Raw genomic sequence first — 57,671 nt, 5'->3', positions numbered from 1 at the left:
CGGTGACCAGGCAGCGCTCGCCCGGCACCTGGTCGGTGCAGAAGGTGGCGTCGACGCGCAGCCCGTCGTCGGAGGGCCGGATCCCGGTGAGGGGCGGCTTGCCCGCCAGCCGGATGCTGCTCTGGCGGATCACGGCGTGCTCGTCGACCACCTGGATGAGATCGACGTTCTCGGTGGAGACCAGGGGCCGGAGGTTGTCGGGGGCGGTTCGCTCGATGCTGATCGAGACGCGGTGCGCGGCCGCGGCCGCCTCCTGGATCGCGTGCTCGGTGAGCAGCGCGTGAACGAGCGGTGTGACCAGGAGCGCGGTCAGGAGGTAGCCGCCCAGCGTGTACATCAGGGCCGTCATCGTGAGCCTGCGCCGCACGGACCACCGGGTGAACACGCCTCAGCCCTCCTCGGTCGGCAGGCGCAGCACGAACCTGGCGCCGCTGTCGGAGTCCTCGAGGGCGAGCGTGCCGCCGTGGGCCAGTGCGATGTCGCGGGCGATGGGCAGGCCGAGGCCGGTGCCGCCCGCGTCGCGGTTGCGGGAGGCATCCAGGCGGGCGAACCGCTGGAAGACGTACTCGCGCTGGTCGGGGGCGATGCCGCCGCCGTCGTCCAGGACCTCCACGACGGCCTGGTCGTCGTGCCGCCTGAGGGACACGATGATGGTGGACTCGGCGTGCCGCTCGGCGTTGTCGAGCAGGTTCGTCAGCAGCCTGGCCAGGCGCAGCCGGTCGCCGCGGACGACCACCCCCGGCTGCAGCGTCCTGACGACCTGCTTCGAGCGCGGCCTGGCCGCCTCTTCGGTGACCAGCTCCGACAGGCCGACGTCCTCGCACACACCGGGTTCGCCTGCGTCGAGCCTGGCGAGCGTCAGCAGGTCGGCGACGATGGCCTGGAGCCGGTCGAGGCTGGCCAGGAGCGCCTGTCCGGTGTGCTCCCAGTCGGCGTCCTCCGGGTGCAGCAGGGCCTCCTCGACCTGGGCCCGCATCGCGGTGATCGGGCTGCGCAGGTCGTGCGAGGCGTCCGAGGCGAACCTACGGTGGTCCTCGACCACGGCCTCCAGCCGGTCGAGCGTCTGGTTCACCGACCGCGCCAGCACGCGGATCTCGTCGACGTTGCGAGGGGCGGGCACGCGATGACGGAGGTCGGCGGTGGCGGTGATCTCGGCTAGCTGGTCCCTGATGCGGTCGACCGGGGCCAGCGCCCCCGCCACCACGCGCGACGTGCCGAACCAGGCGAGCGCCACGAGCCCCGCCGACGCGCCCGCCACGGACGCGAGGACGGCGGGGGTGACGTACCAGGGCACCGTGTCGACGAAGGCGTAGATGAGGTACTCGCCTTCCTTCTCGTAGACCCGGAAGACGACCGCGATCTCGCACCGCCCGGGGAGCACGGGCAGGCCGCACATGATCTGGGTCTTGTTGACCTCGTCGGGGTCCGGCACGAAGGTGGTCAGGCGTGGCTGGCCGACGAGGTTCGCGCTGGACGCCGTGACACGCCCGGCGGTGTCGACCACCTGGATGCCGTCGAGGTCGGTGGGGACCACCGCGGGAAGGGTGCCGCGCTTGACCTGGTGAACCACGCGCAGGGCCACGCCCAGTACCTCGTTCTTGCGGTATTCGAGGGCCGTGTTGTGCAGGCCGTACAGCAGGAGTGAGCTGGCCAGCAGGCAGAACAGCGCCATGGTGACGCTCGCGAGCAACGTCAGCCGCGCGCGCACGGACCTGCCGAACCGTGTAACCACGCCTCCCCCCTGGTAGCCAGGTGATCACACTAAGTGGCTTCATCTCTAATTAACGGAGATTCAGCGATAAATCGGGACAAAAGGTCGAGAGAACGATGCTCTATGCCAGTCGCGTGGGGCTGGTTAGAGTAAGTGAGCACTGATGCGAAGGGGACGACGTGAACCTTGACGAGTATCGGCGTGCCGCCAGGGACTGGCTGCTCGAAAATGCCCCGAAGGACGATTCCCCAGATATCGCCCAGGCCAAGGATTTCATGGCCAGGCTTTACGACGCCGGCTACTCCGGCATCACGTGGCCGGAGCGGTGGGGCGGCCAGGGCCTGACCCAGGCGGAGGAGCGCGCGTTCGCCGCCGAGGCCCGCGACTTCGCGCTACCCACCTACGTCTTCTCGATCGGCCTGGGCATGACCGGTCCCACGCTGGTCGACAGGGGCAGCGACGAGCAGCGCGAGCGCTTCGTCCGGCCGCTGCTGCGCGGCGAGGAGATCTGGTGCCAGCTCTTCTCCGAGCCGGGCGCGGGCAGCGACGTGGCCGGCCTGCAGACCAGGGCCGAGCGCGACGAAGCTCGCGGAGCTCGCGGCGACAGCTGGATCGTCAACGGCCAGAAGGTCTGGACGTCGGTCGCCCAGCACGCCGACTGGGGCCTGCTGCTCGCCCGCACCGACGTGGACGTCCCCAAGCACCGGGGCCTGACCATGTTCGTGGTGGACATGCGCCACCCCGGCGTGACAGTCAGGCCGCTCAGGGACATGACCGGCCGGGCCCACTTCAACGAGATCTTCTTCGACGACGTGCCGATCCCCGACGAGCACCGCGTCGGTGACGTCAACGACGGCTGGAGCGTCGCCGTCACGACCCTCCTGCACGAGCGCCTGTCGATCTCCGCCGGGGTCGGCATGAGCGGTCAGAAGGACGACCCGACCTCCCTGGAAGCGCTGCGCCAGGCGGTCGACACCACCGACCCGCTGGTCAGGGACGAGCTGGTCGAGCTGCACGTCCGCTCGCGCGCGCTGGCCCTGTTCAACCAGCGCCTCGCCCAGGAGACGAGGGCCGGTCTCTTCCCCGGCGCCCGGGGCAGCGCCGCCAAGCTGCTGCTCGCCGAGCTGACCCTGTTCCGGGCCGACCTCGCCACCAGGCTGGTCGGCCCGGCCTCCGTCGTCGGCGACAGCCCGCTCGCGCACGCGATCTCGCTGGCCCCCGCGATGGCGCTGGGCGGCGGCACCAACGAGATCATGCGCAACATCATCGGCGACCGCGTGCTGAACCTGCCGCCCGAGCCGCGGGTGGACAAGACCGTGCCGTTCAAGGACCTGAAGGTGGGGACGCAGGGGTGAAGCTGGTACTCAGCCAGGAGCAGCGGCAGTTGCGCGAGGCCGTCCGCGCGTTCCTGAGCGCGGCCTCGCCGCCGGGTGAGGTCCGCCGCGCGATGGAGTCGCCCGACGGCTACGACCGCGACGTCTACGCCCGGCTCAACGGCGAGCTGGGCCTGTCCGGCCTGATCGTGCCGGAGCAGTACGGCGGGGCGGGCGCGGGCTTCGCCGAGCTGGCCGTCGTCCTGGAGGAGACCGGCGCCGCCCTGCTGCCCGGCCCGTTCCTCGCCGGTGTGTTCGCCGTGATCACGCTCACCCAGGCGCCCGACGAGAAACTGCTCCCCGCCCTGGCCGAGGGCCGCCTGACCGCCACCCTCGTCGAGGGCGTCAGCCGCGACGGCGAGGTGCTCAACGGCACCGCCGGGCAGGTGCTCAACGGCCTCGACGCCGACGTGCTCCTCGTCGACACCGGTGACGCGCTGGTCGCCGTCGACGCCGAGGCCGCCACCCGAGAGCCGCGCCTCACGCTCGACCTCACCCGGCGGCAGGCCAGGGTCGTCCTCGACGCGGCCCGCGGCCGGGTGCTCAGCACCGACACCGCGGCGCTGGCCAGGGCGCGCGATCTGCGGGCCGTCGCGCTGGCCGCCGAGCAGCTCGGCGTGCTGCGGGCCGCCCTCGACTCCGTCGTCGGCTACGCCAAGATCCGCGTGGCCTTCGGCCGGTTCATCGGCTCCTACCAGGGGGTCAAGCACCGGCTCGCCGACATGCACTGCAAGCTCGAACAGGCCGAGTCGATCGTCAGGTTCGCCGCCTGGGCGGCCGACGAGTCACCGGCGGACCTGCCCGAGGCCGCCGCGCTGGCCCAGGCGTACGTCGGACGGGCCTGCTTCGAGGTCGCCCGCGACCACCTGCTGCTGCACGGCGGCGTCGGTTTCACCTGGGAGCACGACGCGCATCTCTACTACAAGCGGGCCAAGGCCGACGAGGTGCTGCTCGGCCCGCCGCGCGCGCACCGCGCCCGCCTGGCCGACCTGCTGGAGCTGTGATGGACCCCGCGACCGATATCGCCGACCTCCCGGGCTTCTACGCGATCGCCCAGGCCGACCCCGGCCGCCGCGCGGTCGTCGGCCCCGACGGCTCGGTCGTCAGCTACGGCGAGCTGCTCGCCACGGTCAACCAGGTCTCCCACGGCCTGCGGGCACGCGGCCTGCGCCGCGGCGACGTCGTGGCGGGCGTGCTGCGCAACGGGCTCGACGCGGTCGTCATGCTGATGGCCACCGGCCAGATCGGCCTGTACTACGTCCCGATCAACTGGCATCTCACCGACTCCGAGATCGCCTACATCCTGGGCGACTGCGACGCCAGGATCGTGGTCGCGGGCCCGGAACAGGCCGTGCCGGGCGCCGAGACCGGCATCGGCGGGCTCGCCGAGGGCCAGCCGACCGGCCCGCCGGGCGAGCGGTCCGCCGGAGCCGTCATGTGGTACACCTCCGGAACCACCGGCTTCCCCAAGGGGGTGCAACGCCCGCTCTCCGACGCCGAGCCGGAGGCGCTCACGCCGCTGTACACGTGGTTCCTCGGCGAGGTCGTCGACCTCAGGCCGGGCGACGGCGTGCACCTGGTGACCTCGCCCATGTACCACTCGGCGCCGTGCGCGCACACCCAGTTCGCCCTGCACCTGGGCCACACCGTGGTGATCGCGCCCCGGTTCGAGCCGGTCGCCGTCCTGGAGCTGATCGAGCGGTACCAGGTGACCAACGCGATGATGGTGCCGACCATGTTCCACCGGATGCTGCAACTGCCCGGCGAGGTCAGGGCCGGGTACGACGTGTCGAGCCTGCGCCAGGTCATCCACACCGGCGCCGCCTGCCCCGTCGCGGTCAAGCAGGGGATCATGGACTGGTGGGGGCCCGTCCTGTACGAGTACTACGGCTCCACCGAGTCGACGATCGCGTTCGCGGTCAAGCCGCACGACTGGCTGGCCAGGCCGGGCACCGTGGGCAGGCCGGCGCCCTCGTTCGAGGTCCGGATCCTCGACGACGACGGCGAGGAACTGCCCCCGGGGGAGCCCGGCATGATCTACATCAGGTCGGGCCTGGGCACCTTCGAGTACCGCAAGGACCCGGCCAAGACCGCGGCCAGCATGCGCGGCGACTGGTACGCCCCCGGCGACATCGGCTACCTCGACAAGGACGGCTTCCTGTTCCTCTGCGACCGCCGCACGGACCTGATCGTCTCCGGCGGGGTGAACATCTACCCCGCCGAGATCGAGGCCGCCCTGCTGGAGCATCCGGCGGTCGCGGACGTGGCCGTCATCGGGGTGCCCGACCCGGAGTGGGGCCACAACGTGGTCGCCCTGGTGCAACCGGCCGAAGGCGTCACGCCGGGCCCCGAGCTCACGTCCGAGCTGCTCGAACACTGCGGGCCGCGGATCGCCAAGTTCAAGCACCCGAAGGTGGTCGAGTACCGCGACCAACTGCCCCGCACCCCCACGGGCAAGCTGTCACGCGCCAAGGTCAGGCAGGAGTACCTCGACGCGCTGTGAAGACCGGCTCGTCGGTGTACCGCGCGCCGCCGGGCCCGCTGACCAGGCGCTGACCGTCCGCTGATCGCGGGGCTCTCAGCCCGGCAGGATGGCGTGGCCGGGACGCAGCACGCGGTCGGGGTCCCAGGTCTTCTTCACCTGCGCCAGCCGGGCGTGGTCCTCGGCCGTGTACGCGGAGGCGGTCCTGGACGGGTCGGTCAGGAAGTTCAGGAACGTGCCCCCGGTGGCGTGCCCCTTGAGGTCCACCCGCTCGCCCATGGTGATGACGGAGAACGGCACGTCCCGGTGGCCGGCGGGCCCCGCGTCGGCGCCGGGCCTGGCCATCGCGCCGCCCCAGTGCCGCACCTCGACCGCCCGCGCCCCCGAGCCGAGCAGCGTGCCGACCAGGTCGTCGGGCAGGTCCTCGACCAGGTCGAAGTGCTGGCTGACAGCCATCGGCGGGCTCGGCGGCCCGGCGATGGCGGTGCCCGCCTCCTCGAAGGAGAGCTCGGCCATGCCGCCGCCGACCGGCTCGCCCGCCGCGTCCAGCAGCGGAGCGAGCAGCCGCCGCGCCTTCTCGGCGGAGGCCAGGCAGACGGCCCTGACGCCGAGCGCCCGGCCGCCGTCGGGCAGCCGCATCACCAGCACCGCCGTGTTCGACTCGTCCGGCTCGTCCGGCGCCCACGCGCGGTAGGCGGCCAGCGTGTCGGCCGCCCGCTCCACGGGGTGCAGGGTCATGCCCGCGTAGACCCGTTCGACCGGGTATAGGCGGAACGTCAGGGCCGTCACCACGGCGAAGTTGCCGCCGCCGCCGCGCAGCGCCCAGAACAGGTCCGGGTGCTCGTCCGGGCCGATGGTCAGCGGCTCGCCGTCCGCGGTGACGACGTCCGCCCGCACCACGCTGTCGGCGGCCAGGCCGTACGCGCGCGACAGCCAGCCGGCGCCCCCGCCCAGCGTGTACCCCGTGACGCCCACCCACGGCGTGCCCGACAGCGGCGCCAGCCCGTACGGCGCGGCGGCGGCGATCACGTCCGACCACAGCGCCCCCGGCCCCGCGGTCGCCGTCCTCCAGGACGGATCCACCGCCACCCGCGCCATCCCCGAGGTGCGCAGCATCAGCCCGCCCTCCGCGGACGACACCGTGCCATGCCCCGTCGACTGCACCGACACCGGCAACTCCCGGGTGCTGGCCACCTCCACGGCCGCCCGCACGTCCTCCGGCCCCGTCGCCTCGGCGACCACGTCGGGGCGGGGGGCGAACGCCCGGTTCCACGGCAGCCGCTCCAGCTCGTACCTCTCCTCGCCGGGCAGGTGGATCCGCCCCTGGAAACCGGCGGCCCGCAACGCTCGATACGTCATCTCGGCTCCTTTCGCATCTCGGCCCTTTGGCTTCTCGGCCCCTTGGGCACCTCGGCTCGCTGGTACCGATGTTGGCCCGGCGACCAGGGCGCGGTCGTCGTGCGCGCGGATGCAGCCGGACGCAGTACGGCGGCCAGGCGCTACTGCGCCGGGAGTAGCACTCCGGAACGACGATTTCTGTCCGGTTTCGCCGTAAGGTGCGGACATGGCGAGACCTCATATGCCCGACGTGGTGCTGGTGGTGGGCGTGGCGGCCGTGGTGACGGGCAACGCCGCGCTCACCGGCACGGGGCCGCTCGGCTACCTGCTGCTCGTCGCCTCCGCCCTCGTCCTGTACGCGCACCGGCGGGCGCCCAGGACGGTCCTGGTGATCACCACGGCCTGCGCGCTCGGCTACGTGCTGCTGGACGGCCCCGAGCTGCTCGCCGGGCTGCCCGCACTGATCACGATCTTCAGCGTGGTCAAGAGCGGCCACAACCCCTTCGCGCTGATCGCCACGGCGGTGCTCGAAGCGGGCATGGTCGGCGCCGGCCTGCTCAACGGGCAGCCGCTCGTGACCGCCGTCAAGGGCGCGTTCGCCATCGCCGGCTGGTTCGTCGCCTCGGCCGTGATGGCCGCGGTCTTCCAGCAGATCGAGCAGCGCGCCGCCGAGGCCGAGCGGACCCGCGAGGAGGCGGCGCTGCGCCGGGCGGGGGAGGAGCGGCTGCGCATCGCCAGGGAGCTGCACGACTCGCTCACCCACAGCATCTCGATCATCAAGGTTCAGGCGGGCGTGGCCGTCCACCTCGCGCGCAAACGCGGCGAGGAGCCGCCGCCCGCGCTGCTCGCCATCCAGGAGGCGGGCAGCGAGGCCATGCGCGAGTTGCGGGCCACGCTGGAGGTGCTACGCGACGACGCCGACCCGCCGACCGGTATCCTCGACCGGCTGCCCGACCTGGTGGACCGGGCGTGCGCCGCCGGACAGCCGACCACGCTCAAGATCGATGGACGGCCGAGGACGCTGCCGGGCGAGGTGGAGCAGGCGGCCTACCGCATCGTCCAGGAGGCGCTGACGAACGTCACCCGCCACGCGGGCCCCGCCTCCGCCACCGTGCTCGTCGGCTACGCCGCCCACGGCCTGGTCGTCCAGGTCGACGACGACGGGCGGGGTGGCGTCTCGGCGGAGCCGCCGGGCGTCGGGCTCACCGGCATGCGCGAGCGGGTCGCCGCGCTCGGTGGCGAGCTGGTGACCGGGCCGAGGCCGGAGGGCGGCTTCTCCGTCCGCGCCGACCTGCCGGTGCGTGTCTCATGATCAGGGTGCTGCTCGCCGACGACCAGGCGCTGATCAGGGCCGGCTTCAAGGCGCTCATCGAGGCGGAGGAGAGCATCGAGGTGGTCGGCGAGGCGGGCGACGGGCGGCAGGCCGTCGCGCTCGCCGTCGAGCACCTGCCCGACGTGGTGCTGCTCGACATCCAGATGCCCGTCATGGACGGTATCGAGGCCACCAGGCGGATCGCCGCCGACCCGCGCCTGTCGGACGTGCACGTGGTGATCCTCACCAACTACGGCCTGGACGAGTACGTCTTCGACGCGCTGCAGGCCGGGGCCGGCGGGTTCCTGCTCAAGGACACCGACCCCGCCGACCTGCTGCACGGGATCAGGGTCGCGGCCCGCGGCGACGCCCTGCTCTCGCCCGACATCACCCGCAGGCTGATCGGCGAGTTCGTCTCCCGGCCGCCGCTCACCCTGCCGCCAGGCGAGCTCGGCCTGCTCACCGAGCGCGAGCGCGAGGCCGTGGCGCTGGTCGGGCGCGGGCTGTCCAACGACGAGATCGCCGTCCACATGGTGGTCAGCCCGTTCACCGCCAAGACCCACGTGAGCAGGGCGATGACCAAGCTGGGCGCCCGCGACCGAGCCCAGCTGGTGGTGCTCGCCTACGAGTCGGGCCTGGTCACCCCGGGCCGCTGACGGCCGTCCCGCCCTTCAGGTGTGCCGGCCGCCCGGCGATAGCGCTCGGACAGCCGCAGCACGTGCTCGGCCAGCTCGGGCGGGTCGAGCACCTCGAAGTCCACGCCGGTGAAGCCGATCCAGACGGCGATCCCCGCCAGGTCGTCGCCGCCCAGCCTCAGCAGGCAGGTGGCGTCGTCGACCGGCTCGACCTCCAGGCCCAGTGGCAGGCTGCGCATCCGCTCGGCGGGGGCGTGCAGCAGCACCGTCGCCTGGTGGCGCCACATCGCGGTGCTGACGCCCTTCTCCACGAACGCGGCCACGTCCCCGCCGTTGGGCAGGTCGCGCGGGGGGAAGCGCGGCCCGGTCGGCGTGCGCGGCCGCACCCTGTCGACCCGGAACGTCCGCCAGTCCTGCCGCTCGACGTCGTAGCCGAGCAGGTACCAGCGCCCGCGCCGGTGGACCAGCCGGTACGGCTCCACGTTCCTGACGGTCGCCGAGCCGTCGTGGCCGGTGTAGTCGAAGCGCAGCCGCTCATGGTCGCGGGCCGCGTTCGCGATCGCCGTCAGGACCTCGGGCGGCACCGAAGGCGCGCTGCCGGGGACCTGCCCAGGGATCTGCACCGTGTACGCGTTCAGCGCGTTGACCCGGCGCCGCAGCCGGGACGGCAGCACCTGCTCCAGCTTGGCCAGCGCCCGCACCGAGGTCTCCTCGATCCCCTCGACGCCGCCACCCGCCGCCCTGCCGAGCCCGACCGCCACCGCGACGGCCTCCTCGTCGTCGAGCAGCAGGGGAGGCAGCGCCGCGCCCGCCCCCAGCCGGTAACCGCCTGCCACGCCGGGCGTGGCGTGCACCGGGTAGCCGAGGCTGCGCAGCCGCTCCACGTCGTTGCGGATCGTCCTGGTCGACACCCCGAGCCGCGCCGACAGCTCGGGGCCCGACCACTCCTTGTGCGCTTGCAGCAGCGACAGCAGCTTCAGCAGGCGGGCCGAGGTTTCCAGCATGCGCCCAGTCTGCCCGCTATCGCGGAAGGGACGGTTCCGTGATGAGCACGATCTTGCCCAGGAGGTGGCCGTCCTCGCTGAGCCGGTGCGCGTCGGCCGTCCGCTCCAGCGGGAACTCCCGCGCGATCGGCATCCGCACGGCTCCGCGCGCCACGAGAGGCAGCACGTCGGCGAAGACCTCGCCGATCGCCTGGCCATCGGAGCCGGTCGAGAAGCGCACCCCGTGCTCGGCCGCGCCCGCGAAGTCGGCGATGGTGATCACCTTGCCGGGGTCGCCGGTCAGGCGGACCGACAGCTCCAGCACGTCCCTGCCCGAGGCGTCGAGCACCAGGTCGATCGGCCGGGGGAGCCGCTCCTCCAGCCCTTCGCCGTAGGTCACGGGGAGCACGCCGAGCCCGCGCAGGAACGCGTGGTGCCGCTCGCTGGCCGTCCCCACCACCCGGGCGCCCCTGGCGATCGCCAGCTGCGCGGCCACCAGCCCGACGCCGCCGGCCACGGCGTGGATCAGCAGCGTCTGGCCGGGTCGCAGGACGAGCTGCCGCAGCACCCGATGCGCGGTCTCGACCGCCACCGGCAGCGCGGCGGCCTGCGCGTACGGCAGCCCGTCGGGCTTGGGCAGCAGCTCACGCGGGTCGGCCAGGACATGGTCGGCCGCGGCCCCTGCCGGGACGCGGCCGAACACCGGCTGCCCCGTCCGCCAGCCCTCGACCCCCGGCCCGAGCGCGTCGATCGTGCCCGCGACCTCCATCCCGGTGCCGGTCGGCTCCGTCACCGCGCCGCCGACGAACCCGCGGCGGATCTTCCAGTCGATCGGGTTGACGCCCGCCGCGCGGACCACGACCCGCACCTGGCCGGGGCCCGGCTCGGGGATCGCGACCTCGTCGACGCCGAGCACGTCGGACCCGCCGTGCCGGCTGTACCGCACGGCCCTGGACGTCACCAGCAGCACCGCCTTGCCGACCAGCTCCCGGCTCTCCAGCGCGGCGTGCGCCTCCCGGGCCCGCTCCAGCGGCACGGCCAGCCCGACGACCGTGGCGAGCCTGCCCGCCGCCGCCTCGGCCAGCGTCCGCTCCGCCAGCTCCCTGAACTCGTCCGGGGCGAACTGGACCTGCTCCATGCCGACCAGCCGCACCCCGCGCCGCTCCGCCTCCCCGGGGTCGACCGCCGCGGTCGAACCGCTGGGCACGCCGTAGGCGAAGAACGCCCCACCGCGGGCGACGAGCCGGAACGCCGCCGTCCCGACCTGGCCGCCGACACCGTCGAACACCACGTCGTACCCGCCAGGCCAGGCCGGCCCGGCGCCGATCCCGGCAAGCTCGCCGTAGTCGACGGTCTCCACCGCGCCGAACCGGACGGCGGCCTCCCGCTTGGACGTGCCGCGCGCGGCGGCCGTGACGTGCGCGCCCGCGGCGTTCGCCAGCGCGACCAGCGGCAGCCCGAGCGCGCCACCCGCGCCGAGGACCAGCACGCGGTCGCCCGGCTTCAGCTCGGCGGCGTCCGTCAGGCTGAGCGCCGCCGGGCCCACCTGGACCAGCGCGGCGGCCTGCCGCAGGCTCAACCGGTCAGGGACGGCGACCACGGTGGCGGCGTCGGCCACCGCCCGCTCGGCGTACCCGCCGCCCGGCAACAGGGCGGCCACCCGCCGCCCCACCCAGGACGCGTCGACGCCCTCGCCCACGGACAGCACGTGCCCCGCCACGCCAGTACCTGGCACGAACGGCGGCCGGGACGGGAACCACTCTTGCCCCCAGCCCGCCCGCAACTGCGCGTCGAGCGACATGACGTCCGCGACCGCCACACCGACCACCAGCTGCCCCGGGCCGGCGACCGGGTCGGGAGCCGACCCGGCCTGGAGCACCTCGGGACCGCCGAACCTCGTCACCTCGACAACCTTCATACTCCGAGCGTGCAACCTCAAGTTCGGTTGAGGTCAACCCCTCCGTTCGGGCTCGCTCCGGTGAAGGGTGAGCCCGGTGGTGCCGGAGTGCCGGGGGAGGGCGTCTGGAGGGCCCGTCAGGCTCTGGTCACGCGGTACTCGCCCTGGCCGGTGAAGCCGGTGACGCGGGCGCCCTCGCGCATCAGGCCGCCCAGCACCTCCCGCACCGCCTGCCGCCACGCCTTGGCCGCGCCCGGGTCCCGCCGCCGGAGCGTCTCGACGTCGCCCGGCGTGCCGACCAGCACCGTCCTGCCGTCCCAGCGCCCGACCACCGGCAGCTCGCCCTCGGCGCGCACGCCCACCTGGTACGGCGGGCCGCCGCCCTCCTCCGGCGGCTCGGTGAGCCGCCAGACGGTGAGCAGCCGGTCGGACTCGTCGCCCTCGTTGATCGCGTCGGCCATCACCCCGTAGAAGTTCTCCAGGTACTCCTCGGGCCTGGCGCCCAGCTTGACCAGGTTGAACCGGGCGTTCCTGCGCACCAGCGGGTCGAAGGTCCAGGTGATCCGCGTCAGGCCCCGCTCCAGGCACCAGGCCCGCTGGTGCAGCTTGAGCGCGTACCCGATGCCGCGGCCGATCGCCGCGCCGGTCACGTGGGAGTGCAGCGCGGCCCCCGCCGCCCGGAAGCCGACGGACGCGCCGACGAGCCTGCCCCCCTCGTACGCCCCCGCGACGTAGCCGCCCGCGTGCGCGAACCCGATCATCAGCTCGACCGAGATCGGCACGTTGCGCGGGTCGGGGTGCCAGATGTCGTCGAAGAGCCGGTGGACGTCCGTGAACTCGGCGATCTCGTGCAGCTCGCGGACCTCCACCCCGGCCTTCGTCGCCGCGGCCGTGGCGGCGTCGCTGCCCGTCATGCCACGTTCCTCCCGCGAACCGACTCGACCAGCGCGCGCAGCAGCGCCGTGCGACCCGGCATCTCGGCGACGACCACGTGCTCGTCGTCGGCGTGCGCGCCGCCGCCCACCGCGCCCAGCCCGTCAAGCGTCGGGCACCCCGCCCCCGCCGCGAAGTTCCCATCGGACGCGCCCCCCACGGAGGCGGACGTCAGCGGCTCCAGGCCGAGCCCCGCCGCCAGCTCCTGCGCCAGCGTGTACAGCTCGGCCGACATCCCGGCCTCCAGCGGCGGCCGGTTCGGCCCGCCCAGCACCTCCAGCCGCGCGCCGGGCAGCACCGGACGCAGCGCATGGAGCTCCGCGTCGACGCGCCGCTGCTCCGCCACCGTCGCCGCCCGCACGTCCACCCCGAGCGTGGCCTGGGCGGGGACGGTGTTCAGCGTCGTGCCGCCCGTCACGACCGTCGGGGTGACGGTGGTGTCGCCGGCGCCCATGGCGGCCACGGCCAGGAGGTGGTGCGCCAGCTCCACGCCCGCGTTCACGCCCTTCTCCGGCTCCAGGCCCGCGTGCGCCGCCCTGCCGTGCACGCGCACGGTGTAGAGGGACGTCCCCTTGCGCACCGTCTTGAGCGCGCCGCCGTCGGCGCTGGCCTCCATCACGAACGCCGCCGCCAGCCCGCGCGCCGCGTCCTGGACCATCCCGGACGAGGTCGGCGAGCCGCGCTCCTCGTCGCCCGTGACCAGCACGCTGACGCCGTCGAGCGAGCTCAGCCCGGCCAGCGCGTGGAACGTCTGCACCAGCCCGGCCTTCATGTCGAACACGCCGGGGCCGCGGGCCACCCCGTCGGTCAGCGACCACGGATGGGTACGCAGCGTGCCCATCGGCCAGACGGTGTCGTGGTGGCCCAGCAGCAGCACGCGCGGCGTGCCGAACGTCCAGCGCAGGTGCGTGACCCCCTCGGTGACCAGGAACTCCGGCCGCGCGCCCAGGTATCGGGCGCCCATCGCGGCGACCACCTCGGCGCTGCGGGCGACGGCCTCCAGGTCGCGCGAGTACGACTCGCAGAGCACCAGCTCCTCAAGGTCCTCGATCACGCCAGCCGCTCCCCCAGGAACCGGTGCACATTACCGCCGATGATCTTCATGACGTCCTTCTCGGGGAGGCCGCGGGCGAGCAGGCCCTCGGTGACCATGGGCAGCCCGGACGGCCCCTCCAGCCCAGGGATCGCGGACATCGGATCGACGCCCCTGCTGTTCACGCCCTCGCAGCAGGGCGGCGTGAGATCCGCCATGACCTCGCGGACGAAGTCGGGGCCGAGCCCGACGTGGTCGATGCCGGCGACGTCGGCGACGTGCTCGATGTGGTCGAGCAGGTTGTCGAGCGAGACGTCGGCGCGGTCGGTGAGGAAGGGCGCGAAGAAGTTCACGCACACCACGCCGCCCGTCGCCGCGACCGCGCGGAGCTGGTCGTCGGTGAGGTTGCGATGGTGGTCGCGCAGCGCGCGAGCCGCGGAGTGGGTGGCCATGACCGGCTTGGACGCCAGCTCCAGGACGTGCGCCACGCCGGACGCGCCCAGGTGGGAGATGTCGAAGACGATGCCGAGCCGCTCCATCTCGGCCAGGGCGGCGACGCCGTGCGAGGTCAGGCCGCTGCCGGTGACGTCCTCGCCGCTGCCGTCGGCCAGCGGGGTGCGGCCCCAGTGCGCGATCGACGCGATCCGCACGCCCAGCCGGTGCACGGTCGAGATCAGCTCCACGCTCGCGTCGAGCCCCGGCATGCTCTCCAACGCGATGACCAGCGCGATCCTGCCCTCGTCCAGGGCCTGGTCGATGGCGGCGGCGTCGAGGCAGATCCGGACGTCGTCGGGGTTCCCCTCAGCCAGGACGTGCGCGCACTCGATCATGCGCAGGGTCTGCCTGAGCGCGCCCTCCGGGCGGTACTGGTCGTCGATGAAGACCGGGAGCACCTGGAGGTTCACCCCTCCGGTGAGGAGCTGCGGCAGCCACCGTTCGCGGAAGAAGGCGGCCCACTGCTCCGGCGGCCGGGCGGAGACCGCCATCAGCAGGTCGTTGTGGGTGTCGGCCACGACAGCACGCTGGTGGAGGGGAATCGTCATGACTCGGACGCTACTCCGCGTCCCTGGCCCGTTCCAATGGTGGCCCGCACAAGCTTTGCTGGGAAATTCAGTCCTTCACACACGTCTATAGGCGGGGCGGGGCGGCCTCGCGGTCAGCCTCCTGTACAGCGTGGTCGGGCCCGGCCAGTTGTTGGTGACGCGGCCCGCCGCCGTCTTGTACCAGCTCTGGCAGCCGTCACCCCACACCATGCGGGACATCGCCGCGTCCAGCTGCCTGCTCCACGCCGCCATCGCCTCCGGACGCACCTCCAGCGGGCCCCTCGCCAGGTACGGCAGGCAGGACATGACGTGCCTGACCTGGCACTCGAGCATGAAGACGATCGAGTTGTGCCCCAGGTTGGTGTTGGGGCCGTAGAGCAGGAAGAGGTTCGGGAAGTTCGGCACCGAGATGCCCAGGTACGCCTCGGCCCCGCCCGACCACTGCTCCGCCAGGGAGCGGCCGTCGCGGCCCTCGACCTCGATCGGGGAGAGGAACTCGGTGCTCAGGAAGCCGGTGGCGTAGATGATCGTGTCCACCTCGTGCAGGCCCTCGGCGGTCCGCACGCCCTTCGGGGTGATCTCGGCGATCCCGTCGGTGACCACCTCGACGTTCTGCCTGGTCAGCGCGGGGTAGAAGGCGCTGTCGATGACCACCCGCTTGCAGCCCGGCGGGTAGTCGGGGGTGAGCCTGGCGCGCAGCTCGGGGTCGGGGACCTGGGCGTCCAGGTGGGCCAGGGCGCGCTTTCTGAGCAGGCCGGCGCTCCAGCCCTGGGCGAGCGCGGGGTAGAGGGTGCCCTCGGCGTAGCGGTAGATCCACTCGCGGTAGGCGCGCTGGAGGCCGGGGACGAAGCGGAAGGCCAGCCTGGCCAGGGGGCCGAAGGTGGCGTCCGGCTTCGGGATGACCCAGTTCGGGGTGCGCTGGAAGACGGTCAGGTGACCGGCCTGTTGCGCGACCTCGGGGATGAACTGGGCGGCGGACGAGCCGTTGCCGATCACGGCCACGCGCCTGCCGGTGAGGTCGTGGTCGTGGTTCCACCTGGCGGAGTGGAAGGAGACGCCGGCGAAGTCCGTCATTCCCGGGATGTCGGGCAGGCGGGGGCGGTTGAGCTGGCCCACGCTCATCACGACCACATCGAAGACCTCGGCCCTGTCAGCCACGCTGCCCGCCTCTTCCTCCGGTGCGTCGCTCCCCGTGGTGACATGCCAGCGGGAGCCGTCGAAGGTGGCGCGGGTGACCTCGGTGCCGAACCTGATTTTCCGCCTGACGTCGTATTTATCGGCGCAATGCTCCAGATAGCCGAGGATTTCGGGTTGGCCGGGGTAGCGGCGCGTCCAGCTCGCGTACTTCTCGAAGGAGTACGAGTAGAGATGCGAGGGGATGTCGCACCCCGCGCCCGGGTAGCTGTTGTCGCGCCAGGTGCCGCCGAGGTCGCCGGCCTTCTCGAAGACCGTGTACGAGCGGATCCCGGCCCGTTCGAGCTGGATCGCCATGCACAGCCCGCCGAACCCCGCTCCGATGATCGCGACCCTAGGCGCCATGCCGTCCCTCCGCATGTCAGGATCCACTTACGGTACGCCGGAGCCGCCCTCGGCGACACCCTTCCGCGCGATCTCCGCCTACCCCGCAAGGCCGATAGTCTGCCCAGGTGGCTGCAGTGACGCTGACGGACGTGATCGAGAAGCTCGAGGCGGCCTACCCGCCCGCCCGGGCCGAGTCCTGGGATTCTGTGGGGCTGGTCTGCGGAGATCCCGCCCAGCCGGTGCGGCGGGTGCTGTTCGCGGTCGACCCGGTGGCGGCCGTCGCCCAGGAGGCGCTCGACTGGGGCGCCGACCTCATCGTCGTCCACCACCCGCTCTACCTGCGCGGCACCACGTCCGTCGCCGCGAACACCCCCAAGGGCCGGCTCGTCCACACGCTGATCAAGCACGACGTCGCCCTCTACACCGCCCACACCAACGCCGACGTGGCCAACCCCGGCGTCTCCGACGCGCTGGCCCGCGCCGTCGGCCTGACCGGAGACCTGGTGCCGCTCCAGCCGTTCCCCGACGACCCCTGGCGCGGCCTCGGCCGCATCGGCGACCTCCCGTCGAGGACGACGCTGGGCGAGTTCGCCGCGCAGGCCGCCGCCGGGCTGCCGCGTACCTCGTGGGGGATCCGGGTCGCGGGCGACCTGGCACGACCCGTGTCGCGCGTGGCGGTCAGCGGCGGCGCGGGCGACTCGCTCCTCGGTACGGCGCGGGCGGCGGGCGTCGACGTCTTCCTCACCGCCGACCTGCGGCACCACCCCTCCAGCGAGTTCGTCGAGGAGGGCGGGCCCGCGCTGATCGACGCCGCGCACTGGGCCACGGAATGGCCCTGGCTCGACAGCGCCGCGTCCGTCCTAAGCTCGAGTGGCGTTACCGTTGAAACGCGTGTCTCCGCCACGGTCACCGATGCTTGGACAAGAGGATATTGATCATGAAAGCAGCCCCTGAGGCCCAGAAGCGACTGCTCGACCTGGCAGAGCTCGACTCGGTGGTCGACCGGCTGGCCCACCGCCGCCGCACCCTGCCCGAGCTGGCCGAGATCGACGAGCTGTCGAAGCGGTACGCCAAGCTCGCCACGAACGTGATCGAGTCCGAGACCGAGGCGGGCGACCTGGCCCGCGAGCAGACCAAGGCCGAGAGCGACGTCGACGCCGTCCGCACCCGCGCCGACCGCGACCAGAAGCGCCTCGACTCCGGCGCCGTCACCTCGGCCCGCGACCTGTCCAGCCTCCAGTCGGAGATCAACTCGCTGCAGAAGCGCCAGGGCGACCTGGAAGAGATCGTGCTGGAGATCATGGAGCGCCGCGAGGCCGCCGACACCAAGGTCGGCGACCTGCGCAGGCAGCGCGACGAGGTTGGTGCCGCCCGCTCCGCGGCCGAGGACCGCCGCGACGCCGCGCTCGTCGAGATCGACAAGGAGGCCGGCGAGACGCAGGGCCGCCGCTCCGCCGTCGTCGGCGACGTCCCCGCCGACCTGCTCGCGCTCTACGACAAGCTCAGGGCCCAGTACGGCGTGGGCGCCGCCATGCTGTGGGGCGGGCGCTGCCAGGGCTGCAAGGTGGCCCTGTCGATCGCCGAGATGAACCGCATCAAGGCCGCGCCGCACGACGAGGTGCTGCGCTGCGACGAGTGCCGCCGGATCCTCGTCCGCACCCCAGAGTCGGGCCTGTGACCTCCTACCTCATCGAGGCCGACGGAGGCTCCCGGGGCAACCCCGGGCCCGCCGGTTACGGCGCCGTCGTCAAGGACGCCTCCGACGGCCAGGTCCTGGCGGAGGTGGCCGAGGCCATCGGTGTCGCCACCAACAACGTCGCCGAGTACCGGGGGCTCATCGCCGGCCTGCGGTCGGTGCTCGACCTGGCGGGCGACGGGGCCGCCGTCGCGGTGCGGATGGACTCCAAGCTGGTCGTCGAGCAGATGGCCGGGCGCTGGAAGATCAAGAACGAGGGGCTGCGGCCGCTGGCGCTGGAGGCGTCCAAGCTGGCCAGGCGGCTGCGGGTGACGGAGTGGACGTGGATCCCGCGCGCCACCAACCAGCACGCCGACCGGCTGGCCAACGAGGCCATGGACGCGGCGGCCAAGGGGCTGGCCTGGAAGGCGGGCGGCGTCCAGGAGCCGTCCGCGCCCGCTCGCTCCGCAGCCGCTCCCTCAGCTGAACAGACTGACCTCCTCGACGTGTCGGCTCCCACGGCGTCGGTGGCGACCGCCCAGCAGCCCGGTCAGGGCACCGGGTGGGGGCCGCCGACCAGGGTGGCGACCTCGCTGCTGCTGCTCAGGCACGGCGAGACGCCGCTGTCGGTGGAGCGCAGGTTCTCCGGCCTCGGCGACGCCGAGCTGACGGCCAACGGCCTGGCGCAGGCGGCCGCCGCCGCCGGCAGGCTCTCGCGCGACCCGTACCGGCTCGACGCGATCGTCACCTCGCCGCTCAAGCGGGCCAGGCAGACCGCCGAGGCGGTCGCGCAGCGCACCGGGCTCGACATCGAGACCGACGAGGACCTCAGAGAGACCGACTTCGGCGACTGGGAAGGCCACACGTTCACCGAGGTCCAGCGCCAGTGGCCGGAGGAACTGACCCGCTGGCTGGCCGACCCCGGCACGGCCCCGCCGGGCGGCGAAAGCTTCGCGGACGTCGCCCGCCGCGTCCAGCGAGCCGCCGACCGCCTGCTGGAACGCTACGAGGGCCGCACCGTCCTGGTGGTGTCGCACGTGACCCCCATCAAGACGCTGCTACGGCTCGCCCTGATGGCCCCACCGGAGGCGCTGTACCGCATGCACCTCGACGTGGCCTGCCTCTCGCTGGTCGAGCACTACGCCGACGGCCGGTCCGTGGTGAAGTCCATCAACGACACCGCGCACCTGCGCTGACCGCGCCCCGGCCACTCGTCGGTCTCCGCGCCGATGGTCCGGAGTTTGGTAATGTCACACCAGACGAGTCGGCCGGGCGACCGCGTCGGGCCCTTCACGGGCCCGCCGAGGAAGGTCCGGGCTCCACAGGGCAGGGTGGTCGGCAACACCGACCCGGGGTGACCCGCGGGAAAGTGCCACAGAAAGCAGACCGCCTCCCCATGGGGAGGTAAGGGTGAAACGGTGGTGTAAGAGACCACCAGCGCCCACGGTGACGTGGGCGGCTCGGTAAACCCCACCCGGAGCAAGGTCAAGAAGGGACGCTCTCCGGAGCGTCCCGCGCGCGACGTTCGAGGGCTGCCCGCCCGAGCCGCGCGGGTAGACCGCTTGAGGCCGCCGGCAACGGCGGTCCTAGATGGATGGTCGCCCCTTCGTAACGAAGGACAGAACCCGGCCTACAGGCCGACTCGTCCCCCTTCATCCACTCTGACCTGGCGTGCATGATCGGGGCACCTGAAGGGCACGTCACGACCCTGCGACTGCGGAAAGCGGAGACGGCACCTCACGCTCGGGTGCGTGAGGTGCCGTCGGGGCGTTCGGCCTCAGTGGGCGAAGCTGGAGATGAGGCCGATGGTGAGTGCGGTGCGCTCGGGGATGTAGTCGATGATGGCGTGCTCGGACCGGGAGTGTGAGCCCGCTCCGACGGGGCCGAGCCCGTCGAGGACGGGGCGGCCGAGGGCGGAGATGAAGTTGGCGTCACTGGCTCCGCCGACGCCTGCCTCGCGCAACTCCCACCCGTGCTCGATGGCGACCTTGTACGCCCTCGCGTACAGGTCCTCGGAGGCAGGGTTGGGGGTCATGGGAGGCCGGTTCCACTCGCCGGTGAGCTCGACGGAGACGCGTGGGTCCGGCGAGCGCAGCGAGGTCAGGGCGGCGTCGATGCGGTCCATCTCGGCCGGGTCGGAGACGCGGACGTCGATGCCGCAGGTGGCCCGTCCGGCGGTGACGTTGGTGCCGGTGCCGCCGTTGACCAGGCCGACGTTGACGGTGGTGCCGCGCTGAGGCGCGCCCAGGGCGGCGATCTGGGTGATCAGTGCGGCCATCGCGTGGACGGCGCTGGCCCCGGCCGTGGGGTCGAGCCCGGCGTGCGCCTCCACACCGGTGGTGGCCACGTGGAAGATGCCGACGCCCTTGCGGGAGGTCTTGACGGCGCCGTCGATGGCGCCCTCGAAGACCAGGCTGGCCAGCGCGCCGTCGCTGGCGGCCTCGATGCGGGAGCGGGAGGCCGGGCTGCCGATCTCCTCGTCGCCGTTGAACAGCAGGCGGACCGAGGGGTGCGGCAGCCCGAGCTCGCGCAGCCCGCGCACCGCCCAAACGGCCTGGACGAGGCCGGTCTTCATGTCGAAGACGCCGGGTGCGCTGGCGATGCCGTCGATGACCTGCCACGGCCAGTCGGCGAGGGTGCCGACCGGCCACACGGTGTCGTAGTGGCCGACCAGCAGGACGAAGCCGGGGGCGGTGCCGTGGTAGGTCATCTCCAGCACGTCGCCGTGCTCTCCGCCGTCGTGACGGGTGAACTCGTCCGGCTGCCCGATGCGGTCGACGGCCCAGTCGTTGATCGCGTCTAACGCCCGATGCAGGAGTTGTCTGTCGTTGCTCGGGCTTTCCAGCTCGACCAGTCTGCGCAGGTCGTCGAGCATGGCCGGATACGCCTGGCGGGTCCACACGGGAGCCGGTGTCACTAAGAGATCCTTTCCAAACAGGGTTTTCGATCGGTTATCGGACGGGGGCGCCGGGGCCCAGCGGGATGCCCAGCGCCCACCACGCGAGGAAGAACAGGGTCCAGACCACGAGCATGGCCATCGACAGGGGCAGGGTGAGCGACATCAGCGTGCCGATGCCCGCCGACTTGCGGTACCGCTGGATGAAGCCGAGCACCAGCACGAAGTAGGGGCTCATCGGGGTGATGGCGTTGGTGCAGGAGTCGGCGATGCGGTACAGCGCCTGGGTGGCCTCCGGGGAGATCTTCAGCAGCATCAGCATCGGCACGAACACCGGGCCGACCAGCGCCCACTGGGCGGATCCACTGGTGATCAGGAGGTTGATCAGGGTGACGATGACCAGGATGCCCAGGAAGACCACCGGGCCGCTGACACCCGCGGACTTCAGCACGGCCGCGCCCTGGATGGCGACGATCGTGCCGATGCCGGTCCACTTGAAGTAGGCCAGGAACTGGGAGATGGCGAAGAACAGCACGATGACCGGCGCCATCTCGCGCATGCCGTGCGCCATGAACTCGGGCACGTCGCTGCTGGACTTGATGGTGCCGACGATGCGGCCGTAGACGATGCCGACGATGCAGAAGGCCAGCCCGAGCATGACGGAGATCGCGCCCAGCAGCGGGCCGGTGACCAGGCTGCCGCCCTCGCCGCGCAGCGGGGAGTCCGACGGGATGATGGCCAGCGCGATCAGCGCGGCGATCACCAGCAGCGTGACGCCGGACCAGCGCAGCCCGCGCCGCTCCTGCGCCGACAGCGTCAGCTCGCCCAGGTCGCCGACCTCGGCGTCCTCGTCGATCGGCATGCTCTTGGCGCGCTTGGTCAGGACCGTCTCCGTCACCAGGGTGATGACGGCGGCCAGCACGACCGAGGAGCCCACGGAGAAGAAGTAGTTCGCCAGCGGGGTGACGGTGTAAGTGGGGTCGATCGTGTGCGCCGCCTCGGTGGTGATGCCTCCGAGGATGACATCCAGCGGGGTGACCACGGGGCTGGCGTCGAAGCCGGCCGCGACCGAGACGAAGGCGACCACGACGCCGACGATCGGGCTGCGGCCGACCGCGTAGAAGGCCAGACCGCCGAGCGGGATCAGCACGATGTAGGCCGAGTCGGCGGCCACGTGCGAGACCATGCCGGTGAAGGCGAGGACGAAGGTCACCCACCGGGCCGGCACGCGGGAGACACCCCGCCGGAGCACCGCGGAAAGCAGCCCCGCGCGGTCGGCCACTGCGACGCCGAGCATGACCACCAGCACCGTGCCCAGCGGGGGGAAGGTGGTGAAGCTCTCGATGGCCTTGCCGAGCATCAACGTGACGCCCTCGGCAGACAGCAGGTTCTTCGCGACGACGGGCTTGCCGTCGGCCGGGTTCACGGCCGACACCCCCGCCGAGGCCAAGATCCAGCTCAGCACCATGAGCGCGACGCTCAGGATGATGAACAACCAGAATGGATGCGGCAGTTTGTTGCCGGCGCGTTCTATGCCATTGAGAACGCGCATTGTCACGTTCAACGAACGTGATTCTTTTTTAACGGTGACGGTCGACATAGGGAGCCAGTCAGCCCTTTCTCGATGATTCGCCCGTGGTACAGGCTGAACGCGAAAGATGGCCGTCTCTTAATGCGAGCCCGCACCCGATGGGTCCACACACTAACGAGAGCCAGATCACCGCGCAAGAGCTACTGATTCGTATAGTTTCGCGCCCATTCACCTTCCTGACATGTTGTGGATCACGATGTGGTCAGGGCGATGATCAGTTGACGTGCGGGTTAAGCCCGCCATCCCGCTATTCGAGATGCGGGTGCCGCGTTTTTGGAAAGTTGTCTCGTTCCAACGATTGCCGGGCCTGCCGGGTTTGTCGTCCAGGACGGGGCGGCGTCCGCACTTCGGATGCTCGGTTGGCGCTGCGGCGGGGATCAATCGGGCCTGGCGCGGGCCGGCGCCCGGGCCGGCGGCGCGCGACGGCGAGGCGTGCGACGCCGCAGTTCCGTGCCTTCTCGCGGCATTCAGGCCGGTTTACGGGAATGCTCGTTATGCGGGCCCGCGGGGCGGGCCGCAGAAAATATTCGTGACGAATGGCGAGGTCGTCGCCCGGCGCGTGGCGCCGTACGCCGGCGCCCGCGCTCCGGTCGCTTATCGGTGGCTGAGTTCGCGATTCCCGAAAGCGAAACTCAGCCACCGATCGCGAACGTGCTCATAAAAGGCTGTCAAGCAGATTTAACGTAGCGCTAACGTTGGCCCGCCAAGATGCCTCCTGGCGGGCGCGGCCCGGCTCAGCCGAGAAGCGCACGGCTCAAATAGAAGGCCGCGATGCCGATCGCCGTGACGAGGAGGAACCGCTTGGAGATCAGGCCCGCGACGAAGGCGACGACGCCGCCGATCAGGTACGGGTTCGACAGCGTCAGCTCGACACCGCGGCCGGACGGGGCGAGAACGGCGGGGAACACCAGTGCGGCCAGCACGGCAGGCGGCGTGTACCGGAGCAGAGTCTGCACCAGCGAGGGCATCTCCCTGTCGGCGAAGACGGCCAGGGGCAGGTAGCGCGGCAGGAAGCTGCACAGTCCCATGCCCAGGATCAGGAGGGCCGTGCTCATTCCGCGTTCTCCTTGCTCGTCGTCGTGCTCGTCGTCGTGCTCGTCGTCGTGCCGGCCGTCGTGGTCTTCGGCTTCGTCGCGTACTCGCACACGGTGCCCACCAGCGCGCCGACGATCGCCGCCAGCACGACCCCGAGGTTGTACGGCAGGCCCTGCGCCAGCATCACGGTCACGCCCGCGGAGCCGATGGCCGCGGCCACCCGCCAGTTCGCCAGCCCGATCGCGAGCATGGCGACGAACATGGCGGTCACCGGGAAGTCGAGGCCGAGCTTCTGCACGTCGGACACCACGACCGAGCCGAGGGACATGCCGACCACCGTCGACAGCATCCAGGTGACGTACAGGAGCCCGGAGGCGCCGAGGAAGAACAGGTGCTTGCTGTGGGTGAGCTCACCCTTCTTCAGCTTCTCGATGGCCACGAAGAAGACCTCGTCGATCAACCCGAAGCCGAGCAGCACCCGCCACCGCTGGGGCACCTCCTTGACGTACGGGATCAGGATGGTCGAGTACAGCAGCATCCGGAGGGCCAGGATGAGCGTGGTCAGGATGATGGCGGGCCAGCTCGCGCCGTCGGCTATCAGGGCGAAGCCGACGAACTGGGCTGTTCCGGAGTTCACGGCCATCGCCAGCCCCAGGGTCGCCCAGCCGGAGAGCCCGCTGGACAATCCCAGGACTCCGCCCGCGATGCCCATGGGGATGGCTGTCGCGAGGAAGGGCATCGTGCTCTTCGCTCCGGCGAGCAGTTGCTGGAGAGGCGTGGGAGGGGTGAGGGCCTCGGGTGTGTTGGTGGTGGTCATCTCAGTGCGCTTCATTCCTTTGATCTGCTGCGCTCTCCTGCCATCGCTCGCTCGCCAGCTCGCTCGCCAGCTCGGCCACCAGCTCGGCCACGCTGTCCGGCGCCGTGCGGCAGAAGTAGTGGTCGCCGTCGCCGAGCTCCGCGAGCCGGGGCGTGCCGGCGAACGCCGACCACGCCTCGTACCGCTGTCCGTAGTCCGGCGTGAGGGGATCGTCCGAGGCGTAGACCGCTGTCAGGGGGGCGCCGAGCCGCGCCCTGGGCCCCTCCAGCAGGTAGCGGTTGGCGGTGCCGGAGTCGTGACGGAACGTCCTGGCGACGAAGGCCGCCTGCTCGGGCCGGAGCACGTCGAGCCCGGCGAACCCGGTCGCCTCGACGAGCCACCGCACGACGTCGTCGTCCGACATCGCCTCCGCCTGGGCCAGGGCCTCGCGGGTGGTCTCGGCGTCGTGCAGCAGCTTGGCGGCCACGAAGACCTGGAGCGGGCGGACGCCCTCCGCCTCCAGCAGGCGGGCGGTCTCGACCGCCAGGGCCGAACCGACGCAGTGGCCCCAGAGCATCACCGGCCCGTCGACGACGCGGCGGATCTCCTCCGACACCCGCCGGGCCGCGTCCTCCAGGGACAGGAACGGCTCGTCGGGATGGCCTGGGTCGTGTCCTGGCAGCTCGACGCCGTAGACCGCGATGTCGCCGCCGGCCTTGTCGAGGGTCGTGGCCAGCGGCTCGAAGTTGATGGCGTTGCCACCCGCGTACGGGAAGCACACGAGGGCGCACCGGGCTCGGGACGGATCCTGCGACAGGGGGCGGAGCAGGTCCCGGCCGGCTGACCGCGTCTCGGCGCCCTCGTCCAGGTGGGCCTGGGCCACCTCGCACAGCGGCTCCAGCGTGGAGTTGCGCATCAGGTCGGTGAGCGAGACGAGGCCGTCCAGCTCCATGATCACCCGCATGGCGGAGAGCGAGCTGCCGCCGAGCCCGAAGAAGTTGTCGTCGAGGGTGATCTTCTCGAGCGGTACGTCGAGCACCCTGGACCACGCCTCCGCGATGCGCAGCTGCACGCCGGTGACGGGACGGCGACTCGTCTCGTCGGCGAGGTCGGCGCTGGAACGCGCCTCGGAACGGTGGTCGGCACGGTGGAACGTCAGGCGGGGACGCTCCGGCAGGCGGCCCAGGACGTGGAGGCCGTCGGGCAGGCGGCGTCCGTACAGCCCGGTGGGCACCGGCTCGTCCCCGTCGGCGACCAGGACGACCTGGCCGGGCGTGGCGAAGGGGGCCCGCAGGCCGTGCTCGTCGACGACCCGCGCGTGGAACGACCGGGCAGCGTCGGGCACGAGGTTCACCACGGGGTCGGCAACGGCCGCCGGAAGGGCCTCGCCCTGTTCGGCCGCGGCCAGCGCGGCGGTCTCCTCGTCGGGGAGCAGCACGGCGAGGTGGTGCGGGGCGGCCGGGCCGGCCGTCATCTGCTCGAACGCGGCGACGTAGTACGCACCCATCCGCGCCACCTGCCAGGGCTCGAAGAGGTGCGCGTGGTAGTGCAGGCTGAGCCGAACCTCGTCGGTGACGAAGTGCCGGGAGAACTCGGCGCGCAGCACGAACTCCGTCTCCGAGTTGGCCCGGACGTCCAGGAACGAGAAGCCGTCGCGCGCCTCCAGCTGCTTGAGCAGGTAGAAGTGGGTGAAGTTGAAGGCCGTCTCGAACAGCGCCTGCTGGGTTCCCAGGTCGTGCTTCATCTGCGCCATCGGGTAGCGCCGCGCGGGAAGCAGCTCGATCTCCGAGCGGTAGACCTCGCGCACGAGGTCCGCCCAGGAGCCCTCGTCCGTACGCACCCGGAAGGGCACCGTGTTGAGGAACAGGCCGATCGCGCGCGTGGCGCTCTCCGCCTCGGGCCGGCCGCTGTGCTCGTAACCGGTCATGACGTCGCGCTCGCCGGCGATCAGCGACAGGACCTTGACGTGCGCGGCCATCGCGACGTTCTTGACCGGCACGGACAGCGCGTTGGCCAGCGCCACGATCCGGTCGGACAGGCCGCGCGGGAACTCCACCTCGTGGAACACCACGGGGAAGACGTCCGGGTCCGCCGAGTCCTTCGTCCGGGGCAGCTCGGTGAAGGCGCTGCCTTCGAGCAGCCCGGCCCAGTAGGAGCGGTGCTCCTCGGTCGCCAGCGACCGGCGCTCCAGCGCCACGTAGTCGCGTGCGTGGTTGTCGAGGGCGCTGCCGACGGCGTTGTCGAGGGCGCTGTCGAGGGCGCTGTCGACGGCCGTGTCCGGCAGCGGCCTGTTCTCGACGAGCCGGTAGTAGGCGTCGAACAGCGTGGTGTGCACCAGGGTGATGCTCCAGCCGTCGAGCGCGGAGTTGTGCTGGCTGAGGGTGTAGCGGAACAGGTCGTCGCCCAGCACGTGCACGTGCAGCCGGACGAGGCCGGGTTCGGTCCAGACGAAGCGGTGCGCCTTCTCCTGCTCCGCCCACGCGCGGTACCAGGCGTCCTGCTCGTCCTCCGTCATGCCGCGCAGGTCGGCGATGTGCAGCGGCGACGGCGCGTCCTCGTGGACGAGCTGCAGGTACTCGCTGTAGCCGGTGAGGTGGTAGCTGGTCCGGAAGATGGGGTGCCCGGCGACGAGGGCCCGCGCCGCCCGTTCGAAGCACTCGGCGTCGAACGCGCTCTGGATCGTGTAGCTGATGATGTCGTGATATTCGACCGTGTTGTGCGACAACTCGCTCTGGAAGACCAGACCAGCCTGTAGCTGGGTCATCGGGTAGGCGTCAGACACGCCTGCGGGGATCTTCGCCCGGTCCTCGGGCGTCAGCAGCTCGAACGGTTCGAACGAGCGCGACGCCGGGCCGCCCGTGTCACCCTCGCCGCCCCCCTCTCCGTCCGAAAGCGCGGCCAGCTCGGCGACCGTCGGGTTCTGGAAGAACTGCTGGAAGGTGAAGTCGAGGCCGTGGGCGCGGGCCTTGGCCAGCACGCTGACGAAGTGGATCGAGTTGCCGCCGAGCGCGAAGAAGTTGTCGTGCACCCCCACGCGCTCGCAGTCGAGGACCTCGGCCCAGATCCGGGCCAGGTCCGCCTCGCGCGGCGTGCGCGGCGCGAGGTACTCGGCCGCCTCAACGCGACCGGGCTCGGGCAGCGCGCGGCGGTCGAGCTTGCCGTTCGGGGTGAGCGGAAAGGACTCCAGGGCGACCACGCGGGCGGGAACCATGTACTCCGGCAGCGAACGCCGCAGATGGTCCTTCAGCTCGTCCTCGGAGAGCGGCTCCGGCGACAGGGCGTACCCGCAGAGGTAGGTCTGACCGTCGTCCTTCGTGCGGGCGACGACGACGGCGTCCCGCACGGCGGGGTACTGCCGCAACCGCTCCTCGATCTCGCCCGGCTCGATCCGGTATCCGCGCACCTTGACCTGGTGGTCGATGCGTCCGAGGTACTCGATCGTGCCGTCGGGCAGCCAGCGGGCCAGATCTCCCGTGCGGTAGACGCGCTCCTCACCCGCGTGCGGGGCGGCGACGAACCGCTCGGCGGTCAGCTCGGGGCGGTGCAGATACCCGCGGGCCAGCTGGACCCCGGCGATGCACAGCTCCCCGGGGACGCCGACAGGCTGCGGGCGCAGATCCGCGTCGACCACGTGGACGCGCGTGTTGTCGATCGGCCGGCCGATCGGCACCCTGCTCTCGCCGCCCTGGCACAGGTAGTGGGTGACGTCGACGGCGGCCTCGGTGGGCCCGTACAGGTTCGCCAGCCGGGCGCCGCCGGCCACCTCGGAGAAGCGGCGCACCAGGTGCGGCGGCAGCGCCTCGCCACTGGCGAACACCTGCCGCAGGGTGCCCAGCCTGGCCTGTTCACCCGCCCCCGACACGAAGTCCAGGAACGCGCCGAGCATCGACGGAACGAAGTGCATCGTGGTGACGCCGTGCCGCTCGACGGCGGTGGCCAGCGCCTCCGGGTCCCGCTCCGCGCCGGGCTCCGGCAGGCACACCGAGGCGCCCTCGAACATCCACCAGAAGAGCTCCCACACCGAGACGTCGAAGGACGTGGGCGTCTTCTGCATGACGACGTCGGCGCCGGTGATCGGGTACGCCTTCTGCATCCACCTGATGCGGTTGACGGCCGAGCGATGCTCGATCTGCACACCCTTGGGGTCGCCGGTCGAACCCGAGGTGTAGATGACGTAGGCCAGGTCGCGGGCGTCGCCCACGACGGGCGGCGTGCTCGTCTTCGGCGCGTACGCGGCCTCGTCCGTCAGATCCACCAGCGACTCCACCGCGGCCACGCCCTCGCCCACGAGCCCGAGATGGCGGGGCTGGCACAGGACGAGGCGGGCGGCACTGTCGCGGAGGATGTACGCGACGCGGTCGGGCGGGTTCCCCGGGTCGATCGGCAGGTACGCGCCGCCCGCCTTCAGCACGGCGTAGACGGCCACGAGCATCTCCGGCGAACGGTCCGCCAGCACGGCCACGAGGTGGTCGCGGCCCACGCCGCGGGCGCGCAGCGTGTGCGCCAGCCGGTTGGCCCGGACGTCCAGTTCGGTGTACGTGAGGCTGAATCCGTCACCCACCACGGCCACCGCGTCCGGGGTCTCGGCGACCTGCCGGCTGAACAGCTCGTCGAGCCGCACCGTGTCCTCGAAGACGGCGTCCGTGGCGTTCGCCTCGGCGATCACCGCGCGGTCGGCGTCGGTACGCAGGTCGAGGGCGGCCAGCGCCGCGTCGGGTGCGGCGGTGGCCTGGTCGAGCAGCAGCGCGCAGTGGGCGAGGAGCCGGCGCGCGGTGTCCACGGTGTGCCTGCCGGGACGGTGCCGCAGCTCCAGGGCCAGCCCGCCCGGCCTCCTCACGAAGGCGAAGGCGAGCGGGAAACCGGGCCGCTCGACGGGCTCCCCGCCGTCGCGCACCGCGTCGACGAGGACGTCGGCGAAGGGGTCGTCCCCGTCCCGTGCCGCGTTCCCGAACTCCTCGGCGAGCAGCTCGATCGGGTAGTCCTGGTGGGCGAGGGCGGTGCGCAGCCGGTCCTTGACCTCGCCGAGCAGCCCGCGCAGCGTGGTGTCGCGGGTGATCGGCAGCCGCAGCACCACCGAGGACGCCAGCGGCTCCGGCCGTCCCGCCACCGGGATGGCGGGCGTGGCCAGCACGGTTTCCCCGGCGCCGGTGTAGCGCTGGAGCAGCGCGCCGACCGCCGCGATCAGCACGGAGCGCAGCGCGGTGTCCTGCCCCCGGGTCAGCTTCTCCAGCCGGCCTGTCAGGGCGTCGTCGAGGTCGAGCGCGGCGGCCGTGCTCGACCCGTCGCCGGGCCCGGTCGCGTCGGACGGGAAACCGGCGCGCTCGGGCAGCTCCGCCAGCTCGGCCCGCCAGAACTCTCCCTCGCGGGGGCGCTGCGCGGCCGCGACCTTGAGCCTGCCCCAGGTCTCGATAGATTGCATGGCGCTCTCCAGGTGTCGGTCAGAAGTCGAAATCGAACGCGAGCTCGGGCAGGTCGTCCTGGTGAGACGGCGGACGCCCGAGCTCGCCGAGCGGCGTGTCGGGTTCGGCGAGCGCGGCGTCCAGCAGGGCCAGCAGCTCGTCGCGGAGCAGCTCCACCGTGGGGCGCAGCAGGAGGTCCGTGGCGTACGCCCACCGGGCCTCGAAGCCTTCGGGCGCGTCGTCGATCTGCAGGTCGAGGTCGAAGATCGTGCGTCGCGTGGCGTCCGGCCGCCAGCGGGGGCCGCCGCCGAGGAAGTCCACCTGGTGGAGCCCGGTGTCCTGCACGGCGAAGAAGGCGTCGAAGAGCGGGTGGCGGCTGAAGTCCCGCTCCCCGTGCAGCGCCACCAGGGCGTCGAACGAGTGGTCCTGGTGGTCCTGGGCGGCCAGGGCGTGCCGGGCCACCGCCCGCAGATGCCCGCGGAACGGCAGCCGGGGGTCCGGGTGCACCCGCAGGCAGAGGGTGTTCACGAACATTCCCTGCGCCCGGTCCACGCCTGGCAGATGCCGGCCGGAGACCGGGGTCCCCACCGTCACGTCGTCACTGCCGCTCACGCGTCCGAGGAAGGCGGTGTACGCGGCCAGCAGCACGTGGAAGGCCGTCAGCCCCTCGGCGCGGGCCAGTTCCCTGACCGCGTGGCTGCGCCCGGCGCCGAAGGCGAAGGGCAGGTGGGCTCCCTCGGTGCGGCGAACCGGCGGCCGGGGCAGGTCGGCGGGCAGATCGAGAGGCGTGACCGGCCGCGCGAACGTCTCGGCCCAGAACTCCTGGTGGGCCTCGGACAGCTTCCGCTTCTCCGGCCCGTTCGCCCACTGCGCGAAGTCCCGGTAGCGCAGCTCCACCTCGGGGAGCCGGTCGCCGCGCATCAGCGCCGCCCATTCGGCCATGAGCAGGGCGAGCGAGAAGCCGTCAGTGAGGAGATGGTGGACGTCGAGGACGAGCCGCGCCCCCGCGCCGTGGCGTACCAGGGCCGTGCGCCACAGGGGAGCCCGATGGAGGTCGAAGGCGCGGACCCACCGCACGGTCCAGTCGTCGAGGTCCGCGCCGCCGGGCAGGTCGATCTCGTCCAGCACGACGCCGAGCCCTTCGTGGACGCGCTGGTACGGCTGCCCGTCCCCGTCCAGCGCGACGTCGGTGCGCAGGATCTCGTGCCGGTCGACGAGCGCGGCCAGAGCGGCGCGCAGCCGCCCGGGGTCCACCTGGTCCGGGAGGTCGACGACGATCGGCAGGTTGTACTGGGTGCCCGAAGGGTCCTTGACCTGCTCGACGTAGACGCCCTTCTGCTGGGGCGACAGCGGGGTCCGCTCGGTGGCGAGGCCGGGACGCGGCCCCTCCACGTCCGGCCCGGCGCCGCCGGCGGCGCGGACGACCTCGGCCAGCGCGGCGACCGTGCGGGCGGCCAGCACCGCGGACGCCGGGCAGGCCACGCCGAACCGCCGCCGGACGCGGGCGGCCACCCGGGTCGCGGTCAACGAGCTGCCGCCCAGCTGGTCGAGCGGGTCCTCGACGCCGATCCCGCGCACGCCCAGGACGTCCTCCCACAGCTCGACCAGCGCGTGCTCCACCTCGTCCCGCGCCGCCCCGCCCGGCCTCGCCGCCGTGGGGTCGGGGGCGGGGTCGGGCGTGGGGAGCGCGGCCCGGTCCACCTTGCCGTTGACGGTCAGCGGCAGCGCGGGCAGCACCACGAGGTGCGCGGGGACCATGTGAGGGGGCAGCACGGAGGAGATCTCCGCGCGGATCCGCTCCACGTCCAGCGGCCCCTCGCCGGAGACGTACGCGCACAGATGGCTGTCGGCGGAGCCCGGAACGCGCCGTTCCACGACCACCGCGCCACCCACCCCGGCGCTGTTCAGCAGCGCGGCCTCGACCTCGCCCGGCTCGACGCGGAAGCCGCGCACCTTGACCTGGTGATCCGTCCGGCCGAGGAAGTCGAGCGACCCGTCGGGCAGCCGGCGGACCCGGTCGCCTGTCCGGTAGAGCACGTCGCCCGGCCGGAAGGGGTGGGGGACGAACGCGCGCTCGGTCAGCTCCGGGCGTCCGTGGTAGCCGAGCGCCATCCCGTCGCCGCCGACGTACAGCTCGCCGGGAACGCCAACAGGGAGCACCCGGCGGTCCTGGTTCAGGACGTACGCGGTGGTGTTGGGCACCGGCCGGCCGATGGGCACCCGCGCGCCGACCGGCTCGGTCACGGGGTGGCAGGTCGAGATGACCGCGTTCTCGGTCGGCCCGTACGCGTTCACGAGCCGCAGCCCCGGGTTGGCGCGCAGCACCGCCCGGGCGTGCTTCGCGGAGAGCACGTCACCTCCGACGAGCAGGTCGCGCAGCGGCCCGAACACGGTCGGGTCCTCGTCCGCGAGCTGGCTGAACAGCGCGGACGTGAAGAGCCCCGTGGTGATGCCCTGATCGGCCAGGGCCCGCTTCAGCTCCTCGCCGTCGAGGAAGGTCTCCCGGCCGAGCAGGTGCAGGGTGCCGCCGCTGAGCAGCGCGCCCCACATCTCCCAGACGGAGGCGTCGAACGCGGTCGCCCCGATCTGCGCCATCCTGGTGGTGGAGTCCAGGCGGACGTAGTCGACGCCCCGTACCAGCCGGACGATGCCCCGGTGCGGGACCATGACGCCCTTGGGCCGGCCGGTCGTCCCCGAGGTGTACATCAGGTACGCGACCGCCGACGCGTCACCGGGGGGCAGCTCTTCGGCCGACGCGATCGGGGGCGTGCCGCCGGGCATCGGGTCCTCGGCCGCCCAGTCGTAGGAGTCGACTGCGACGGCGCGGACGCCCGCCACCTCGCCGATCCGGTCGATCAACTCTCCCGTGGTCAGCAGCACCTTCGCGCCACTGTCCGCGACCAGGTGGGAGACCCGGTCCGCCGGATAGCCGGGGTCCACCGGCAGGTAGAAGCCGCCCGCCTTGAGCACGGCGAGCGCCGCGACGACCAGGTCAGGGGTGCGCGGCAGCAGCAACGCGACCGGCTCCGCCGGGCGCAGCCCGTCCCGGCGCAACGACTGTGCCAGCAGGGTGCTGCGGCGGTGCAGCTCGGCGTAGGTGAGGACGGTGCTCCCGTGCACCACGGCCGGATGGCCGGGCCTCGCCTCGGCGTGCTCGGCGAAGAGCTGCTCGACCCGGCTGTCCTTCGGGTAGTCGCGGGCCGTGTCGTTGCAGCCGTCCAGCAGCTCGGCCCGCTCGGACGGCGACAGCGGGTCCAGGTCCCGGACCGCGACCTGGGAGAAGTCCACGGCCAGGGCGGCGGCCAGATGGCCCGCGTGCCGGGCGACCATGTCCGCGCGGCTGCCGGCGGGGTCGTGGCGCAGGTGCGGGGTCTCGTCCAGGACGAGGACGAGCGGGCCGGAAGGCAGTGCTTCCCCGCCCGGCCGGTGGACCAGCACGGGGAGGAGCTCCACGCCGCCCTCGTGCGGCTGCGCGGCGTCGAGCGCTCGTGCCGCCGACGTCACCGCCTCGGCGATCGGTCTGGCGGGGTCGATCGTGAAGCGGACCACGTCCTGCCTGCCGCCGCGGACGACGTGGAAGGCGAGATCCCGCTGACCGGTGTGGTGGTAGAGGAGGGCGCCCCAGGCCGCCAGCACCTCCGGCACTCCCGCGTGCGGCGGGCAGGCGACGGGGAACGGCCCCCGGCCGTGTCCATCGGGCGTGTCCGGATCCGCGGGGTCCGAAAGCCATCCCAGCAGGTCACTCATGGGCGGGCCCTCCGTCGAGAACCTGGGCGAGGCCGCGGACCGTCGGGTTGAGATACAGCTCGCGCATCGGCAGGGCGGGAAGGCCTCGGTCACGCATGGACGCCGCCATCCGCATCGCGTAGAGCGAGTTGCCGCCGAGCTCGAAGAAGTTGTCGTCGAGGCCGACGGGCACGCCGAGCACCGACTCCCAGACCACGGCCAGCACGGCCGCGAGGTCACCCGCGGAGTTCCCGCGGTCCTCCGGGCCTACCGGCCCCTCACGGCCCTCCGGGCCCGCCAGTCCCGCGTGCTCCTCCCCGCCCCCAGGACTCCCCGGGGCCTGGGCGGCCGGGACGTCCCTCGCGGGGGTACGCACCGGCCCGGCGGCGGGTGCGGGCAGCTCGCGGACGTCCAGCTTGCCGTTCGCGGTGAGCGGTAGCGCGGCCAGCGCCGTGACCGTGGTGGGCAGCATGTACTCGGGCAGCACCTTGGAGGCCCGCAGCCGCACCGCCGCTGTGTCGCCCCCGTCCAGCACGCCGTCCAGCACCACGTACGCGTCGATGCGCACCCCCGCGGCGTCGCCCGCCGGGTCGCCGCCCAGCACCACGGCCGCCGCCGTGACGGACGGGTCGTCCAGCAGGACGTTGCGGATCTCGTCCAGCTCGATGCGGAAGCCGCGGATCTTGACCTGCGTGTCGAGCCGGCCCAGGTGCTCCAGCCGGCCATCGGGCAGCAGCCGCCCCCGATCACCGCTGCGGTACATGCGCCCGCCGGTGAACGGATCCGGCACGAAGCGCTGCGCGGTCAGCTCGGGACGTCCCAGGTACTCCAGGGCGACCCCCTCCCCGCCGACGTAGATCTCGCCGGGCACCCCACAGGGCAGCGGACGGCCCCGCTCATCCAGGACGTACAGGTGCCAGCCGGGCAGCGCGTGCCCCACCGACCGGGACCCGGCCATCGCCTCCCGGCGCGTCACGGTCTGTGCCGTCACGTGGACCGTGGTCTCCGTGATGCCGAACATGTTGACCAGGCGGCACCGGCTCTCGGGGTACCGGTCGAGCCAGTCCCGCAGCGGGCGGGCGTCCAGCGGTTCGCCGCCGAAGACCACCAGCCGGACCGCGAGCCGCTCGGCCCGGCGCCGGTCGGCCTCCATGAGCTGCGCGAACGCCGACGGGGTCTGGTTGAGTACGGTGACCTGCTCGCGCACCAGCAGCTGGTGGAACTCCTCCGGCGACCGGGAGACCCAGTAGGGCACCACGACCAGGCGGGCGCCGGTGAGCAGAGGCCCCCAGATCTCCCAGACGGAGAAGTCGAACGCGCTGGAGTGGAAGAGCGTCCAGGTGTCGCCGGGGCCGAGCGCGAAGTCGTCGCGGGTAGCCGACAGCAGAGCGACGACGTTGCGGTGCGGCACCACCACCCCCTTCGGGCGCCCGGTGGAGCCCGAGGTGTAGATGACGTACGCGGCCCCCTCGGGCCCGCGCCGGCCCTCGCTCCCGCTCGCCTGCCCGTCGTTCACGGAGCCGTCGTGCGCCGCGAGCCGTTCCGGTGGGACGACCCGGACGTGCTCGCCGCCGGGGAAGTCCGCGCGCGCGACCACCACGCGCAGGGCCGCGTCCTGCGCCGTGAACGCCAGCCGGTCGGCCGGGTAGGCCGGGTCCATCGGCACGTAGACGGCGTCCGCCTTGAGCACGGCGAGCATGGTGACCACGAGGTCGAGCGAGCGGTCGAGGCAGATGCCGACCCGCTCACCCGCGCGCACCCCCTCCGCGCGCAGCGCGGCGGCGTACCGGCCGGCTCGTTCGTCCAGCTCCGCGTAGGTCAGCGAGCGGCCCTCGCAGGTGAGCGCGACGGCGTCGGGGCGGTCCGCGGCGCGGGCCGCGAACACCTCGTCGATCCGCTCCGGCCGCCAGTCCAGTGGCCGCGCGGGGCGGCCGAGGGCGACGACCTGCCGCCGTTCTGGCTCGTCCAGCAGCTCGACGTCGGCGGGGATCAGATCGTCGTGCGCGTCGACCAGTTGCTCGTACGCACGGGCGACATGGCGGGCGAAGCGCCTGGCCGACTCCTCGTCCACCTCGGCGAGCCGATGGCGCACTTCCAGCCGGAGGCCGCCGTCGCCGGTGCGGACGGGCGCGAGCGTGAGCGGGAACGGCGCGGTGTGGCACGGAAGGTACGCGCCGCCCTCGGCCGTCAGCCCGTCGTAGAGGAGGCCCGCCACCACCCGGCCTCCGGCTTCCGCGCAGAGTTCGGCGTAATGCCGCGAGTCGCACCGCCCGCCGTGGCCGTCGAGGATCCGGGCGGCCTCGGCCACCAGCTCGTTCGTGCTGCGCATGCCCGACAGGTCCAGTGCCAGCAGCACCCCGGTCTCGAACGCCCCCAGGGTCCCTTCCGCCCGGGGGAGAGGGGCCAGCGCGCCGAGGACCGGGTTCTCCTGGTTCGCGTACCGTCCCAGGACCAGCCCGGCTGCCACCGCGACCGCGGCCCGCGCGTCCGCCGACCCGCGTATCGCCACGGTCACGGTGCCGGTGCTGTCACCTGCGGCGTCGTCGCCGGCTGCCCACTCGACGCGTCCCGAATAGTCCGCCTCGCGCCACCTCTTGAGCGTCTCGGTGTCCGCGACAGGCGGGTGGCCCGCCTCGTCGAAGGTGAACCGGTCGTGCGGAGCGCGTCCGGTGAGGACGTCGGCCACCTGCCGCAGCGACAGGGCGTCGAGGTTCGCCCGGTGCGCGGCGAGGACGAGGTCGGCGGGACCGTCCGCGTACTGCAGCAGCACGGCGCGCAGCATCGGCCCCTCCACGCGCAGGGACCGGTGCGTCTCGGAGTCGAGCCGGCGGTGCGCCGTCGGGGAGTCGCAGGCGGCCGGAACGCGCTCGGCCCAGAGCCGGGGCGACCGGTCGGCGGCCTCCCCCCACCAGGCGCGGGCCGCGTCGTCGAGGACGCGGGCCATCCGGACGGCGTCGGCCCCGTCGGGCAGCCTGACGCGCCAGGTGTGGCAGTGCGCGGATGGTGGGCGGTCGGCCGGGATGAGAGGAGTGGGGGAGTCGGTTCTGGGCACGCGTGATCTCCAGCGCAGGAGTGGTCCGAAGTGGCAGGACGGCCCGGTGAGTGCGAGCCGGCGCGGGCGCGGGTCAGCGTGCTGTGAAGCCTCCGTCGACCGTGAGCACGCTGCCGGTGACCTGCCGGGATTCGTCAGAGGCCAGCCATACGGCGGCCGAGGCGATGTCGTCGGGCTCGATGAGGGCGTTCATGGGCTGGGCCTGGACGAAGGTCTCCTCGTGCTCGCCGACCGGGACGTCGAGAGAGCGCGCGATCTCCGACAGCATCCGGCCCTCGACGTGCGAGTCGTCGCGGACCGAACCGGGGCACAGCGCGTTCACCCTGACCTTGCGCGGGGCGTAGTCGAGCGCCGCCGCCTTGGTCAGGCCGACGAGACCGTGCTTGGCGGCCACGTACCCGGCGAAGTGCCGGTAGCCGACCAGGCCGGCGGTCGAGGCGATGTTGACGATGCTGCCGGAGCGCTGCTCGACCATGAGCCGGCCTACCGCGCGGATGGCGCGCCAGGCGCCCGAGAGGTCGACGTCGATCATCAGCTGCCACTCGTCCTCGTCGATCTCGTGCGTCACCTTGCCGGACGGCGCGGCGATGCCCGCGTTGTTGACGAGGACGTCGACGCGGCCGAAACGCTCGACCGCCGCGGCCACCGCGGACTCGATGTCGCGCGTCTCCCGCACGTCCGCCTGCCTGGCCAGGACGGAGACGCCCGACTCCCGGCAGAGCTCCGCGGTGTACTCCAGCTGGCTCAGCGAACCCAGCGGATACGGCACCCCGGGCAGGTCGCGCGCGACGTCGAGCAGCACCAGGTCGGCTCCCTCTCGCGCGAACGCCACGGCACTGGCACGTCCCAGACCGCGGGCCGCGCCGGTGATGACGGCGGTCTTCCCCGACAGGCGCATCGTCACCGTGCTTCCGGTGTCTCGAGCTCGGCGCCGATCAGCCGTAGCAGGGAGGCGGGGTCGTCGGCGAGGTACATGTGGCCGCCGTCGAGCTCGGCCGTGCCGAACCCGGCCGTGGTGGCCTGCGCCCACTGGGCGATCTGGTCCGCGTCCACCAGTTCGTCGTCGCGGCCGCGCAGTGAGGTGATCGGCGTGGACAGCGGCTTGTCCGAGGCGGGCCGGTAGTTCTCGTGCATCTCGACGTCCGCGCGCAGCATGGGCAGTAGCAGCGCCCGCATCTCCGGGTTCTCGAGAGCCGGATGCGAGTATCCGGCGAAACGCCGGACCTGCGCCAGGAAGCCGTCGTCGTCCAGGCCGGTGGCCCGGCTCTCCCGCCCGTTCCACGGCCCCGGAGAGCCGCTCACGAACAGGCGGGCCAGCCGGATCCCGTTCACACCGTCGAGCCGGTACGCCAGCTCGAACGCGAGAACCGCCCCGAGGCTGTGCCCGAAGAGCGCCACCCGGGCATCGCCGCCGAGCTGGTCCAGGACCTGGGAGCACGCGTCCTCGGTGGCGCGGGCGACCTCGGTGTGCGGAGAGTCGACGAAGCGCTCCTCGCGGCCGGGCAACTGCACCGGCAGGATGCTCAATCCCTCGGGCGCGTACCGCTGCCACCCCTTGAAGAAGGACGCACCGGCACCGGCGAAAGGCAGGCATATGAGGTACGTGGGTTCCATGAAGCGAGCTGCTCCGTTCCATCGTCCAGAGGCTGCGACCCCGTCAGTGTTCGTATGGGCCTCCCCTTGGCGGGCCCTCCGCCGAGAAGCATGGGAGACAGTTCCGGCTGGGCGTCGTCGACCAGCCGGCCCAGCGCGTGTCGGGTCACGTGCAGGGCTCGTTAAGCAGCCAGGTTTGGCGCATGCGACACGGCCATCGCGAAACGTCGCCAAACGTAAGCACTTCGGATCAGTGGGGTCAAGATCCGAAACAGGCCATTGTTGTGTATATCACAGAGGTGCTTGGGTGTTATGGGACAGCCGAAAGTCGCCGGCGAAGAGATTGCGAGACGCGGCCGCGGAGCCCGCGGGCCAGGTCACCCCCCTCGTCGACTCGGCTCAGCAGCCCTGATGCGGCGGGGCGCCCTCGTGCGGCACTCCGTTCACCTGGAGGGCCTGGCGCCCGAGATGTAACGATCGCTAGCGAACATCCCCATGCGGTGTCACAATGTGGACTGCGCAGTGATCATGCTCGCATGACCGCGATGCCTCACAGCTGCCAACGCTGGGCGAACACCGGGAGAACGCTTGGCGGGAGTGGCGTCGGTGCCGCGGGAACGTGGGTGTACGGCGGAGAGCTTCCGGGCACTCCCTGCGCTCTCAGGGGAAGACGCAGGCGGTGCATGAGGAGGCGTGGATGGCCCAGGTGACCGAGAGCTCGCTGGACGATCCGGCGACCGTGGGGGTCGGTTCACGAGGCGATCTGGCCGCGCTCGACCTCGGCCCGTACGCCCGCTGCCGGCATGGCGGGGGCGGCGAGTGCGCGCCTGGCGGACGGAGGTCCGTGCGCCGTGACTAACTCGCTGTCCGAGCTCATCCAAACGATCTTCAATGCCCAGCGGGCCGCCGGCAGCAACAGGGACCAGCTTCAGCTGAAGAAGATGGCCGTGGCGTGCGAGGGACTCGCCGCCGGGCTGAAGACTCTGGGGGACGAGCATTTCGACCCGGCCCTGCGAAGGGGGCAGGGAAGCTGGGGCGGCGGTGCGGCCGCGCACTACCAGGGGATGGCCGGCACGGTGTTCAGCGCGGAAACGCGCAAGGAGGTCATCAAGAACCTGGGCGAGGTGTCCAAGGCGCTGCGCGTCGCGCTGCAGGCGACCATCGAGACCCAGCGCGCCTACGAGGAGCTGAAGAAGTCCATCCGCGATGCCATCATCCTCAGCGTGGCCATCGGCCTGTTCGCGGGTGCCATGGGCAAGATCGCCGCACGGGCCGCCCAGGCCAAGATCGCCACTCAGGGCGCGACCTTCGCGTCCATGATCATGGCGCGGCTGGCCGCGCTGCTGGCGCGGGTCGGCATACCTGTGCGCAGGATCGCCGAGTTCATCTCCAAGAGCAAGATCCTCTCGCAGTTCAGGCCTACCAAGCTCGCCGGCAACCTCGTGCTGGACGGCACGCAGGGCATGTCGTTCGCCAAGACCAGCCTGGCGGCCATGAGCCACTTCTACAAGATGTTCGGCATGCAGATGGGCCTCAACTTCGCCTACATGGGGCTCGGCCGGACGTTGAGAGGCCAGTCGGTCTTCGCGCCCTTCGGCCTCGGATACGCGGAGATGGTCAAGTCCTCAAGTGTGTCAGCGGCCTTCCCGTTCGGCCGCGTCGGCTGGAACAAGCTGAAGAACAGGATCGGCTGGAGGGCGAACTTCCTCGCAGGTGTCACGACGGCAACCACCTACACGGTGGTCAACGACAGGCTCGAAGGCAAGTCGGCCGGTACGACCGTCGGGGACGTCGCCAGGATCGGACTGCTGAACGGCGGCTGGAGCGCCCTGAACGCCGTCATTCTCCGCAGGTACAACGTCACCGGCGACTTCGCTCAGCAGGGCATCACCAGCGCGGGCGCGATCATTCCCGGCACCGCGATACGCAACATCCCGCCGCCCATCGGCGTCCCGTTCAAGGCGCCCCCCGAGCAGCCGCAGATCAGCGACAGCGCGACCCAGGGGTACGGCACCGCCCCCAGCACCGGTGGCCATGCCGGCACCGACACCGGTGGCGGCACCGACACCAGTGGCCATACCGGCACCGGCACCGGTGGCGGTGGCGGTGGAACGCCTGCCGCCCCGTCGTCGCACGCGGTCGGGGGCGGCCAGACTCTGGAGAGCATCGCGCAGCAGGTGTACGGCGATGGGAGCCGCTGGCGCGAGATCTACGAGGCCAACCGCGACGTCATCGGCTCGGACCCGAACGCGCTGAGACCCGGTACGCGGCTGAAGATCCCCAAGTGATCTCTCCGACCAGCAGGCTCCCGCTGGACCCCGGGGCGGCGGAGCTCAGTCGAGAACACTGCCGGAGCTTCACACTGGACGGCCGTTGACAGGAGGACGCGATGGGACGCGAGAACGAGGGGATGCAGTACTCCTCTTCGGAGATGGGGACGGGCGGTAAGGCGGTTCACCAGGCGTCCGAGCAGGTGGACGGGCCGCTGGGGCGCTTCGTCGAAGACGCCAGGCCGACGGACACGTGCTTCGGCCTGGTGCCCCATGGTTCGCAAGAGCTGGCCACCAACTACTGGCAGTTCTACACGAACACCTGTGACTGGGTGGTCGCCCTGCAGTACAACCTGACGAACGCGGGGCTGACGTTGCTGCAGAGCAAGATCAACTACGACGCGACCGAGCCGCCGGGTCGCTAGCCGGAGACGAAGGAGGGCACGTGTTCTCTGGAGAGAACTTCCGCATGGACGACCTGTATCAGGTCGCGGAGGAGGCGGAGCGCATGCACCGTCGCATAGAGGTCGCGGCGAGCGAGCTCGAGGGGATCCAGGGTGTCGGCGAGAGCGCGGACGGCCGGGTCCAGGCTCGTACCGACGTCAACGGACGGCTCATCGAGGTGACGCTCGATCCGCGCGCCATGAAGATGAGCAGCCAGGACCTGGGTGAGGAGATCACGCTCGCGGTGCGGCGCGCGCAGGACGACGGCGATCTGCGGCGCGAGCAGGTCATGCGCGACGCCGTCGGCCACCTGCCGCAGACCCCTGACGAGGCCATGGAGCAGTTCGAAGGAGTCATGCACGCCTTCAACCAGACCATGAACGACCGAGAGGCCCAGCTCGACCAGATCATCCGGGATATTGACGAGCGCTAGGCGGCGAACCCTTCGGGGATGAGCGGCCAGACCCGCGTGCGCGGGGCGGTACGCGCCGCCCCACGGCGGGCGTAGCAGGCCGAAAGACGGTAGCGGTGGTCAGCGCCCCGGAGGCGCGGCCGGAGCGGCGTGCCCTTCGATGAGGTTCACCAGGCTGACGCCTGGGTGCCCCCATCGGGAGGCTCCGCCGTCATTTCGGCATGTCGACATAGTCGCGAGACGCTTCCAGGGAAGGACTCGCGCCCATGACGATCTCTCTTGACACCGGTCGCTACACGGTCGGCATGGCCACGAGCGCCGCCGACGTCCAGGCCGCCCAGCGGCTTCGCTACGAGGTCTTCGGCGAGGAGATGGGGGCGCGGCTCGACAGCCCGGTCTCCGGCCTCGACGTCGACAGGTTCGACGCCTACTGCGACCACCTCCTGGTCCGCGACCGCGACCAGGTGGTCGGCACCTACCGGCTGCTCCCTCCGGGCCGGACGGACCGGCTGTACTCCGACGGTGAATTCGATCTCGGCAACCTCGCCGCCCTCAGGAAGGACCTGGTCGAGGTGGGCCGCTCCTGCGTGCACCCCGATCACCGGGACGGCGCGGTGGTCGCCCTGATGTGGGCGGGCATCGCGCGCTATATGGTGACCGGCGGCCACCAGTGGCTGGCGGGCTGCTGCTCGGTGCCCCTCGACGACGGGGGCGCGCTCGCGGCCGGGGTCGCCGAGCGGGTGCCGGTGGGTCCGAAGGAGTATCGCGTCACGCCGCACGTCCCGTGGCGTGGCCAGGGCGCGGCCCGTCCCGACCGGTTCGTGCTGCCCGCTCTGCTCCGCGGCTACCTGCGGCTGGGCTCCTGGGTGTGCGGGGAGCCCGCGCACGACCGCGACTTCGGCACCGCCGACTTCTTCGTGCTGCTCTCGATGGCCAACGTGAACACCCGCTACCTGCGGCACTTCCTGGGGGAGCCGCGGTGAGGACGGTTGCAGGCCGCCTCGTGGAGATCAATCCCTGGCTGCGGATGGGGCCGTGCTCTCCCGAGGCGTGCGTGGAGGCCCCACTGGACGTCGCCGGGTTCTTCCGCCGCGTGACTCGGCTCGTCGCGGCGTTCCTGGTGCTGCTCGCGGGCGTCCCGGTCGCCGTCGCGGCTCGCTGGATGCGCGCGGCGTGGCGGGCGAAGGTCACGAAGGTCTGGGCGCGGCTGCTGCTGAGCGCGCTCGGCATCGGGATCGAGGTCGCGGCCGCCTCCGGTACGGAGGCGCAGGTGGACGAGCCGGGAGGAGTCCTGCTCGTGGCCAACCACGTGTCGTGGCTCGACCCGCTGGTCATGGCGGCCACGACGCCGTCGCGTCCGCTGGCGAAGCGGGAGATCGCCGACTGGCCCGTCATCCGGACGCTGGTGGCGGGCGCCGGGGCGCTGTTCATCGACAGGGAGCGGCTCTCCGCGCTGCCGTCGGCCGTCGCGGCGGTCGCGAGCGCTCTCAGGGCGGGCGACACGGTGGTCGCGTTCCCGGAGGGCACCACGTGGTGCGGGCGCGGGATGGGAGAGTTCCGCCCGGCCGTGTTCCAGGCGGCGATCGACGCGGGCGCCGCGGTGCGCCCGGCGACGCTGCGCTACCGCGAGGGGGAGGCGACCTCGACCCGCGGCTCCTACGTGGGGAACGACTCGCTGCTCGCCTCCTTCCTGCGGGTGGCCGCGACCCGGAACCTGGTCGTCGAGGTGACCCTGCTCGCTCCCGTACGGCTCGCTCCCTTCCGGGGCGCGCCCACCGGGAGGCGGCAGGAGGCGCGCGCGGCGCTGGCCAGGCTGGCCGAGTCCCAGGTGCGGGCCGGCGTCGAACGTCCGGACAAGCGCGCGGAGCGCGACGGCCGCGGCTGCACGAACGTCCGGGTGGAGGTTCCCCACACGGTGCCTGCCTGACGCGGAGCGGCAGGTGCCCGCCCGGATGACCGGGCGGGCACCTTGATCGGCTCGGATGGGATCGGCTCGGATCGGGACGGTCGGGGTCAGGTCAGAACAGTCCTCCGAGACCGCCGAAGAAGTCGTCGAGACCGCTCTGGTCGAAGTAACGGATGACACGGAACGTGCTGTCGGCGACCGTGCCGGCCTTCGTCTCGGGCGGCTCCAGTGACTCCGGCTTGTAGTCCTGTCTCATGCCCTGGCCCGAGCCCGAGGGCCGGGTCAGGTTCGGCGGCGGTGGGCCGTCCGGGTACATCTTCCCGTTGCGGAACACCGTGACGGACTGGGTCGGCTGTGACACGCCGTTGTTGCCGTACACCTGCCCGGGCCGCACGGCGGGCGAGCGGGTCACCTTGGGTGGCGACTGCCGTTGGGTCGCACGGTGGCTGGTCGGCCGGTGGGCAGGACGCGGACGCTCAGCCCTCCTGGTCGTCGCTCTCTGCACGCGCCCGCCGGTGACCCGCCGCACGTGCCTCGAGGTCCGCCTCGCGGCCTTCTTGGCCTGGCGCGCGGCCTTGGCGGCTCTGCGCTTGCGCGCCGCCTCGGCGGCCTTCTTGCGCGCCTGCTCCGCCTTCTTCTTGGCCTCCTCCGCCTTCTTCCTCCTGGCGAGCTCCTTCGCCTTCTTCTTGGCCTCCTCCCGGGCCTTCTTCTTCGCCGCGGCGATGGCCCTGCGCCGGGCCTCCTCCCGGGCCTTCCGCTTGGCCGCGGCGATGGCCCGCTGCCTGGCCAGCCGGATGGCGGCCCGCCTGGCCGCCTGCTGGGCGAGCTTCCTGGCCAGCGCCCGCGCCGCGATCCTGGCCACCACGGCGGCGACGATCCACACCCACTGCCCGTCGGCGTCGCTCATGGTGACAGGGCTGTTGTTGGCGTAGGCGTAGGCGTTGAGCTGCTGCGGGTCCTCCTCGTCGATGACGGGGTCGACGGACAGGAACCGCCCGTTCCTGGGGTCGTACTCGCGCGCCCCGAGCTGGACCAGCCCGATCGAGTGGTCCTGGACGCCGCCGACGAATCCGCGCTGGCCCGGCCACCACGGCGGCGGGGAGCCGCGATCCTCGCCGAACGGCGTCGTCCTGCGGAGGGCGATGTCGCCGTTGCCGGCGTTGACGGCGGCCTGCGCCGTGCCCTGGTGGTCGGAGGCCAGGAAGTAGACCTGGTTGTCGGGCGTGCGCACCGCCACCGGCTCGCCGTTGATGGTGTAGTAGCGGGTGGCCTCGACGGCGTCCTTGGCGTTGTCGAGCCGCAGCTCCATGTCGTCGATGTAGAGCGTCGAGTCCGTCGGCGTCTTGCGGAGCAGCCGCTCGCCGTCGGCGTCGTACACGAACGACGTGGTCTTGCCCGCTTCGGTCACCGACTCGAGGTTGCCCTCGGAGTCCCAGACCAGGCTCTGGTCGGCGGTTCCGACCTTGCGCCTGGTGGTGTTGCCCGCTTCGTCGTAGCCGAACGTGTCCGTCCCCACGGACTGGACGGCGTGCGGCTGCTTCTCGCCGGGCTTGGGGTAGGTGGAGGAGCGGACCGACTCAGCGCGTCCGCCGAACGCGTGCTGGGTCTCCTTGATCCGGTTGCCCGTGAGGTCGTAGGCGTAGCTGGTCGCGTACGGCGCCACGCCGCCGATCTTGTCGGACTGCGGGGAGCCGCCGGCGCAGTCGTCGGTGGCCGTCCAGGCCGAGGTCAGGCGGCGCAGATGGTCGTAGGTGAAACACTGCGTGTCCTGACCGCTCGCCTGATCGGTGATCTTGGTGATGTTGCCGACGGGGTCGTAGGTGTAGTTCAGATCCAGGTCGCTCGCCGGGGCCGACTCGCGGTCCAGCCGCGTCCGGGTCAGCCGCTGGGTGGTCTCGTCGTGGGTGAAGGTGAGCCAGCTCTTCTTGCCGCCCGTGCTCAGCTCGTACTGCAGGGTCTCGCCGAGCTTGGAGTACCGGGCGGCCGTGACGTACGACGACAGCCCGCTGACCTTGGTCGGCTGGCTCAGCCCGTCGTAGGTGTAGACGACCGACTCGTCGGCCAGCCCGCCCGCGGCCGGGAAGCTGACCGACTGGACCTGGTCGTCGAGGGTGTAGCGGGTGTTGAGCACGTACGACCCGGCCAGCTTGCCTTCCCGGGCCGGGATGGTGACGGTCTCCCGCAGGGCGCGGTAGTCGACGTCGATCGTGTTGATCTCCGCCTTGTACGCCTGGCCGCCGACGTAGCGGATGCTGGCGTTCTGGTGCCCCTTGGCCAGCCCGTCGTACTTCCACTCCGCGAGCAGCGGGCCGTCCTTGGAGCCCTCGTGCGTCTCCACCTTGCGGCCGAGCGCGTCGTAGACGTAGGCGAGGGTCTTGCCGCGCGCGTCGGTGGAGGTGAGCATCTCGTCGGCGTCGTTGTAGGTGAACGTGGTGACGCCCTTGTCGGGGTCCTCGGTCCTGATCTCCCGGCCGCGCATGTCGTAGGCGTGCCGCCACACGTTGCCCGCGGGGTCGGTCACGCTGGCCAGCCGGCCCGCGGTGTCGTAGGTGTACTTGGTCGAGTCGTACTCGCCGGTCGGCGTGGCGCCCTTGTACTGCCGCAGCTCGATGAGCCGGTCCTCGGCGTCGCCGATGCGGGTGACGGCGGTGCCGCCCGGGGGAGGAGTGATGTGCGCCCGGTCGCCCTGCTGCTGGACCGAGGCCCGCCACTTCTCCACGCCCTTGGCCCGCAGGATCTGCGCGTTCACCTCGCCGGTTCCGTCGTAGACGTAGCCGAGCTGGCTGGGCACGTCCGCGTCGGCCACGCCGAGCAGGTCGGTGCCCGGCTGGCCTGGGCTGAAGTAGCCGCTGTTGCTCTTGGCCACCTCGCCGAGCGAGTTGTAGATGGTGTCGGTGATCGTGCGCCCGTCGCGCAGCGCGGGGTCCTGCGTCTGGTCGTCGCGCGGCGCGGGCTCCTGGGTCTGCCGCTCGCGCAGCAGGCCGTCGTAGAGCTCGTGGCTGATGGCGTAGCCGCCGTCGCCCCGCAGGGTCTTGGTGGTGACGACGTTCGGGCCGTCGGTGCGCGTCAGGTAGGAGTACTCGGTGTTGGGCGACTGGTTCGCCGCCTTGCTCCGGTCGCCCTGCCACACCTTGACGACCCGGCCGAGCGCGTCGTACTCCGTGTCGGTGCGCCGGTTGTTGGCGTCGACCGCGGCCACCGGCTCGCCCCACGCCGGTTCGAGCAGGGTGCGTTCCTCGTGCCCGAGGGCGTTGGTCTCCTTGACCTCGGTCGCCGGGGCGCCGGAGGCCGGCGTGTAGGTGGTGGTGACCTTGGTGCCGACCGCGTCGGTCTCGCTGATGGTGCGCCCGTAGGCGTCGTACGTCAGGGTGGAGTTGGTGACGGTCGTGCCGTCTCCGGACGCGACCTCCTGAATCGTGGTGACGTCGCCCTTGACCGGCCCCTGGCCGAACGGGCCGTCGTCGTACTGCACCCGCTCGTCGGAGATCACGTCATCGGCGGCCAGTTTGGCCACGGCGGTGCCGCACCCCGCTGCGACCTTCTGGATCCTGCTGGTGTAGTCGAGCATCCAGGCCGTGCTGTTGCGGGCGTAGGTGTAGCGCGTGCACTCGTCGTCCTCGGCGGTGGCCAGGTCGCCCTGCTCGTCCACCTGGGTGACCAGGCCGTGCTCGTCGTAGGAGCGGGTCTCTCCGGTGCGCCGCCACTTGCCGCCCTCCAGGGCGGTGCGGGTGACGGTCGACTTGTCCTCGACGATGTACGCGGTCTTGGTGACGCCGTTCTGGGTGGACTCGGCGGTCTTCAGCGACCACGGCTCCTCTGTCGTGGCGGCCAGGATCGCCCCGCCGTCCCCGTCGTAGAGGATCTCCTCCCGTTCGACGCCGGCCAGCTGGTCGAGGTCGTCGAGCTTGCCACCCTCGGAGTCCACGACCTGCGCGCTGCGCTTGGAGCCGTCGGCCAGGCGGTCGCCGTCCATGCCGCGGAAGTACCTGAACTCGGTGAGCGTGCGCTTGCTGTCCTGTCCGTCGCCCTGCCGGACGCGCACCCTGCCGAACCCGCGCCAGTCGGCCCAGGTGCGGTGCTCGGGCTTCACCAGGATGTTGTCGGCGTAATGCCAGGCGGCTCCGTCGAGGTACTCGTAGTCGGTGACCACCCACGGCGACCCGGCGACCCGGTCCACCTCGACGGTCTGCTTCACGACGTACTTGTGGAACCAGTCGGTGACCTCGGCCTCGTTCGGCGGCGCCCAGCGCTGCGGGAAGCAGAGCCGGGTGTTGCGGTCGGCGGCCGGCACGTCTCCCGGCTTGCAGTCGGCAGGGGCGTAGTTGACCCGCAGCTCCCCGCCGGTCTCGTTGTTGACCGTCTGGACCCGCCACTTGACCAGCGGCGGGCGGCCCTCGTTCGAGTCCACCCTGTTGGGCAGCTGCACGCCGGTGAACGTGATCTTCGGCAGCGTGATCGTGCCGCCCACGTGGCCGCTCTGCTGGAGGGACGCCAGCCAGAGCGCGGGGCTGAGCCCGTCACCCGAGGCGGGGAAGGACTGCGTCAGCGTCCAGGAGTCGACCGCGCAGTAGGGCTGGCCCGAGCACTTGGCGGTGTCGGTGTTCAGCACCTGCGTGGTGACCTTCGCCAGCCGCTTGCGGGTGAAGAACGTCGGCGCCAGCCGGTCGGTGCACTTCTCTCCGGAGCCGCAGACCTGGTCGAAGGGGACGTCCGGCCAGTAGCTCGCGGTCTCCTTCTTGAGCTGGTCGGGGGCGCAGGTGACCGTCCCGCCGGGCACGCACCGCTCGGCCACGTCGAAGACCACGCGGGCCGCCGGGGACCTGGTGAACAGCTCGCCCTGCAGGTAGCCGTAGTCGATCCGGGTCAGGTAGCCGCCGCGCATGTACTCGGTGCCCAGCTCGGGCTTCATGTTGCGGCCGTAGAAGTTCTTCTCGACCTCGTACCAGTAGGTGATGGCGTTGCCGTGCGTGTCGACCGCCAGGTCGAGGTTCCACCGGTACGCCTGCCGGCACCAGGCCGCCGCCGGGTCGCTGTTGTAGCAGGGCTCGCCGCTGTTGTTGCCGAACACCGGCGTCGTCCACGTGGACTTCGTCTCCGGCTTGCCCGACACCCAGCCGGGCAGCCGGTTGAGCCCGAAGCTGTACTGGGTGCCGTCGGCGGTGGTGACCCGCCAGTACTCGCCGTCGTTGTCGCCGTTGACGGCCCCCTTCAGGTACTCGACCCGGGTCCCGTCATCGTGCTGGGGCCGCCACTGCTTGGTCGTGGCGTCCTTGACCAGCTCCACCGCTGAGTTGCCCAGGGCCAGCGTCGCGTTCTCCTGGTCCCAGCACAGGTCACCGGTCTTCTTGCCGTCCAGCATGCACGACTTGTACCGGCGCTCGATGTAACCGCCCGGATTCAGCTCGAACCCCTCACCCACCCAGGAGGCCTGGTTGTTGGTGGAGGCGGTACGGCCGTCCACGCTCTGCGAGGAGTAGGCGATCGACATCTCCGGCTCGTCGCCGCCCAGCGCGGGCGGCGCCCGCAGCTCGTAGCCCCAGCTGAAGTCACCTGACTGGGCGCCGACGCTCCAGTCGGCAGAGGGCGACAGCGAGGTGGCCGCGTGGTCGCCCGACGGGCCGGCCGCCGCGGCGGTCACCGCGTACAGCGCGGGCAGGTCGACGTCGGCGGTCAGCGTCCCCGCCTTCGTGTCGTTGTCGCCGGGTACCGGCTCCGGTTGCGGGCAGGCCGCCCCGGACGTGGCGGCGGTCAGGGCGCACTCGTCCAGCCGGACCATCCGCAGCCTGGCGCCGTAGTCGCCGCCGAAGGCGTAGCGGAAGCCGGAGTAGTCGATCTCCAGGCGGGTCTTGCCGGACTTCGCCGCTATGCCCTGGCCCGGGGAGACCCGCATCGCCAGGCCGAGCAGGCCCGTCGGCGCGGTGTCGAGCAGTTCGACGCGGACCCGCTCGGGGGTGGCCGCCTTGGCCGACGCCTTCCGCTCGGCGAGCCGCACCGGGAAGCCGGCGGCCAGCGACTGCGTCTTACCGGTCGCGTCCAGCTCGACGGCCTGCGGCTTCGGCCAGGTGACTCCTGGCGGCGCCTTCCACGCCTGCTTCTCCGCCGGATCGGCCGATTTGGGCAGCACCGGCACCGGCCGCCCGCGAACCGGGGCCTCGTTTCGCACCGCCGGGGCGGAGCGTGCCGCCGCGCTCGCGGGCATCGCGTACGCCAGCGGCGCGACCATGACGACGGCCAGCATGGCCGCCAGCCGCCGAGGCCACGGCGACGGGCGTGCTGGTTGCTGAAAACGATTCCAGTGGGATTCGGGCAGGTCTAACTCACTCGGTACATCCATTGATCTCACCCAATCTGTGGGACGAGTCGGGACTACTGGGCGGCTAGTTGGGCGATCTGCTCGGCGCTCAGCACGCCGTCATAGGTGCGGACGTCGTCAACGGTCCCCGGCCAGTAACCGGTGAAGGCTCCGGCGGTCTTGGTCCGGCCCAGCTGCAGCGGGCCGAGGGCGTTCCAGGCGCTCACGTGGTTGGCGACGGTGCCGGCGGACAGCCGCCCGTTGACGTAGATGCGCAGCTCACCCTGCAGGGGGTCGTACACCCCGGCCACATGAGTCCACTCCATCGGCGCTGGGACGGAGTCGGAGCGCGTGCGCGCCGGTGCGGCCGTGTCGGTGTCGGCGGCGGCCATGCCCAGCGCCCACCGCCCCTGCTCCTTGTCGTAACCCAGCTGGAAGCCGCTGGCCCTGGTGCCGGACTGGGAGACGATGGCGGTGTCGCGGGTGGGCAGGTAGTCGAGCTGCGTCCAGGCGGCGACGGTGAACCCGGCCGTGGTGTTGACGGCGGGCGTGGGGGCCTGCGCGTGGCCGCTGACGCCGTCGAGCGCGAGCGCGCCGTCCAGCCAGCCCGCGGTCCAGGTGGCGCCGCCGGCCAGGGTCGCGGCCGAGGCCCGGCCCGAGGAGTCGGCGGCGGCGGTTCCGGTGTCCTCGTCCAGCTTCCAGTGCCCGACGAGCGTCGCCGCGCTGTTCACCAGGTCGGCCACCTCGTCGGCGAACATCGCCCGGCCGTACACGCGCACCTCGTCGAGGTCACCCGGCCAGAAGTCGGCCGCCGCCCCGCCGGCCTTCGCCCGTCCGATCGCCAGGGGCCCGGTCGCCTCCCACGGCTGGGTGAACGGGACCGTCGACTCCAGGCGGCCGTTGACGTACAGCGACAGCTCGCCGGCGGCCGCGTCGTACACGCCGGCGAGATGGGTCCACTCGCCGAGCCGCGGCGCGGTCTCCGACAGCGCGCGCACGGCCGGCGCTCCGTCGGCGTCCGCGGTGGCCCGGCTCAGCGCCCAGCGGTTCTCGGCCTTGGCGTACTGCAGGGAGAAGCCCGCGGCGCGCCCGCCGTCCTGGCTGACCGCCGCCGCCGCGGCGTTCGCGCTGGTCAGGCGCACCCAGGCGGCGACGGCGAAGTTGCGCTGGGTGGACACGACGGGGCCGGTGGTCTGCGCGTGGCCGCCGGCGCCGTCGAGCCGCAGCCCCAGGCCGGTCCGGCCGGTGGTCCAGGTGGCCTGGCCGGTCAGGGTGGCCTGGTGGGCGCCCGCGCGGTCGGCGGCCACGGTGCCCTGCCCGTCGTCGAGCGTCCAGTGCCCGTCAGGGGCGGTGCCCCCGTTGACGTTGAAGAGGTAGGTGCGGATCGGTCCCTGCTGGCCCGCGCGGTCCTTGCTGCGCACCGACAGTACGTTCGGGCCGTCGTGGCGCGGGGTGAGCTGGATCGTCGCCGAGCCGTCCTGGCCGGCGGCGACCTCCGTCTTCGGCGCGGTGTCCAGCCCGTAGACGTAACCGGCGACGTCGGTGACGCCGTTGGGCGTGAAGGCGAACGAGCCGGACCGCCCGACGCCGTCGCTCCAGCGGTCCTCGAGATACTGGGACGAGCTCACCCCCGGCTCCCTACCGGGGGCCGAGGCGTCGACGGTCGCCTCGCACCAGGGGCCCCACGCGCTGGTGGTCTTGCCGTCCTCCGCGCGGACCCGCCAGCGGATCACCGAGCCGTCCGCGTAGGCGCCCTGCGGGACGACCGCGTAGAAGGCGCTGCCCGTCCCCTGCAGCGCGGTGACGTTCTCGCCCACCTTCGTGCCGGCGGCGTTCCACCACTCGAACCGGCCCATGACCGAGTTGTCGGCGTCGCGCAGCTTCGCCCACAGCTTCGGCGTGGAGCCGCCGATGACCGGCCGCCCGTCGCCGGAGACGCAGCCGCCTCCCGGGTCCGACCAGAGGTCGGCGGCCGTGGGGGCGTCAGGGTAGGAGTTGTACTCGATCACCAGGCTCGGGTTGTTCTTGAATTTCTTCCAGCCGTAGACGTCCGTCTCGCTCGTGGCCCTGAGACCGATGGTCATCGTGGGCCACTTCTTCGCGGCGGCGTCCACGGCCTGGCTGGTCACGTTGAACTCCACCCCGCCGGGCAGGCAGGCCGAGCCCCAGCCCTTGGCCACGTTCACCGTGTCGAGGATCCGGTCCCACTTCGGCTGGTTGTTCCAGGTGGTGCTCTTGCTGATCGTGTTGGTCGCCCAGGCTTCGACCTTCCGCGCGCTGCACGAGTACGACCACGTCTCGTACGTCCGCAGCGTCGCCTTGATGATCTGCTTGCCGTGGATGGTGGCGCCCGTGTTCATCTGGAAGAACGACCGGTTGGTCTGCCCGGAGACGTGTCCCGCCCTGGCGACGTCGTTGGCGTTCAGGAAGTTGGAGTTGGGATTGTTGCTCCAGACGGACGTCCACGCGCCGCGGGCCGCCGAGAAGAACGGGTCGAGGTAGACGGGGAACCTGGTCGCCGGGTCCTCGATCATGCCCCGGTGCGGCCTGAGCACCATCGTCCTGCCGTTGAGCTCGACGCCCATCACCTCGTGGCGGGCGTCCGCTGGCGAGCCCTCCCCGGCGGCCAGCGTGCGCTCGGCCGAGGTCCCCGAGGAGTCCCACATCATCGGCGGCGAGGCGGTGAAGATCGTCCCGCCGTTCCCGTCGACCGCTTCGAGGTTGCCGCCCTTGTCGGACTTCATCGACAGCCCGCGGGTCGAGAGCGGGTAGCTCAGTGCGGCCAGCGCCTTGTTCCCGGCCGCCGCCCGCGACTTGACCACCAGGACGTGGGAGAAGCCGTCGACGTCCGCCCGCACCTGGAGGTCCACGCCCGGCAGCACCTCGGGGTAGGTCACGGTGTCGCCGTTCAGCACCGGCTTCGGCAGCGCGCCCTGCCACCCCAGCTCCAGCGCCTTGCCGCCGCGGGTCATCCGGGCGAGCGGCGCGCTCCCGCCGCCGGAGAAGCGCAGGCCGACCGCCGTCGCGACGGGGGCGATCGAGCCGTCGGGCTGGAGCCGGAGCGTCGCGTCCGCCCCCACCCATCGGCCCGCCTGACGTACCCGCACCGGCCGGGCGTACTGCTCCAGGACGAAGGTGCCGTCCGGCTGGGCGAAGACCTGGCGCGTCTCGGTGCGCATCGCGTCCACCTCGACCGGCTGCCGCGTTCTGCGGGCGGCGGCGAGAGCGGACTCCTGCGCGGGTTCCGCGCTCCGCCGCAGATCGGCGGCGCCCGTGGTCTGTTGTCGAGTGGTGGCGACGGCGTCCGGAGGGGCGAGAGGCGCTGCCGCGAGCGCGCCTGCCACCATCACCACGACCAGCCCACGAGCTCCGCGCATCCGCCCTCGCCGTTGTGCAGCCGGGGACGCCACGCGGGCCAGTGCTCGCCCGGCGCCTCCACGATCTTCAATTGACGAACGGATTGTCACCCACGTATCTCGACCCGTCCAGATCTGTTGGCATATTTCGTCAGAATTCCATTCTGTCTGGAGAAAACCTCCAGAAACATGCACGTGCCAGCCGCGTAACCAGGCACGTGTACGGTGCGTGCACCCGGGGAGAGGACACCCGTCGAGACGAGAGAGCCGGAAGCCTTGGAGTACAGCCGACAGTCCGTGCACGCCGACCTGCGCAGGCGGCTACGCCGGGTGGCCGTGATGACTCCTTCCGTCGCCCAGTGCGCCGTCGCGGCCGCGCTCGCCTGGCTGGTCGCCCGCGACGTGCTGGGCCACCCCCGCCCGTTCTTCGCGCCCATCGCCGTGGTGATCTGCATCGGCGTCGCCACGGGGCAGCGGCTGCGCCGGCTGGCCGAGCTGGTGGTCGGGGTCACCCTGGGCGTGGGCGTCGGCGACCTGCTGATCTCTCAGATCGGGTCCGGCGCCTGGCAGATCGCCCTGGTGGTGGCGCTTGCCATGCTCGCCGCGGTCTTCCTGGACAGCGGCTCGCTCATCGTGCTCCAGGCCGGCTCGTCAGCCGTGCTGGTGGCGACCCTGCTGCCGCCCACCGGAAGCGGCGGCTTCGACCGCATGGTGGACGCCCTGGTCGGCGGGCTCCTGGGAATCGCCGCCGTCGCGGTGCTGCCCGCCAGCCCGCGCACCATCGTGCACCGGCACGCGTCGCCGCTGTTCGAGGCGCTGGCCGCGGCGCTCGACGGGGCCGCGCAGGCGATCAACCACGACGACCCTGAGCGCGCCCGGCGCGCCCTGGAAGCCGCCCGGCTGACGCAGCCGCTGGTGGCGGGCTTCTCCGAGGCCCTGCAGACCAGCATGGAGATCACCACGATCTCGCCCCTGTACCGGCAGCGACGCCGGCATCTCCAGGCGTACCAGACCGCGTTCGCCCCCCTCGACCACGCGCTGCGGAACACCAGAGTGCTCCTGCGCCACAGCGTCTCCGTGCTCGGTGAGCACCAGATCCCCGCGGAGACGACGGGCGCGCTGACCGAGCTGGCCAGGGCGACGCTGCTGCTGCGCGACGAGCTCGCCGCGAGCGAGCAGCCGGCTTCGTCCAGGGCGGCGCTGCTCGGCGTGGCCGGCGGCCTGCACGCGCTCAACGCGGCCAGGGCCGGGTTCTCGGCCCAGGCGATCACGGTTCAGCTCGTGTCGATCACCTTCGACCTCCTGCAGGCCGCCGGGCTCGACCAGGCGGCGGCGACAGACGCGCTGCCCAAGCTCGACGCGCCTCCCGACTGACCTCCCGCGCTCAGCCGGCGCTCACGCGCCAGGGGAGACGGTGGTCGTCACCGCGTGCGGGTCCGCCCGGAGGCCCGGGCCGCGAGGGTCACGCCGGGCGCGCGGCCCAGGCGGACAGGATCGCCGCCTCCTTGTCCGCCGCGATGCCGTGCTGTCGCCTGGAGCCGTACGTGCGCTGCTCCTCGGGGATGTCGCGCAGCCACGCCCACGTGTCGCGCACCGTCTCCGACGCCGGACGCACCCGCAGCCCGGCCGCCTCCGCCTTGGCCGTCGGCACGCTCCAGAAGTTCTCCGTCACCTCCGACGGCGGCCCGCCCCACAGGGGCAGCTCGACGAACGGGTCCACGCCCTGGTCGACCAGGAACTGGCTGTCGGCCCAGACGAACTCCGCGTCCGAGCCGGTCGCCTCCTTGCACAGCTCCAGCCACTGGCCGTAGGTGATGTGCCCGGTCGGGCCGGTCAGCACGTACCGGTCGCGGGTGCCGCGTTCCGCGTGCTCCAGGGTGAAGACGGCGATGTCGCGGGCGTCGATGAACTGCATGGGGGAGTCGGGGTCGCCGGGGGCGAGCACCTGGCCGCCGTGCGAGATCCGGGTCAGCCACCAGGGCATCCGGGCGATGTTCTCGTGCGGGCCCAGGATGATCCCGGGCTGGACGATCAGCACGTTCCCGTCGAAGCCCTGCTCGACGGCGCGTTCGCAGCCCGCCTTCAGCACGCCGTAGTCGCCGTCGTCGGGGCCCGCGTCGGGCGCGCACTCCCACAGCTCCGGCTGGTCACCCACGGGCTTGCCGGGGAAGCCGTCGATGGCCGAGACCGTGGAGATGAACGCGTACGTCTGCGCGCGCCCCGACAACAGCCTGACCGCCTCGCCCACCTCCACCGGGACGTAGCCGTTGACGTCCACGACGATGTCCCAGGAGCGCCCCGCGGTCAGCCGTTCGAGGTCCTCGGTCCGCTGACGGTCGCCGTGGACCGGCTCGACACCCGGCACGTCCGGATGGCTCTGCCCCCTGTTGAAGGTCGTGACCTGGTGTCCGCGGGCAAGCGCCTCTTCCACGATGGCGCGGCCGAGGAACCCCGACCCGCCCAGTACCAAAGTTCTCATAAGGGCCATTGTTCGCGTACAGCCAGGCCGAACGGTCACGCCTTCACGGAGAGCGTAGGAGACGGCAGCATGTGCACCCTGGCCGAGCCGATGTCGAAGTAGAGCCCCACCAGTTCCAGCTGCCCGGCCCGGACCTGCTCGTCGACCTTCCGGTACGTGCGCAGGTTCTCCAGCTGCTGCTGCACGTTGACCCGGCACAGCTGGTCCAGTGCGCTCTTGTCGAGCCCCTCGGACGTCTCGATGAACCTGGCCAGGCTCTGGTATCCGTGCCGCAGCCACCGCCGCAGGCCCGGCATGCTGCCCGCCTTCACCCCGCCGCTGAGCAGCCCTGCCATCGCCCCGCAGCCCGAATGACCGCACACCGTGATCGTGTGCACGCCGAGGACCTGCGTCGCGTACTCGATCGCCGCCACCACCGAGTCGTCGTGCGGCTCGGCGTCTCTCCTGGGCACCAGGTTGCCGATGTTGCGGACCGTGAACAGGTCACCGGGACCGCTGGCGGTGATCAGGCTCGGGATGATCCGCGAGTCGGCGCAGGTGATGAACAGGTGCGTGGGCTGCTGCTTGCGGGCCAGCTCGCTGAAGATCGGCCGCACCAGCGGCGCGGTGTGCCGGTGGAACTCCCGCGCCCCCACCGTGAGCTGGCACTCCGCCCTGGCGGGGGCGCCGGCCGACAGGCCAGGGGACGGCGGCGAGTGCCGTACGGGACGGCGACGGCGGTGCGCCCACGGCAGCCACCACCGGTCGGGCGCCCTGGGAGGCGTCTTGGCCGGGAACATGCGGGCCCCACTGGCCGCCATCGAGTACCACTCGTCGTGGATCTCGTCGATGTCGACCGTGCCGCCCAGCCGCTCGTGGTCGAGCCGCCAGGAGTGGATCGCCTCGAAGGCGGCGTTGTCCATGAAGTCGATGTTCAGGTCGAGGTCCACCGCCGCGCCCGCCGGGATGGCGCGCAGCTCCTGGGTGAGGCGGGGGACACCGAGGAAGGTGAGCGAGCCGGAGATCGTCGCGTGCCAGCGCCCGTCGGACTCCTCCTTGGCCTTGACCGTGACCCAGGTGAGCCGCCGCAGCGCGAGCAGCGCCGCCAGTGCCAGCCCCGCCAGCACCCCCTCGGCCAGCCCCAGCACGACCACGGCGGCCATGGTCACCACGTAGACCGGCACCTCGCCGTGCCCGTGGACCTTCCTGACATGGCCGAGGTTCACCATCTGGACGCCGATGAACACCAGCAGCGCCGCCAGCGCCTCCATCGGGATCAGCTTGATCGTCCAGCCGAAGCCGAGCGCGAACACCAGCACCCACACCCCGTGCAGCACCGCCGACCACCGGCTGCGCCCGCCCGCCTGGACGTTCGCGGTGCTCCGCACGATCACGCCCGCCACCGGCAGCCCGCCCAGGGCGCCGGCGACCATGTTGGCGACGCCCTGGCCCGCCAGCTCCTGGTCGAGGTCCGCGCGGCGGCCGTCGTGCATGCTGTCGACCGCGACGGAGCAGAGCAGCGACTCGACGCCCGCCAGCAGCGCGACCAGCATCACGGCCGCCACGACGCGGTGCCAGTCGCCCTGCGGCAGCACGGGGAAGGCCCACTCGGTGAGGCTGTTCGACAGGTCGACGCGGGTGACGTCCCAGCCGAACGCCCACGCGGTGAGCGCGGCCGCGAGCAGCGCGGCGAGCGGCGCGGGCACCGCCCTGACCTGGCGGGGCAGCCGGGTCCACAGCCCCAGCACGGCGATCGTGAGCACGCCCACCGCGACCGTGTGCCCGTGCATCTCGGCGAGCTGCTCCGGTAGCTGGATCAGGTTGGCCAGGGCCGAGCGCTGCGGGCTGCCGCCCAGCACGATGTGCAGCTGGGAGAGCGCGATGACGACGCCGACGCCGGCCAGCATCCCGTGGACGACCGCGGGGGAGACCGCCAGCGCCGCCCTGGCCGTCCTGAACACGCCGAGCAGGAGCTGCACGACGCCGGCCAGCAGCGTGATCATGCAGGTGGCCCGCCAGCCGTAGGTCTGCACCAGGTCGGCGACCACCAGCGAGAGCCCCGCGGCGGGGCCGCTCACCTGGACGACGGAGCCGCCCAGCGCGCCCGCCACGATCCCGCCGACCACGGCCGCTATCAGACCGGCCGCCAGCGGCGCCCCCGACGCCATCGCGATGCCCAGCGAGAGGGGCACCGCGATGAGGAAGACCACGAGCGAGGCGGGCACGTCGTGCCGGAGCGTGCTCAGGACGCTACTGAGAGTGGCGCGGGTCATGCGGCAACCCTATTGCCCCGGCCGCCCGGCTCTTAAGGGGTCTTCATCGGGTTTTACGCATTCATGGCCGCCGACCCCGGCGCGGCGCCGCGCAGAGCGCGCGGCAATCGTGCCGCACGCGCCCCAGACTCGGCGGGGGGAGCGTGTCCTGCGCCCGGCGTCAGCGGTAGTAGTCGGGGGACTCGGGCTCGGGTGCCCGGCGCCGGCCGCCCGCGCGCCTGGCCTTGCCCGCCTCC

Annotated in this window: 37 protein-coding genes and 1 other RNA gene (1 of these 38 running past the window's edge); 16 read left to right on the top strand and 22 right to left on the bottom strand. The window is 72.1% G+C overall.

Going from position 1 to position 57,671, the window contains the following annotated elements; genetic code table 11:
* Positions 1–385, bottom strand: partial view of an ATP-binding protein gene (locus tag ABZ297_RS21230; RefSeq protein WP_355348615.1) — the beginning only. 965 nt of this gene lie to the left of the window's left edge; the window shows 385 of its 1,350 coding nt (coding positions 1–385); the start codon lies at positions 383–385; the stop codon falls past the left edge of the window.
* 3 nt (positions 386–388) lie between these two features.
* Complete coding sequence (locus ABZ297_RS21225; RefSeq protein ID WP_355348612.1) at positions 389–1,732, bottom strand: HAMP domain-containing sensor histidine kinase; 1,344 nt, start codon at positions 1,730–1,732, stop codon at positions 389–391.
* Positions 1,733–1,890: 158 nt separating this feature from the next.
* On the opposite strand from ABZ297_RS21225, the gene ABZ297_RS21220 reads away from it, so the two are divergent.
* From ABZ297_RS21220 to ABZ297_RS21210, 3 genes are read left to right on the top strand one after another with little or no spacing between them, the layout of a single operon-like run.
* Positions 1,891–3,066, top strand: a complete 1,176-nt coding sequence (locus ABZ297_RS21220) for an acyl-CoA dehydrogenase family protein (RefSeq protein WP_355348610.1) — start codon at positions 1,891–1,893, stop codon at positions 3,064–3,066.
* Positions 3,063–4,088, top strand: a complete 1,026-nt coding sequence (locus ABZ297_RS21215) for an acyl-CoA dehydrogenase family protein (protein WP_355348607.1) — start codon at positions 3,063–3,065, stop codon at positions 4,086–4,088. The genes ABZ297_RS21220 and ABZ297_RS21215 overlap by 4 nt, the downstream gene beginning before the upstream one ends.
* A complete protein-coding gene (locus ABZ297_RS21210; protein WP_355348604.1) occupies positions 4,088–5,587 on the top strand; it encodes an AMP-binding protein in 1,500 nt (499 codons plus the stop codon). The genes ABZ297_RS21215 and ABZ297_RS21210 overlap by 1 nt, the downstream gene beginning before the upstream one ends.
* Before the next feature lie 75 nt (positions 5,588–5,662).
* Here the strand turns inward: ABZ297_RS21210 and ABZ297_RS21205 are convergent, their stop codons facing one another.
* Positions 5,663–6,925 carry an FAD-binding oxidoreductase gene (locus ABZ297_RS21205; protein ID WP_355348601.1) on the bottom strand — a complete coding sequence of 421 codons (1,263 nt, stop codon included), beginning with the start codon at positions 6,923–6,925 and terminating at the stop codon, positions 5,663–5,665.
* 205 nt (positions 6,926–7,130) lie between these two features.
* Between ABZ297_RS21205 and ABZ297_RS21200 the strand changes: the two genes are divergently transcribed.
* Entirely contained in the window at positions 7,131–8,216 is a 1,086-nt protein-coding gene (locus ABZ297_RS21200; protein WP_355348598.1) for a sensor histidine kinase, read from the top strand.
* Positions 8,213–8,872: a response regulator transcription factor gene (locus ABZ297_RS21195; RefSeq protein ID WP_355348595.1), complete on the top strand. Its 660-nt coding sequence runs from the start codon at positions 8,213–8,215 to the stop codon at positions 8,870–8,872. Before ABZ297_RS21200 ends, ABZ297_RS21195 begins: the two co-directional genes overlap by 4 nt.
* On the opposite strand, the gene ABZ297_RS21190 is transcribed toward ABZ297_RS21195, so the two are convergent.
* From ABZ297_RS21190 to ABZ297_RS21165, 6 genes are all read right to left on the bottom strand, one after another.
* Positions 8,839–9,855 (bottom strand): YafY family protein, encoded by a 1,017-nt coding sequence (locus ABZ297_RS21190; RefSeq protein WP_355348592.1) that lies wholly within the window; start codon positions 9,853–9,855, stop codon positions 8,839–8,841. The two genes, ABZ297_RS21195 and ABZ297_RS21190, sit on opposite strands and share 34 nt — an antisense overlap.
* A 16-nt stretch (positions 9,856–9,871) precedes the next feature.
* Entirely contained in the window at positions 9,872–11,752 is a 1,881-nt protein-coding gene (locus ABZ297_RS21185; RefSeq protein ID WP_355348589.1) for a zinc-binding dehydrogenase, read from the bottom strand.
* A 116-nt stretch (positions 11,753–11,868) separates the two neighbouring features.
* Complete coding sequence (locus ABZ297_RS21180; protein WP_355348586.1) at positions 11,869–12,645, bottom strand: GNAT family N-acetyltransferase; 777 nt, start codon at positions 12,643–12,645, stop codon at positions 11,869–11,871.
* A complete protein-coding gene (locus tag ABZ297_RS21175) occupies positions 12,642–13,718 on the bottom strand; it encodes a M20/M25/M40 family metallo-hydrolase (RefSeq protein ID WP_355348583.1) in 1,077 nt (358 codons plus the stop codon). The genes ABZ297_RS21180 and ABZ297_RS21175 overlap by 4 nt, the downstream gene beginning before the upstream one ends.
* Positions 13,715–14,740, bottom strand: coding sequence for a membrane dipeptidase (locus tag ABZ297_RS21170; protein WP_355348580.1), 1,026 nt, complete (start codon positions 14,738–14,740; stop codon positions 13,715–13,717). Before ABZ297_RS21170 ends, ABZ297_RS21175 begins: the two co-directional genes overlap by 4 nt.
* 75 nt (positions 14,741–14,815) lie before the next feature.
* A complete protein-coding gene (locus ABZ297_RS21165) occupies positions 14,816–16,279 on the bottom strand; it encodes an NAD(P)/FAD-dependent oxidoreductase (RefSeq protein WP_355348577.1) in 1,464 nt (487 codons plus the stop codon).
* Between the two features lie 116 nt (positions 16,280–16,395).
* Between ABZ297_RS21165 and ABZ297_RS21160 the strand changes: the two genes are divergently transcribed.
* From ABZ297_RS21160 to rnpB, 4 genes are all read left to right on the top strand, one after another.
* Positions 16,396–17,196 (top strand): Nif3-like dinuclear metal center hexameric protein, encoded by an 801-nt coding sequence (locus ABZ297_RS21160; RefSeq protein ID WP_355348633.1) that lies wholly within the window; start codon positions 16,396–16,398, stop codon positions 17,194–17,196.
* Positions 17,197–17,198: 2 nt separating this feature from the next.
* Complete coding sequence (locus tag ABZ297_RS21155) at positions 17,199–17,939, top strand: C4-type zinc ribbon domain-containing protein (RefSeq protein ID WP_355348573.1); 741 nt, start codon at positions 17,199–17,201, stop codon at positions 17,937–17,939.
* On the top strand, positions 17,936–19,132 hold the full coding sequence (locus ABZ297_RS21150) for a bifunctional RNase H/acid phosphatase (RefSeq protein WP_355348570.1): 1,197 nt from the start codon (positions 17,936–17,938) through the stop codon (positions 19,130–19,132). Before ABZ297_RS21155 ends, ABZ297_RS21150 begins: the two co-directional genes overlap by 4 nt.
* A gap of 64 nt (positions 19,133–19,196) precedes the next feature.
* Positions 19,197–19,585, top strand: an RNA gene (gene rnpB / locus ABZ297_RS21145) — RNase P RNA component class A.
* 128 nt (positions 19,586–19,713) lie between these two features.
* Here the strand turns inward: rnpB and ABZ297_RS21140 are convergent.
* From ABZ297_RS21140 to ABZ297_RS21100, 9 genes are all read right to left on the bottom strand, one after another.
* Positions 19,714–20,853 (bottom strand): M20 family metallopeptidase, encoded by a 1,140-nt coding sequence (locus ABZ297_RS21140; protein ID WP_355348567.1) that lies wholly within the window; start codon positions 20,851–20,853, stop codon positions 19,714–19,716.
* Between the two features lie 34 nt (positions 20,854–20,887).
* On the bottom strand, positions 20,888–22,384 hold the full coding sequence (locus ABZ297_RS21135; protein ID WP_355348564.1) for an AbgT family transporter: 1,497 nt from the start codon (positions 22,382–22,384) through the stop codon (positions 20,888–20,890).
* A gap of 773 nt (positions 22,385–23,157) precedes the next feature.
* Positions 23,158–23,478 carry an AzlD domain-containing protein gene (locus ABZ297_RS21130; RefSeq protein ID WP_355348561.1) on the bottom strand — a complete coding sequence of 107 codons (321 nt, stop codon included), beginning with the start codon at positions 23,476–23,478 and terminating at the stop codon, positions 23,158–23,160.
* Positions 23,475–24,275 carry an AzlC family ABC transporter permease gene (locus ABZ297_RS21125; RefSeq protein WP_355348558.1) on the bottom strand — a complete coding sequence of 267 codons (801 nt, stop codon included), beginning with the start codon at positions 24,273–24,275 and terminating at the stop codon, positions 23,475–23,477. The genes ABZ297_RS21130 and ABZ297_RS21125 overlap by 4 nt, the downstream gene beginning before the upstream one ends.
* A 1-nt stretch (position 24,276) precedes the next feature.
* On the bottom strand, positions 24,277–29,673 hold the full coding sequence (locus ABZ297_RS21120) for an amino acid adenylation domain-containing protein (protein ID WP_355348555.1): 5,397 nt from the start codon (positions 29,671–29,673) through the stop codon (positions 24,277–24,279).
* A 19-nt stretch (positions 29,674–29,692) separates the two neighbouring features.
* Complete coding sequence (locus ABZ297_RS21115) at positions 29,693–33,400, bottom strand: amino acid adenylation domain-containing protein (protein ID WP_355348552.1); 3,708 nt, start codon at positions 33,398–33,400, stop codon at positions 29,693–29,695.
* Positions 33,393–36,431 (bottom strand): amino acid adenylation domain-containing protein, encoded by a 3,039-nt coding sequence (locus ABZ297_RS21110; protein WP_355348549.1) that lies wholly within the window; start codon positions 36,429–36,431, stop codon positions 33,393–33,395. The genes ABZ297_RS21115 and ABZ297_RS21110 overlap by 8 nt, the downstream gene beginning before the upstream one ends.
* Positions 36,432–36,504: 73 nt before the next feature.
* The gene (locus ABZ297_RS21105; protein ID WP_355348630.1) at positions 36,505–37,329 is read right to left on the bottom strand and encodes a mycofactocin-coupled SDR family oxidoreductase; all 825 of its coding nucleotides are present in this window, start codon (positions 37,327–37,329) and stop codon (positions 36,505–36,507) included.
* 2 nt (positions 37,330–37,331) lie between these two features.
* Positions 37,332–38,045, bottom strand: a complete 714-nt coding sequence (locus ABZ297_RS21100) for an alpha/beta fold hydrolase (protein WP_355348546.1) — start codon at positions 38,043–38,045, stop codon at positions 37,332–37,334.
* A 676-nt stretch (positions 38,046–38,721) separates the two neighbouring features.
* On the opposite strand from ABZ297_RS21100, the gene ABZ297_RS21095 reads away from it, so the two are divergent.
* From ABZ297_RS21095 to ABZ297_RS21070, 6 genes are all read left to right on the top strand, one after another.
* On the top strand, positions 38,722–38,883 hold the full coding sequence (locus tag ABZ297_RS21095; RefSeq protein ID WP_355348543.1) for a hypothetical protein: 162 nt from the start codon (positions 38,722–38,724) through the stop codon (positions 38,881–38,883).
* Positions 38,876–40,312, top strand: a complete 1,437-nt coding sequence (locus ABZ297_RS21090) for a LysM peptidoglycan-binding domain-containing protein (RefSeq protein ID WP_355348540.1) — start codon at positions 38,876–38,878, stop codon at positions 40,310–40,312. The genes ABZ297_RS21095 and ABZ297_RS21090 overlap by 8 nt, the downstream gene beginning before the upstream one ends.
* A 101-nt stretch (positions 40,313–40,413) precedes the next feature.
* A complete protein-coding gene (locus tag ABZ297_RS21085) occupies positions 40,414–40,719 on the top strand; it encodes a hypothetical protein (protein WP_355348537.1) in 306 nt (101 codons plus the stop codon).
* 20 nt (positions 40,720–40,739) lie between these two features.
* Positions 40,740–41,171, top strand: coding sequence for a YbaB/EbfC family nucleoid-associated protein (locus tag ABZ297_RS21080; RefSeq protein WP_355348534.1), 432 nt, complete (start codon positions 40,740–40,742; stop codon positions 41,169–41,171).
* A 245-nt stretch (positions 41,172–41,416) separates the two neighbouring features.
* Positions 41,417–42,133 (top strand): GNAT family N-acyltransferase, encoded by a 717-nt coding sequence (locus tag ABZ297_RS21075; RefSeq protein ID WP_355348531.1) that lies wholly within the window; start codon positions 41,417–41,419, stop codon positions 42,131–42,133.
* The gene (locus tag ABZ297_RS21070; protein WP_355348528.1) at positions 42,130–43,077 is read left to right on the top strand and encodes a lysophospholipid acyltransferase family protein; all 948 of its coding nucleotides are present in this window, start codon (positions 42,130–42,132) and stop codon (positions 43,075–43,077) included. The genes ABZ297_RS21075 and ABZ297_RS21070 overlap by 4 nt, the downstream gene beginning before the upstream one ends.
* 91 nt (positions 43,078–43,168) lie before the next feature.
* Here the strand turns inward: ABZ297_RS21070 and ABZ297_RS21065 are convergent, their stop codons facing one another.
* Together ABZ297_RS21065 and ABZ297_RS21060 are read right to left on the bottom strand one after the other, a co-directional pair.
* Positions 43,169–49,294 carry an RHS repeat-associated core domain-containing protein gene (locus ABZ297_RS21065; RefSeq protein WP_355348525.1) on the bottom strand — a complete coding sequence of 2,042 codons (6,126 nt, stop codon included), beginning with the start codon at positions 49,292–49,294 and terminating at the stop codon, positions 43,169–43,171.
* 128 nt (positions 49,295–49,422) lie between these two features.
* Positions 49,423–52,725: a LamG-like jellyroll fold domain-containing protein gene (locus ABZ297_RS21060; RefSeq protein WP_355348522.1), complete on the bottom strand. Its 3,303-nt coding sequence runs from the start codon at positions 52,723–52,725 to the stop codon at positions 49,423–49,425.
* Between the two features lie 255 nt (positions 52,726–52,980).
* Between ABZ297_RS21060 and ABZ297_RS21055 the strand changes: the two genes are divergently transcribed.
* The gene (locus ABZ297_RS21055; RefSeq protein WP_355348519.1) at positions 52,981–54,078 is read left to right on the top strand and encodes an FUSC family protein; all 1,098 of its coding nucleotides are present in this window, start codon (positions 52,981–52,983) and stop codon (positions 54,076–54,078) included.
* An 88-nt stretch (positions 54,079–54,166) separates the two neighbouring features.
* Here ABZ297_RS21055 and ABZ297_RS21050 read toward each other — a convergent pair whose 3' ends face one another.
* Entirely contained in the window at positions 54,167–55,183 is a 1,017-nt protein-coding gene (locus ABZ297_RS21050; RefSeq protein WP_355348516.1) for an NAD-dependent epimerase/dehydratase family protein, read from the bottom strand.
* A gap of 35 nt (positions 55,184–55,218) precedes the next feature.
* Positions 55,219–57,435 carry a bifunctional SulP family inorganic anion transporter/carbonic anhydrase gene (locus ABZ297_RS21045; protein ID WP_355348513.1) on the bottom strand — a complete coding sequence of 739 codons (2,217 nt, stop codon included), beginning with the start codon at positions 57,433–57,435 and terminating at the stop codon, positions 55,219–55,221.
* Between the last annotated feature and the right edge of the window lie 236 nt (positions 57,436–57,671).

It is taken from the genome of Nonomuraea sp. NPDC005983, from assembly GCF_040614375.1.
In the GTDB taxonomy this organism is placed as follows: Bacteria; Actinomycetota; Actinomycetes; order Streptosporangiales; family Streptosporangiaceae; genus Nonomuraea.
The sequence above is the reverse complement of the archived record's forward strand: the minus strand, read 5'-3'. Positions and strand labels throughout refer to the sequence as shown.

Coding starts and splice junctions, on each gene's coding strand:
- ABZ297_RS21210 (WP_355348604.1), top strand. CDS start 4,088: ATGGACCCCGCGACCGATATCGCCGACCTCCCGGGCTTCTACGCGATC.
- ABZ297_RS21205 (WP_355348601.1), bottom strand. CDS start 6,925: ATGACGTATCGAGCGTTGCGGGCCGCCGGTTTCCAGGGGCGGATCCAC.
- ABZ297_RS21200 (WP_355348598.1), top strand. CDS start 7,131: ATGGCGAGACCTCATATGCCCGACGTGGTGCTGGTGGTGGGCGTGGCG.
- ABZ297_RS21195 (WP_355348595.1), top strand. CDS start 8,213: ATGATCAGGGTGCTGCTCGCCGACGACCAGGCGCTGATCAGGGCCGGC.
- ABZ297_RS21190 (WP_355348592.1), bottom strand. CDS start 9,855: ATGCTGGAAACCTCGGCCCGCCTGCTGAAGCTGCTGTCGCTGCTGCAA.
- ABZ297_RS21185 (WP_355348589.1), bottom strand. CDS start 11,752: ATGAAGGTTGTCGAGGTGACGAGGTTCGGCGGTCCCGAGGTGCTCCAG.
- ABZ297_RS21180 (WP_355348586.1), bottom strand. CDS start 12,645: ATGACGGGCAGCGACGCCGCCACGGCCGCGGCGACGAAGGCCGGGGTG.
- ABZ297_RS21170 (WP_355348580.1), bottom strand. CDS start 14,740: ATGACGATTCCCCTCCACCAGCGTGCTGTCGTGGCCGACACCCACAAC.
- ABZ297_RS21165 (WP_355348577.1), bottom strand. CDS start 16,279: ATGGCGCCTAGGGTCGCGATCATCGGAGCGGGGTTCGGCGGGCTGTGC.
- ABZ297_RS21155 (WP_355348573.1), top strand. CDS start 17,199: ATGAAAGCAGCCCCTGAGGCCCAGAAGCGACTGCTCGACCTGGCAGAG.
- ABZ297_RS21135 (WP_355348564.1), bottom strand. CDS start 22,384: ATGCGCGTTCTCAATGGCATAGAACGCGCCGGCAACAAACTGCCGCAT.
- ABZ297_RS21130 (WP_355348561.1), bottom strand. CDS start 23,478: ATGAGCACGGCCCTCCTGATCCTGGGCATGGGACTGTGCAGCTTCCTG.
- ABZ297_RS21125 (WP_355348558.1), bottom strand. CDS start 24,275: ATGACCACCACCAACACACCCGAGGCCCTCACCCCTCCCACGCCTCTC.
- ABZ297_RS21120 (WP_355348555.1), bottom strand. CDS start 29,673: ATGCAATCTATCGAGACCTGGGGCAGGCTCAAGGTCGCGGCCGCGCAG.
- ABZ297_RS21115 (WP_355348552.1), bottom strand. CDS start 33,400: ATGAGTGACCTGCTGGGATGGCTTTCGGACCCCGCGGATCCGGACACG.
- ABZ297_RS21105 (WP_355348630.1), bottom strand. CDS start 37,329: ATGCGCCTGTCGGGGAAGACCGCCGTCATCACCGGCGCGGCCCGCGGT.
- ABZ297_RS21100 (WP_355348546.1), bottom strand. CDS start 38,045: ATGGAACCCACGTACCTCATATGCCTGCCTTTCGCCGGTGCCGGTGCG.
- ABZ297_RS21095 (WP_355348543.1), top strand. CDS start 38,722: ATGGCCCAGGTGACCGAGAGCTCGCTGGACGATCCGGCGACCGTGGGG.
- ABZ297_RS21085 (WP_355348537.1), top strand. CDS start 40,414: ATGGGACGCGAGAACGAGGGGATGCAGTACTCCTCTTCGGAGATGGGG.
- ABZ297_RS21075 (WP_355348531.1), top strand. CDS start 41,417: ATGACGATCTCTCTTGACACCGGTCGCTACACGGTCGGCATGGCCACG.
- ABZ297_RS21065 (WP_355348525.1), bottom strand. CDS start 49,294: ATGCTGGCCGTCGTCATGGTCGCGCCGCTGGCGTACGCGATGCCCGCG.
- ABZ297_RS21060 (WP_355348522.1), bottom strand. CDS start 52,725: ATGCGCGGAGCTCGTGGGCTGGTCGTGGTGATGGTGGCAGGCGCGCTC.
- ABZ297_RS21050 (WP_355348516.1), bottom strand. CDS start 55,183: ATGAGAACTTTGGTACTGGGCGGGTCGGGGTTCCTCGGCCGCGCCATC.
- ABZ297_RS21045 (WP_355348513.1), bottom strand. CDS start 57,435: ATGACCCGCGCCACTCTCAGTAGCGTCCTGAGCACGCTCCGGCACGAC.